At 65.1% G+C, this 56313-nt stretch carries 50 protein-coding genes and 1 pseudogene (1 of these 51 only partly in view); 30 read left to right on the plus strand and 21 right to left on the minus strand.

From position 1 onward, the window contains the following. Positions 1-205: 205 nt before the first annotated feature. The 3 genes from ACW7G1_RS14095 to ACW7G1_RS14105 all read right to left on the minus strand — a co-directional run bounded on the left by ACW7G1_RS14095 (position 206) and on the right by ACW7G1_RS14105 (position 3201). The gene (locus ACW7G1_RS14095; RefSeq protein ID WP_456980393.1) at positions 206-604 is read right to left on the minus strand and encodes an MAPEG family protein; all 399 of its coding nucleotides are present in this window, start codon (positions 602-604) and stop codon (positions 206-208) included. Between the two features lie 48 nt (positions 605-652). Then, positions 653-2392, minus strand: coding sequence for a M28 family metallopeptidase (locus ACW7G1_RS14100; RefSeq protein WP_456980394.1), 1740 nt, complete (start codon positions 2390-2392; stop codon positions 653-655). A gap of 119 nt (positions 2393-2511) precedes the next feature. Continuing rightward, positions 2512-3201, minus strand: a complete 690-nt coding sequence (locus tag ACW7G1_RS14105) for a hypothetical protein (protein WP_456980395.1) — start codon at positions 3199-3201, stop codon at positions 2512-2514. Between the two features lie 112 nt (positions 3202-3313). Here ACW7G1_RS14105 and gpmI point away from each other — a divergent pair, with 112 nt between their 5' ends. From gpmI to ACW7G1_RS14120, 3 genes are all read left to right on the plus strand, one after another. Then, positions 3314-4867, plus strand: a complete 1554-nt coding sequence (gpmI, locus tag ACW7G1_RS14110; protein ID WP_456980396.1) for a 2,3-bisphosphoglycerate-independent phosphoglycerate mutase — start codon at positions 3314-3316, stop codon at positions 4865-4867. Continuing rightward, a complete protein-coding gene (locus ACW7G1_RS14115; RefSeq protein ID WP_456980397.1) occupies positions 4867-6111 on the plus strand; it encodes a murein hydrolase activator EnvC family protein in 1245 nt (414 codons plus the stop codon). Before gpmI ends, ACW7G1_RS14115 begins: the two co-directional genes overlap by 1 nt. 89 nt (positions 6112-6200) lie before the next feature. After that, positions 6201-7634, plus strand: a complete 1434-nt coding sequence (locus ACW7G1_RS14120; RefSeq protein WP_456980398.1) for a S41 family peptidase — start codon at positions 6201-6203, stop codon at positions 7632-7634. A 53-nt stretch (positions 7635-7687) separates the two neighbouring features. Here the strand turns inward: ACW7G1_RS14120 and ACW7G1_RS14125 are convergent, their stop codons facing one another. Continuing rightward, on the minus strand, positions 7688-8380 hold the full coding sequence (locus tag ACW7G1_RS14125; protein WP_456980399.1) for a rhomboid family intramembrane serine protease: 693 nt from the start codon (positions 8378-8380) through the stop codon (positions 7688-7690). Positions 8381-8605: 225 nt separating this feature from the next. On the opposite strand from ACW7G1_RS14125, the gene ACW7G1_RS14130 reads away from it, so the two are divergent. Beyond that, entirely contained in the window at positions 8606-9955 is a 1350-nt protein-coding gene (locus ACW7G1_RS14130) for an OmpP1/FadL family transporter (protein ID WP_456980400.1), read from the plus strand. A gap of 111 nt (positions 9956-10066) precedes the next feature. Here ACW7G1_RS14130 and putA read toward each other — a convergent pair whose 3' ends face one another. Then, on the minus strand, positions 10067-13294 hold the full coding sequence (gene putA, locus ACW7G1_RS14135; protein ID WP_456980401.1) for a bifunctional proline dehydrogenase/L-glutamate gamma-semialdehyde dehydrogenase PutA: 3228 nt from the start codon (positions 13292-13294) through the stop codon (positions 10067-10069). Between the two features lie 334 nt (positions 13295-13628). On the opposite strand from putA, the gene coxB reads away from it, so the two are divergent. From coxB to ACW7G1_RS14160, 5 genes are read left to right on the plus strand one after another with little or no spacing between them, the layout of a single operon-like run. Further along, complete coding sequence (coxB, locus tag ACW7G1_RS14140; RefSeq protein WP_456980402.1) at positions 13629-14519, plus strand: cytochrome c oxidase subunit II; 891 nt, start codon at positions 13629-13631, stop codon at positions 14517-14519. A gap of 43 nt (positions 14520-14562) precedes the next feature. Next, complete coding sequence (ctaD, locus tag ACW7G1_RS14145) at positions 14563-16179, plus strand: cytochrome c oxidase subunit I (protein ID WP_456980403.1); 1617 nt, start codon at positions 14563-14565, stop codon at positions 16177-16179. 37 nt (positions 16180-16216) lie between these two features. Continuing rightward, positions 16217-16351, plus strand: coding sequence for a hypothetical protein (locus ACW7G1_RS14150; protein ID WP_456980404.1), 135 nt, complete (start codon positions 16217-16219; stop codon positions 16349-16351). Further along, on the plus strand, positions 16348-16962 hold the full coding sequence (locus ACW7G1_RS14155) for a cytochrome c oxidase assembly protein (protein WP_456980405.1): 615 nt from the start codon (positions 16348-16350) through the stop codon (positions 16960-16962). Before ACW7G1_RS14150 ends, ACW7G1_RS14155 begins: the two co-directional genes overlap by 4 nt. 38 nt (positions 16963-17000) lie before the next feature. Next, positions 17001-17879 carry a cytochrome c oxidase subunit 3 gene (locus tag ACW7G1_RS14160; RefSeq protein ID WP_456980406.1) on the plus strand — a complete coding sequence of 293 codons (879 nt, stop codon included), beginning with the start codon at positions 17001-17003 and terminating at the stop codon, positions 17877-17879. A 186-nt stretch (positions 17880-18065) separates the two neighbouring features. On the opposite strand, the gene ACW7G1_RS14165 is transcribed toward ACW7G1_RS14160, so the two are convergent. After that, positions 18066-18272: a twin transmembrane helix small protein gene (locus ACW7G1_RS14165; RefSeq protein ID WP_456963082.1), complete on the minus strand. Its 207-nt coding sequence runs from the start codon at positions 18270-18272 to the stop codon at positions 18066-18068. An 81-nt stretch (positions 18273-18353) separates the two neighbouring features. Between ACW7G1_RS14165 and ACW7G1_RS14170 the strand changes: the two genes are divergently transcribed. Genes ACW7G1_RS14170 through cyoE form a run of 4 tightly spaced genes read left to right on the plus strand, consistent with a single transcriptional unit; the run spans position 18354 to position 21840 of the window. Beyond that, on the plus strand, positions 18354-19091 hold the full coding sequence (locus ACW7G1_RS14170; protein ID WP_456980407.1) for an SURF1 family protein: 738 nt from the start codon (positions 18354-18356) through the stop codon (positions 19089-19091). Next, complete coding sequence (locus ACW7G1_RS14175) at positions 19088-19696, plus strand: hypothetical protein (protein WP_456980408.1); 609 nt, start codon at positions 19088-19090, stop codon at positions 19694-19696. Before ACW7G1_RS14170 ends, ACW7G1_RS14175 begins: the two co-directional genes overlap by 4 nt. 52 nt (positions 19697-19748) lie before the next feature. Next, complete coding sequence (locus tag ACW7G1_RS14180) at positions 19749-20918, plus strand: COX15/CtaA family protein (RefSeq protein WP_456980409.1); 1170 nt, start codon at positions 19749-19751, stop codon at positions 20916-20918. 1 nt (position 20919) lies between these two features. Further along, positions 20920-21840, plus strand: a complete 921-nt coding sequence (cyoE, locus tag ACW7G1_RS14185) for a heme o synthase (protein ID WP_456980410.1) — start codon at positions 20920-20922, stop codon at positions 21838-21840. Here cyoE and ACW7G1_RS14190 read toward each other — a convergent pair whose 3' ends face one another. From ACW7G1_RS14190 to rpsU, 6 genes are all read right to left on the minus strand, one after another. After that, a complete protein-coding gene (locus tag ACW7G1_RS14190) occupies positions 21841-22359 on the minus strand; it encodes a hypothetical protein (RefSeq protein ID WP_456980411.1) in 519 nt (172 codons plus the stop codon). It lies immediately after the preceding gene. A 183-nt stretch (positions 22360-22542) separates the two neighbouring features. Then, complete coding sequence (locus ACW7G1_RS14195) at positions 22543-23088, minus strand: DUF2058 domain-containing protein (protein ID WP_456980412.1); 546 nt, start codon at positions 23086-23088, stop codon at positions 22543-22545. A 78-nt stretch (positions 23089-23166) separates the two neighbouring features. Beyond that, positions 23167-24894, minus strand: coding sequence for a DNA primase (dnaG, locus tag ACW7G1_RS14200; protein ID WP_456980413.1), 1728 nt, complete (start codon positions 24892-24894; stop codon positions 23167-23169). 97 nt (positions 24895-24991) lie between these two features. Further along, positions 24992-26026 (minus strand): YihY/virulence factor BrkB family protein, encoded by a 1035-nt coding sequence (locus ACW7G1_RS14205; RefSeq protein WP_456980414.1) that lies wholly within the window; start codon positions 26024-26026, stop codon positions 24992-24994. Between the two features lie 80 nt (positions 26027-26106). Beyond that, entirely contained in the window at positions 26107-26553 is a 447-nt protein-coding gene (locus ACW7G1_RS14210) for a GatB/YqeY domain-containing protein (protein ID WP_456980415.1), read from the minus strand. Between the two features lie 167 nt (positions 26554-26720). Further along, positions 26721-26936 (minus strand): 30S ribosomal protein S21, encoded by a 216-nt coding sequence (rpsU, locus tag ACW7G1_RS14215; RefSeq protein ID WP_456963092.1) that lies wholly within the window; start codon positions 26934-26936, stop codon positions 26721-26723. Positions 26937-27109: 173 nt separating this feature from the next. Between rpsU and tsaD the strand changes: the two genes are divergently transcribed. The 4 genes from tsaD (at position 27110) to folK (ending at position 30410) form a co-directional block, all read left to right on the plus strand. Next, a complete protein-coding gene (gene tsaD / locus ACW7G1_RS14220; RefSeq protein WP_456980416.1) occupies positions 27110-28132 on the plus strand; it encodes a tRNA (adenosine(37)-N6)-threonylcarbamoyltransferase complex transferase subunit TsaD in 1023 nt (340 codons plus the stop codon). Between the two features lie 66 nt (positions 28133-28198). Then, on the plus strand, positions 28199-28564 hold the full coding sequence (gene folB, locus ACW7G1_RS14225; RefSeq protein WP_456980417.1) for a dihydroneopterin aldolase: 366 nt from the start codon (positions 28199-28201) through the stop codon (positions 28562-28564). Continuing rightward, positions 28561-29931, plus strand: a complete 1371-nt coding sequence (locus ACW7G1_RS14230) for a mechanosensitive ion channel family protein (RefSeq protein ID WP_456980418.1) — start codon at positions 28561-28563, stop codon at positions 29929-29931. Before folB ends, ACW7G1_RS14230 begins: the two co-directional genes overlap by 4 nt. Continuing rightward, entirely contained in the window at positions 29928-30410 is a 483-nt protein-coding gene (gene folK, locus ACW7G1_RS14235) for a 2-amino-4-hydroxy-6-hydroxymethyldihydropteridine diphosphokinase (RefSeq protein ID WP_456980419.1), read from the plus strand. The genes ACW7G1_RS14230 and folK overlap by 4 nt, the downstream gene beginning before the upstream one ends. A gap of 208 nt (positions 30411-30618) precedes the next feature. On the opposite strand, the gene ACW7G1_RS14240 is transcribed toward folK, so the two are convergent. Continuing rightward, positions 30619-31395 (minus strand): pteridine reductase, encoded by a 777-nt coding sequence (locus ACW7G1_RS14240; protein ID WP_456980420.1) that lies wholly within the window; start codon positions 31393-31395, stop codon positions 30619-30621. Between the two features lie 84 nt (positions 31396-31479). On the opposite strand from ACW7G1_RS14240, the gene ACW7G1_RS14245 reads away from it, so the two are divergent. After that, positions 31480-32664, plus strand: a complete 1185-nt coding sequence (locus ACW7G1_RS14245) for a class I SAM-dependent methyltransferase (protein ID WP_456980421.1) — start codon at positions 31480-31482, stop codon at positions 32662-32664. Between the two features lie 32 nt (positions 32665-32696). Then, entirely contained in the window at positions 32697-33083 is a 387-nt protein-coding gene (locus ACW7G1_RS14250; RefSeq protein WP_456980422.1) for a VanZ family protein, read from the plus strand. Positions 33084-33114: 31 nt separating this feature from the next. On the opposite strand, the gene ACW7G1_RS14255 is transcribed toward ACW7G1_RS14250, so the two are convergent. Continuing rightward, entirely contained in the window at positions 33115-34341 is a 1227-nt protein-coding gene (locus ACW7G1_RS14255; protein ID WP_456980423.1) for a multifunctional CCA addition/repair protein, read from the minus strand. Next, entirely contained in the window at positions 34341-36380 is a 2040-nt protein-coding gene (locus tag ACW7G1_RS14260; RefSeq protein WP_456980424.1) for a transglycosylase SLT domain-containing protein, read from the minus strand. The genes ACW7G1_RS14255 and ACW7G1_RS14260 overlap by 1 nt, the downstream gene beginning before the upstream one ends. Positions 36381-36504: 124 nt before the next feature. Here ACW7G1_RS14260 and ACW7G1_RS14265 point away from each other — a divergent pair, with 124 nt between their 5' ends. The 3 genes from ACW7G1_RS14265 (at position 36505) to ACW7G1_RS14275 (ending at position 38809) form a co-directional block, all read left to right on the plus strand. Next, positions 36505-37311 (plus strand): sulfite exporter TauE/SafE family protein, encoded by an 807-nt coding sequence (locus ACW7G1_RS14265; protein WP_456980425.1) that lies wholly within the window; start codon positions 36505-36507, stop codon positions 37309-37311. 146 nt (positions 37312-37457) lie between these two features. Next, positions 37458-37904 carry an Rrf2 family transcriptional regulator gene (locus ACW7G1_RS14270; RefSeq protein WP_456980426.1) on the plus strand — a complete coding sequence of 149 codons (447 nt, stop codon included), beginning with the start codon at positions 37458-37460 and terminating at the stop codon, positions 37902-37904. Next, entirely contained in the window at positions 37901-38809 is a 909-nt protein-coding gene (locus ACW7G1_RS14275; protein ID WP_456980427.1) for an NAD(P)/FAD-dependent oxidoreductase, read from the plus strand. The genes ACW7G1_RS14270 and ACW7G1_RS14275 overlap by 4 nt, the downstream gene beginning before the upstream one ends. A 139-nt stretch (positions 38810-38948) precedes the next feature. On the opposite strand, the gene ACW7G1_RS14280 is transcribed toward ACW7G1_RS14275, so the two are convergent. Continuing rightward, positions 38949-39872: a LysR substrate-binding domain-containing protein gene (locus tag ACW7G1_RS14280; protein ID WP_456980428.1), complete on the minus strand. Its 924-nt coding sequence runs from the start codon at positions 39870-39872 to the stop codon at positions 38949-38951. Positions 39873-40008: 136 nt separating this feature from the next. On the opposite strand from ACW7G1_RS14280, the gene ACW7G1_RS14285 reads away from it, so the two are divergent. Together ACW7G1_RS14285 and ACW7G1_RS14290 are read left to right on the plus strand one after the other, a co-directional pair. Continuing rightward, a complete protein-coding gene (locus ACW7G1_RS14285; protein WP_456980429.1) occupies positions 40009-40419 on the plus strand; it encodes a RidA family protein in 411 nt (136 codons plus the stop codon). A gap of 500 nt (positions 40420-40919) precedes the next feature. Further along, positions 40920-43835, plus strand: a complete 2916-nt coding sequence (locus tag ACW7G1_RS14290) for a TonB-dependent receptor (RefSeq protein WP_456980430.1) — start codon at positions 40920-40922, stop codon at positions 43833-43835. A 161-nt stretch (positions 43836-43996) separates the two neighbouring features. On the opposite strand, the gene ACW7G1_RS14295 is transcribed toward ACW7G1_RS14290, so the two are convergent. From ACW7G1_RS14295 to ACW7G1_RS14310, 4 genes and pseudogenes are all read right to left on the minus strand, one after another. After that, positions 43997-44734 (minus strand): endonuclease/exonuclease/phosphatase family protein, encoded by a 738-nt coding sequence (locus ACW7G1_RS14295; RefSeq protein ID WP_456980492.1) that lies wholly within the window; start codon positions 44732-44734, stop codon positions 43997-43999. Between the two features lie 95 nt (positions 44735-44829). Then, positions 44830-45660 (minus strand): thiol:disulfide interchange protein DsbA/DsbL, encoded by an 831-nt coding sequence (locus tag ACW7G1_RS14300; protein WP_456980431.1) that lies wholly within the window; start codon positions 45658-45660, stop codon positions 44830-44832. A gap of 162 nt (positions 45661-45822) precedes the next feature. Next, entirely contained in the window at positions 45823-46548 is a 726-nt protein-coding gene (locus tag ACW7G1_RS14305; RefSeq protein ID WP_456980432.1) for a thiol:disulfide interchange protein DsbA/DsbL, read from the minus strand. 328 nt (positions 46549-46876) lie between these two features. Continuing rightward, a pseudogene (locus ACW7G1_RS14310) lies at positions 46877-47665 on the minus strand (c-type cytochrome); the annotation flags it as partial. A 207-nt stretch (positions 47666-47872) separates the two neighbouring features. On the opposite strand from ACW7G1_RS14310, the gene yihA reads away from it, so the two are divergent. The 3 genes from yihA (at position 47873) to ppc (ending at position 52885) form a co-directional block, all read left to right on the plus strand. Continuing rightward, positions 47873-48478 carry a ribosome biogenesis GTP-binding protein YihA/YsxC gene (gene yihA, locus ACW7G1_RS14315; protein ID WP_456963113.1) on the plus strand — a complete coding sequence of 202 codons (606 nt, stop codon included), beginning with the start codon at positions 47873-47875 and terminating at the stop codon, positions 48476-48478. A 150-nt stretch (positions 48479-48628) separates the two neighbouring features. After that, a complete protein-coding gene (locus tag ACW7G1_RS14320) occupies positions 48629-49993 on the plus strand; it encodes a glutamate--cysteine ligase (RefSeq protein ID WP_456980493.1) in 1365 nt (454 codons plus the stop codon). A 72-nt stretch (positions 49994-50065) separates the two neighbouring features. Next, a complete protein-coding gene (gene ppc / locus ACW7G1_RS14325) occupies positions 50066-52885 on the plus strand; it encodes a phosphoenolpyruvate carboxylase (RefSeq protein WP_456980433.1) in 2820 nt (939 codons plus the stop codon). Positions 52886-52922: 37 nt separating this feature from the next. Here ppc and ACW7G1_RS14330 read toward each other — a convergent pair whose 3' ends face one another. Next, positions 52923-53510: a hypothetical protein gene (locus ACW7G1_RS14330; protein ID WP_456980434.1), complete on the minus strand. Its 588-nt coding sequence runs from the start codon at positions 53508-53510 to the stop codon at positions 52923-52925. A gap of 184 nt (positions 53511-53694) precedes the next feature. Here ACW7G1_RS14330 and ACW7G1_RS14335 point away from each other — a divergent pair, with 184 nt between their 5' ends. From ACW7G1_RS14335 to ACW7G1_RS14345, 3 genes are all read left to right on the plus strand, one after another. After that, the gene (locus tag ACW7G1_RS14335; protein WP_456980435.1) at positions 53695-54663 is read left to right on the plus strand and encodes a hypothetical protein; all 969 of its coding nucleotides are present in this window, start codon (positions 53695-53697) and stop codon (positions 54661-54663) included. A gap of 11 nt (positions 54664-54674) precedes the next feature. Beyond that, positions 54675-55859: a transporter substrate-binding domain-containing protein gene (locus ACW7G1_RS14340; RefSeq protein WP_456980436.1), complete on the plus strand. Its 1185-nt coding sequence runs from the start codon at positions 54675-54677 to the stop codon at positions 55857-55859. Between the two features lie 79 nt (positions 55860-55938). Then, positions 55939-56313, plus strand: the start of a protein-coding gene (locus ACW7G1_RS14345; protein ID WP_456980437.1) for an S-(hydroxymethyl)glutathione dehydrogenase/class III alcohol dehydrogenase. Its footprint extends 735 nt past the window's final position; the window shows 375 of its 1110 coding nt (coding positions 1-375); it begins with the start codon at positions 55939-55941; the stop codon falls past the right edge of the window.

Here is a 56313-nt window from a genome sequence, read left to right on the forward strand (position 1 = left end):
GTGAAACGCACACGCGCCGATGGTAGTGTGGCCTAAGCCATGCAAGAGTAGGTCATTGCTGAGCATTTACACCGAAGGCCGGTCCCCACAAGGGGCCGGCCTTCTTCTTTGGGCGAGAATCCATTCCTGCGCCATCCCCACGGATTTCCTGCACCATCCCCGCGAAGGCGGGGATCCATGGACGTCGAACCGTAAACACAAAACCTCAGGTGTTAACGGCTAACGCCGCTAGTGCCAGCAAGGTAACTACGCAAAGAAGTCCGACAGCCCAGACCAGACTGCGCAGCTTGTCCAGGTTGGCTATATAAAATACACCGTGCAGGATGCGTGCGATGATGAAAGCGATCGTGAGCAATGCGATGTGTTCGTGGGACACCGCCGCAAGCTGGGCCAGCACTACAGCGATCGCGAACGGCGGGAAGGCCTCAAATGCGTTGAGCTGGGCGGCGTTGGCGCGGATCGATCGTGGGTTGTCTTGCCTGGCCAGCCAGCCCCGCGGATCCCGGTTATCGAATCTATCGCCGCTGCCTTTGGCGACAATGGTCCAAACATACGGCAGCAGGGCCGCCACCAGCACGCACCAATATGCAGTTGCCAGAGTCATCTATGCGCTCCTTTTGGGGATCCTGGAGATTCTTTCAAAGGGCAATGGCTAGTTGGTCGTTGGCGCCATCATGTTTTCGCGGGCGCTACGGAATGCGTTGCCCTGGTACCACTCAGGCCACTGGTTACTATTGGCCAGCTGCTCGCCGACGCCATATAGGGCTTTCAAGTCCTGTACCACGCCGTCGAGGTTCCAGTAGGGGTCGTATTCATCGGCCGGCTGGTGGTAACGCCGATCACGGTAATCCAGCTCGCTCTTTTGCCCGGCTTCCACGCCGCCGTCGATCAGGTCTGTACCGCCCTTGGCGTACAGCGCAGGAACCCCGGCCTTGGCGAAGTTGAAATGGTCGGAACGGAAGTAGAAACCGTCCTCTGGAGTGGCCTCGGCATGCAGTACGCGGCCCTGTTTGTCGGTGACGTTGGCAAGTACATCCTCCAGCTCGGAGCTGCCGAAGCCGACGACGGTCATGTCGCGCGAAGGGCCGGAGATCGGCATCGCATCCAGGTTGATGACCGCAACCGTCTTGTCCAGCGGAATACTCGGATGAGCGACGTAATACTTGGAGCCGAGCAACCCGGACTCCTCCAATGTCACCGCGAGGAACAACAGCGAGCGATCCGGTGCGGGATCCTGGGCGGCGAACTTCTCCGCGATGCCCAGGATGCCGGCTACGCCGCTGGCGTTGTCGACCGCACCGTTGTAGATCGTGTCTTTATCGGCGTCGCTGTCGTCGTGGCCTTCGCCGCCGTGGTCACCCAGATGATCCCAATGCGCCATATAAACCACCGCTTCGTCGGGACGGGTCGCACCGGGCAACAGCGCGATCACATTGCGTGACGATTTTTCGCGGATGGTGCTGTCCAGGTCAAGCGATAGAGAGGCATCCAGCGGGATCGCCTTGAAGCCAGTCTTGTTCGCCGCACGGTACAGATCGTCCAGGCCATGGCCCAGCTCGCCCAGCATTTCGCGGGCGACTTCGCCGGTAATCCAGCCTTGTGCCGGCAAGCGCGGCTCGGGATCGTCCGCAGGAGCAAGATCGAACTGGGCACCCGACCAGGAGTTCTTGACCACGTCCCAGCCATACGACGCGCCGCGGGTATCATGAATGATCAAGGCGGCCGCAGCACCCTGCCGCGCCGCTTCTTCATACTTGTAGGTCCAGCGACCGTAATAGGTCATCCGCTTGCCTTCGAACAATTCCGGATCATTGGCATGGAAGCCCGGGTCGTTCACGAACATCACCACCGTTTTGCCCTTGACGTCGACTCCGGCGTAATCATTCCAACCCAGCTCGGGCGCATTCACACCGTAACCGACGAACACCAGCTTGCTGTCCTTGATGTCGACCTCGGTCTGGCCGTTACGGGTCCCGATAACCATGTCGCTGCCGAACTGAAGGTCACGCGATTCACCGTTGATATCCAGATGGATCACGGTTGACTCGTCGGCGGTGGTCTCCACCATCGGGACAGTCTGGAAGTAGCTGTCGCCGTTGCCCGGCTGCAGCCCGAGTCGTTGGAATTCGGTCTCGAGGTAGTTGACGGTCTTCTCGCCACCGGGGCTGCCGGGCGCTCGACCGGCGAATTCATCGGAGGCCAGGATGCGGACCCGTTCGGCAAAATCGGCCGCATTGATACTGGGGTCGGACGTGTATGTGCTCGCGTCGCTGGCAGCGGTGGCTGCCGGCTGCGACGGCGAATCTACCGGATCATTGGACGGATTGCAGGCGGCCAACACGAGGGCGGCGGCTACCAGCGAAGTGGCGGGTAACAGGGGAATGCGGGACATGGGGCATCCAGAAGCGGCAGTATCATCGATACTAGCGCGTGTACCAGAAACGTGTCCTACCCGCCTGCCCCAATGGGTATCAACCTCGCAGCGCCGTTGCGCGGTATCCAGATCCGGGACTAATCCTCGCGCGGTGGTGCACTGGTTCCCGAGTAGCTTGTCGCGGTGGCGCCGGTGACCGGTCCGATGCGGGCGCTGTCGTGGACCAGCAACGTCACTTCACGTTCAAACACCAGCGGACCGTCAACCTGGGCGTTCGGGCCAACCACTATCCTTGGTTTGCGATTGCTGCGGAAGCTGAACCAGCCAACGCTTGGCTTCTGGTAATGGATCCCACCTTGTACGTGGGAGCCCGCGCCGACGGTCAGGTCGCCGCTGACCATATCGATGTCGCCGGAAACATCGGCATCGACCAGACCCACTGCGCCGTTGACGGTGCCGATGTCCCCCTGGACGCTGCTGCCCCGGCCCAGGAAAACCTCACCGTTGACCGTGTTCACCGAGTCGCCAATTTGCACGTTCGTGCCGGTGCGGATATCGCCATTGACCGTCGACAGACCTTCGACCTGGGCACCATCACCCACATCGATGCTGCCGTTGACCGTCTCCGCCTCGCCGGTGCTTGCCTTGGCGCCGATGCTGATCTGCCCGTTGACCGTGTCCAGGTCGCCGGCGCGCGCACCTTGTTGAACCTGCAGCGTGCCATTGACCTTGCTCATGTCGCCTTGGTCGGCGAATGCCGCGGCCGGGGCGAGCAGGACCAGCGAGATTGTCATCGACAGCGCGAGGGCGATTGGATTGCGGGTCATGGCTTGAGTCCCGGTATATGAGGGGGGGTAGGGCATCGGTTCACTTGCGGCACAAAGCTTGGCACGGCGTTTCGCTACAATCCACCCCATCTGAGTCAGCGAGATAAACGTCATGCCGATCCTCCAAGCGCCAGCCGTCCGGCCCGTCGTGTTGCTGATCCTGGATGGGTGGGGCCATCGTGAGGAGCCCGCCGATAATGCGATCGCGCAAGCAAACCTGCCCAACTGGAAAGCGCTGCTCGCGAGCTGTCCGCATACGTTGATCCATACCGAGGGTCGCCACGTGGGTTTGCCGGACGGGCAGATGGGCAATTCCGAGGTGGGCCACATGAACCTGGGCGCCGGCCGCATCGTGTACCAGAGCCTGACCCGGATCGATGCGGCGATCGAGGACGAAAGCTTCTTCGGCAACCCACAACTGCGCGCCGCCTGCGCCGCGGCAAAGCGTAACCACTCCACCTTGCACCTGCTCGGGCTGCTGTCGCCGGGTGGCGTGCATAGCCACGAACGGCACATCTTCGCGATGCTTGAGCTGGCGCGACGCGAAGGGGTGGAAAAAGTGGCCGTGCACGCGTTCCTGGATGGGCGCGACATGCCGCCGCGTTCGGCCCGACCGAGCCTGGAAGCATTGCACCGTGCGTGCGCGTCGGCAGGCAACGCTCGTATCGCCAGTGTCACGGGCCGCTACTACGCGATGGATCGGGACCAGCGTTGGGACCGTTTGCACCAGGCATGGGACGCGATGGTCGAAGGGCGGGCCGAACAACGCGCAGGCGATGGAGTGGCCGCGTTGGACGCGGCTTACGGCCGTGGTGAGGACGATGAATTTGTCCGCCCGACCGTGATTGGCGAGTCGCTGCCAATGGTCGATGGCGATGCCGTGGTGTTCATGAATTTCCGTGCCGACCGTGCCCGTCAGCTGGCGGCCGCGTTCGTCTCTCCGGCATTCACCGGCTTCGATACGCGCCGTCCCGCGTTGTCGGATTTCGTGTGCCTGACCGAGTACGACGCCAGGTTGCCCGCCGAGGTGGCGTTTCCCCCTGATGACCTGCGCCATACCCTGGGCGAGATTCTGTCCGACAGTGGCTTGCGACAGCTGCGGATCGCCGAGACGGAAAAATACGCCCACGTGACGTTCTTTTTCAGTGGTGGCCGCGAAGACGCCTACGCCGGCGAGACGCGGATCCTGGTGCCCAGCCCGAAAGTCGCGACGTATGACCTGCAGCCAGAGATGAGTTGCCCCCAGGTTACCCAGGGCCTCACTGCCGCGCTGCGCTCCGGCGATATCGATGTCGCGATCTGCAACATCGCCAATCCGGACATGGTCGGACATAGCGGTGATCTGGTCGCGGCGGTGAAAGCCGTCGAAGCGGTGGACGTTGCGATTGCTGCGATCCTGGCCGCGGTACGGCAGGTCGGTGGCGCGATCGTGGTCACCGCCGACCATGGCAACGTGGAGATGATGCGTGATCCGGTGACCGGGCAACCGCACACCGCACATACGGTGGGACCGGTGCCACTGGTCTACGCCGGCCCGCGACCGGCTTCGTTGCGCGACGGCGGCTCACTGCGCGATGTCGCCCCGACCCTGCTGGACCTGCTGGGATTGCCCAGGCCGGCGGAGATGACGGGCCGCAGCCTGCTGCTGGACGGGCAGTCCGGCTGATGCCACGCAAGCTGATGCCAGGCATGCGCGCGAGCGTCTGGGTCGCCGTTGCCGTCGCATGCCTGCTGGCTGGGTCGACGTTCGCCCAAAGCAGCAGTGATACCGAGCGCAAGCTGCAGACGATCAAGAAGGAGCTCAAATCGGTCGCGAGCGAGCGCCGCCAGATCGAATCCAAGCGCGGCGCGGCGACCCGTGAGCTGCGCCAGGCCGACGAGCAGGTCTCTGCGTCCAGCCGCCAGTTGCGCCAGACCGAGCGCGACCTGGTTGCGAGCCAGGCAAAGCTGGACGAGGTACAGGCCCGGCGGGATGCCCTGAACGAGAACCTGGACACCCGGCGCGAGGAACTCGCCCGTTTGATACGTGCGGCCTATGCGCAAGGGGATGCAGCACCGTTGAAACTGCTGCTGGCTCAGGACCGGGTGGCCGATGCCAACCGGCTGTTGACCTACCACCGTTACCTGCAGAGCGACCGCGCTGCCCGGATCCAGTCGCTGTCGGGTGAGTTGGCGCAGGTGGATGCACTGGAGCGGGAGATCGTCGCCCGCCGTACCGAGTTGGATACGACCAGGCAACGCCAACGCAGCCAACTGGCACAACTGGAAAAGGACCGCGGCGCGCGCAAGACACTGGTGGCCGAGCTTGACCAGCGTTTCCAGGACAAGCGCAGTCGCGAGAAAGCACTGGGCCGTGATGCCGAAGGGCTGGAGCAGGTACTGAAGAAGCTGCGGGCCGCCGCCGAACGTGCCGAGGCGGCCCGGCGCGCCGCAGTGGCCAAGGCCGAACGCGAAGCGCGCGAAGCGGCGAAGCGCACCGGTCAGCCCGCGCCACGCACTCCAGCTCCAACCCCCGTCGCCGGAGGCCCCCAGGTGGGCGGCGTTGGCTGGCCTCTGGCTGGCAATTTGATTGCCGGTTATGGAGCCAAGTTGCCTGACGGCCGTGAAAGCCAAGGCTTGTTGATTGGTGCCAGTGCGGGCACCGCGGTACGTGCAGTGGCCGCCGGCACCGTGGTGTACGCCGAATGGATGAGCGGCTTCGGCCTGATCCTGATTATCGACCACGGCAATGGCTACATGAGCCTGTACGCACACAATGACGCCGTACTCCACGATGCCGGCGACACCGTCAGTCGTGGCGATCCGGTCGCGACCGTCGGCACCTCGGGTGGGCACGGCAGGCCGGCGCTGTATTTCGAATTGCGCCGTAACGGGGATCCGGTCAATCCATCTACCTGGCTGAAGCGCTGAGCCGGTCTGCCGGCGGCATCGCTTTACCCGAAATTCCGGCGATGGGGCTTATTGTTGCCACCGGAGCCACCGTTCCTGGAGTTCGCCCAATGCATTTGCGTTACCTCCCGAGTGTCCTTGCTGCCGCCCTTGCCGTTGCATTGGCGCTACCGTCCGCGGCGGCTATCGCGCAGGACCAGACTACCCCCGCGGAACCAACGCCCGCAGCCCAGTCGCCCGTGGAGCAGCCACCGGTGGAGCTGCCTCTCGACCCCGTCGACGAGGAAACACCGGCAGCGCCGGCCACCGCGGAAGACACGCGAACCGTCGATGATGCTGCCGCTGATTCGAAGATTCCGCTGGACGAGATTCGCCGCTATGTCGCGGTGTACAAGGCCGTCAAGGCCGCCTATGTAGAGCCGGTCGATGACCATGACCTGATGCAGTCCGCGATCCAGGGCCTGCTGCTCGATCTGGACCCGCACAGCGCCTATCTGAAAGGCGATGCGGCGGATAATTTCGATGAGCAATCGCGTGGCAACTACGATGGCATCGGGGTGGAAATATTCCCACAGCCCGATGGCACCTTGCGGGTCATCGCCCCCATCGACGACACGCCGGCGGCGCGGGCAGGGGTCAAGGCCGGGGACCTGATTGTCGCCGTGGATGGCGTGCCGCTCAGAGCCGGCGCGGATGCGGAAGCCAGCTCGTTGCGCGGCAAGCCGGGTACCAAGGTCGAGTTGACGGTGGTGCGCGATGGCGAGGACGAGCCGCTGAAAATCAGCGTTGAGCGCCAGACCATCGTAATCGCCAGCGTCCGCAGCCGGATGCTTGAGCCCGGCTATGGCTACATCCGCGTGAGCGCATTCCAGGCCGATACTGCTGGGGATTTCGAGAGTCAGCTTGAGCAGCTCAACCATCAGTCAGGTGGCCAACTGAAAGGGCTGGTGCTGGACTTGCGCAGCAATCCGGGTGGCTTGCTGACCGCCGCGGTGCAGATTGCCGACGCGTTGCTGGATGACGGCGAGATCGTCAGCACGCGAGGGCGGATCCCGATCAGCGACGCGGTGTTCAGCGCCACGCCCGGCGACCTCATGCAAGGCGCCCCGGTGGTGATCCTGGTGGATGCCGGCTCGGCCAGCGCATCCGAAGTGCTGGCCGGTGCGCTGGCGGATAATCATCGGGCGCGGGTGGTCGGCAGCCGGACCTTCGGTAAGGGTTCGGTGCAGACGCTGCTGCCGCTGGACAACGGCGACTCGGTCAAGCTCACCACGGCGCGTTACTACACGCCCAGTGGCAAATCGATACAGGCGCTGGGTATCGTTCCCGATGTCGTCCTGCATGCTGACAAGCAGGACGATGATGCGCGTGCGACCAGCTACACCGAAGCCAGTCTGCCCGGGCATCTGGAGGGCGAGAGCGATCAGCCAGGCGTCAATGCCGGTGAAGTGCTCGATGGCGAGGCCCCGATTTCCGCCGCGTTGGTGGAGTTGAAGCGGCTGGCAGCGACGCCGCCTGGGGCGGCGCCGGTCAGCGGACCTTGAGCGGCGCGCTATCTTGAGCCCCACGCGCTATTGAGCGCCCACGCGCTTTTGCATCAGAAGCCGCTTCGGCGGCGTAACCGGCGGGCAATGCCGGCGCGCGCCAGCAGCGCAAACGCCCCGCCGAAGGCGAAACCTGCCAGATGCGCGGACCAGGCCACCGCGCCGAATGCGGGACCAATAAAGGTGAATACCACCTGCAACAACGCCCAGATCCCGATCAACAGCGCGGCGGGCACCTTCACAAACTGCAGGAAAACGCCCAGCGGCACGACCAGGCCTAGCCTGGCACCGGGGAACAAGGCCAGGTAGGCGCCGATCAGTGCCGACACCGCGCCACTGGCCCCGATGATCAGCCGGTCAGGGGTGGCAATCGACAGCACCGCCGCGAGATTGGCGACGGCACCGCCGAGCAGGAACAACAGCATGAACCGCCATGGGCCCATGGCGCGCTCGGCGGGAAGCCCGAAGATCAGCAGGAACACCAGGTTTCCCAGCAGGTGGACCCAGTCGGCATGCAGGAACAACGCGCTGATCAACCGCACCAGACTGCCATCGGGCAGCGATTGCGCCCAGGCGATCGAGGTGGTCAGGCCGCCCGACAGTGCTCCCCATTCCATCAGCAGGCGGCGCTGTTCCAGCGCCGGTAACAAGGTCAGCCAGGTAAAACTGCCCCATAGCGCGGCAAACAGCAGCGGCGTGGCCCAGCGCAACGGTGCCTTCTGGCGTGATGGGATCGCAACGAACATCAGTGACCCGATGCGTGCATTGCAGGGCGGTCAGGCTGGTCAGGCAAGCCCGGCCTCATGTTCGAGTGGCGTTGTGGGAAATCAATGCTCATTTGTTAGCATGGGGTTAATCGGCGCGCTATAGTGCAGACGGTGCCGTATGGCGGCGCCCCGGCATCCGTCGGCGACCGGCGAAACCGGCGCTCCAGACGCGCCGACAAAATAACGTCACTGGAGATTACACGTATGCACCACGTACACCGCATTACACGCCTGTCGGCGCTGGCTCTGGGCATCGCTGGCGTGTTTGCGCTGGGCCAGGCCAACGCGTCGGGCTTCCAGCTCAAGGAAAACAGCGTCAAGGCCATGGGCGCCGCCTATTCGGGCACCGCGGCGAATGCGGGTGACACTTCGGTGGTGGTCAACAACCCGGCGCTGATGACGAGCTTTGAAGGCACCACGGTGCAGGCGGATGTCAGCGTCATCGACCTCAGCTACGAGTTCAAGGGTAGTGGTTATGACGTGGCGGGCCAGCCATTGAGCGGTGGCAACGGCGGCAATGCCGGCGGCGTGACGCCGATCCCGGCGCTGTCGCTGGTCCACAAGTTCGACAACGGCCTGGCACTGGGCGCGATGGTCAGTGCACCGTTTGGCCTGAAGACCGAATACGACGACAACTGGGTAGGCCGTTACTACGCCCACACTTCGGATGTGCAGATCGTCGACCTGACGGTCTCCGCCGCGATCGACCTGATTCCCGATCGCTTGTCGGTCGGTGCCGGCCTGATCTATTCCAGCGCGGACGTGACCCTGTCCAAGTCAGTGGATTTTGGCACCATCCTGTATGGCGCCGGCGTGCCGTTGCCGTTCGCGCGTCCGCAGGCAGCCGACGGCTTTGCCGACGTGCAAGGTGATGACACCGGCATGGGCTGGGTGCTGGGCTTCAATCTTCGTCCGACCGACAAGCTCTCCATCGGCCTGTCACACCGCTCCGAGATCGACTATGAGCTGCGTGGCGACGTGGACTGGACGCTGCCTGCCAACGCCCGTGCCACGTTCGACGCGGTAGGTCGCGCGGCGCTGTTCCAGGACGGTGGTGTAAGCGCCAAGTTGACCACTCCGGGAACCACCACGGTATCGGTGGCCTATGACTTCACCGATCGCGCCAAGGCGATGGTGACCTACGCGGAAACCGGTTGGGAGTCGTTGCACGAAGTCCGTGTCGACTTTGACGGCCCGGATCCGGATTCGGTTGAAGCGTTCGATTGGGACACCACCCGTTTCATGTCGCTTGGCGGCGAGTTCAAGTTGAATCCGGCCTGGACGCTGCGCGCTGGTTATGCAATCGACGAGACCCCAACCACCTATGCGACCCGTACCCCGCGTTTGCCGGACGAAGATCGCAAGTGGTACACGCTGGGTGCGACCTGGCAGATCAGCGATGCGTTTGACATCAACTTCGCTTACGCGCGGATCGAGCCCGACACTCCGCAGATCGGCCTGATCACTCCGCCGGCGGAGGGTGGCCAGCGCCTGTTTGGCGAGTTTGACGGCGGTGCCAACCTGTACGGCATCTCCGCCCAGTACCGCTTCTGATCAAGCGGTATTGAACCAACAAAAAACCCCGCTTCGGCGGGGTTTTTTGTTGCTGCGGACGTCACTCCTGCCGACGTTGCCTGGGTGCCAGGCCGCCCTGCTTCGCCAGGCTTATTCGCCCAGGGTCAACAGTGACGCATTGCCGCCGGACGCGGTGGTATTGATGGTGATCGTCTTCTCGGTGGTAAAGCGCGGCAGGTATTGTGGACCGCCGGCCTTGGGGCCGGTGCCGGACAGGCCATGGCCGCCGAACGGCTGTACCCCGACCACCGCACCGATCTGGTTGCGGTTGACGTAGCAGTTGCCGACCTTGATACGGCTGGAAATCCTCTCCACCGTGGCATCGATACGCGAGTGAATGCCCAGGGTCAGCCCGTAGCCCGTCGCGTTGATGGCGGCGATGACTGCATCGAGCTGGTCCGCCTTCCAGCGGATCACGTGCAGCACCGGGCCGAAGATCTCCTGCTTCAGCTGGTCCAGTGAGTCCAACGCATAGGCGCGCGGGGCGAAGAAGGTGCCGTGAGCGGTGTCAGGCCCCATGTCGCCGGTTGCGATCGGCGTCGCCTCGCGGTCCATGCGCTCGGCATGGTCTTCCAGCATCTTCAACGCGTCCTTGTCGATTACCGGGCCCACGTCGGTCGACAGCAGACCGGGATCGCCCACCTTCAACTCGGCCATGGCACCGGCCAGCATGGTGACCACCGTATCGGCGATATCGTCCTGGACGAACAGCACGCGCGCGGCGGAGCAGCGTTGTCCGGCGGAGGTAAAGGCCGACGACAGCGCGTCCTTGACCAGTTGCTCGGGCAGCGCGGAGGAGTCGGCGATCAACGCGTTCTGGCCGCCGGTCTCGGCGATCAGCACGCCGAGCGCGCCTTCGCGCGCCGCCAGGGAGCGGTTGATCGCCGCGGCGGTCTCATTGGAGCCGGTGAAAGCAACCCCGGCCACGCGCGGATCACTGGTCAGCGCGGCGCCGACGGTGATGCCGTCGCCGGGAAGGAACTGCAGCACGTCTTCGGGCACGCCGGCTTCGTGCATCAGCCTGGTCGCGTAGTAGCCAACCAGGTTGGTCTGCTCGGCCGGCTTGGCCAGCACGCTGTTGCCGGTGGCCAGGGCAGCGGCGACCTGGCCGATGTAGATCGCCAGCGGGAAGTTCCACGGGCTGATGCAGACGAATACACCGCGGCCACCGTGATGCAGCACGTTGGTCTCCCCGGTGGGGCCGGGCAGCGGCTCGGGGGTGAACATCGTGCGTGCCTGCGCGGCGTAGTAGCGCAGAAAGTCGACGGCCTCGCGGACCTCGCCGACGCCATCGGCAATGGTCTTGCCGGCATCCTTGGTGCACATCGCGATGAACTGGGCCATGCGCGACTCAAGCAGGTCGGCGGCACGCTCCAGGATCGTGGCGCGGTCGGCCGCGGGGGTTGCGTCCCACCTGGGGTGCGCGGCAACGGCATTCTGCAGTGCCTGCTCGACCACGGCGGCATCGGCCGGCAGCCACTGGCCGACGACCTCGCGCAGGTCGGCCGGATTGGTCACCGGCACGCGCTCGCCGGTCAGCGCCGCGCCGGGTACCAACGGTTCGGCGTACCAGTCATTGCGCACCGCAGCGTTGACCTGTTCGGCCAGCGTCCGCAACTGGTCGTCGTTGGCAAGGTTGACACCCATGGAGTTGCTCCTGTTGCAATATTTCATCGAGGCTGCGTGACTCCGGAAGAGGTCGACCGGCAGCGGAATGTTGGGGTGCGAAATGGTGTCAAACCCGGCCACGGTGTCCAGCGGGTCGCGGACGAGTTTGTCGATGGGGACGCTCTCGTCGGTGATGCTGTTGACGAAGCTTGAGTTCGCGCCATTTTCCAGCAAACGCCGTACCAGGTAGGGCAGCAGGTCTTCGTGGCTGCCGACCGGCGCGTACACGCGGCACGGGACATCCAGGCGATCCGCCGGGATCACCTGGGCATACAGGTCATCGCCCATGCCATGGAGCTTCTGGAACTCGAAATCGACCCGGCGCCCGTCCAGGCCCGCCATGGTGTGGACCGCGGCAATGGTCTGCGCGTTGTGGGTGGCGAACATCGGATAGATCGCGTCGGTGGCCTGCAGCATCTGGCGCGCGCAAGCCAGGTACGACACGTCGGTGTTGGGCTTGCGGGTGAATACCGGGAATCCGGGGTAGCCATCGACCTGGGCGCGCTTGATCTCGGTGTCCCAATACGCGCCCTTGACCAGCCGTACCGGGATCCGGCGACCCACCTGGCGGGCGAGATCAACGATGAATTCGATCGCCTCCGGTGCACGCTTCTGATACGCCTGGATCGCCAACCCGCAGCCGTCCCAACCGTCCAGGGACGGATCGCGGTAGACGCCGGCGAACACGTCCAGTGAAAGCTCCAGTCGATCGGCTTCCTCCGCATCCACCGTCAAACCGACGCCGTGATGTTTGGCAAGCTGGGCCAGCTCCAGTACTCGCGGGGTCAACTCGGCCAGCACCCGGGCACGCTTGGGGTGCTCGTAGCGCGGATGCAGTGCGGAGAGTTTTACCGAGATGCTGGGGGTCGCGAAGATGTCGTCGTTGCGGTAATCGGCGCTGCTGCCGATCGTCTGGATGCCCTGGCGGTAGGCGTCGAGATAGCGCAGTGCATCAACGTCGGTCAACGCGGCTTCGCCGAGCATGTCATAGCTATAGCGATAGCTGCTGTTGACGCCCTTGCGGGAGCGGGCCAGGGCCTCGGCCATGGTCCGGCCCATGACGAACTGGTGGCCCATGATTTCCATCGCCTGGCGCACGGCCAGCCGGATCACCGGCTCGCCAATGCGTCCGACCAGGCGCTTGAAAGCATTATGGGCATCGCGTTTGGTGTCATCGGCCAGCTCGACCAGCTTGCCGGTCAGCATCAGGCCCCAGGTCGAGGCGTTGACCAGCATCGAATGGGACTGGCCCATGTGGCGCTTCCAGTCGGCCTCACCCAGCTTGTCGCGGATCAGCTTGTCGGCAGTGCCCTGGTCGGGAATCCGCAACAGTGCCTCGGCGACACACATCAGCAACACCCCCTCCTCGCTGCCCAGGTCGTACTGGCGCATGAAAGCCTCGACCGCGCCTTGCTCATGGGCCCGGGCGCGTACCCGCTGCACCAGGTCGGTGGCCAGCGTCTGGGTTGTGGCGCGGGCGGCATCCGGCAGACGGGCCTGCTCCGCCAGCGCATTCACGTGGTCAGTCTCGTCACGCCGCCAACCGGCGGTGATCGCTGCACGCGCGCTGCCCGGAATGGCCGGCAATTCAGGACTGATCAACATGCGCAGCGGCTGCGGAGCGTCAAGGGGGGTGATTTTGTTGGTCATCGGGTCCGCTATCGGCGGTGGGGGAAGGGGCCGATAGTCTAGGATCAATCGCGCGCACGCGCTGGATAACTTAAGTCATGGATGAAGTCACCATGGGCGTGATTCGCTTGCTGCAAATCGTCCTGGCGGATACCCTTTGAAGGCTGTCGGTAACGCCGTCACTGGCGGGATGGGCTCCGGTGGGCCCACCAACTCATTCCGTCGCGGGTCGTTTCGGCGCTTCGGGGCCGGGTGCAGACAGGACAGCTCGCGGAGCAGGACCAAGACAATCATGATCAACAAGCGGAATTTGGGGCTCAAATTGATGAAATCCGGTCGGATCCAACAATGCGTCATGGGGCTTGCCGCCATGGCCGCGCCGACGTGGGCGTTTGCGCAGAGTGCGGACCCGCACCGCTGGCAGCTCAACATGGGCCGCGGTGTCACCCACCTGTCCAACAACGCGTATGAAGCCCATATGATGGTGCTATGGATCTGCGCGGGGATCGGCCTGTTGGTGTTCGTCGCCATGGGCGTGGCGATGTTCCGGTTCCGCAAATCGCGCGGCGCGGTGGCGGACACATCATTCACCCACGATACCAAGCTGGAGACCCTGTGGACGGTGATCCCGGTGATCCTGCTGATCCTGATGGCGACCCCGGCAACCTTCAAGCTGGTCGACATGTACGACACGCGCGACTCGGAGATGACGGTCAAGGTCACCGGCTACCAGTGGATGTGGGAGTACGAGTACCTTGGCGAGGACGTCAGTTTCACCAGCCGGATGGACCGCGAAAGTGATCGCATCCGCCAAAGTGGCCTGGATCCACGTGATACCGATCATCCGTACTACCTGCTGGATGTCGACAACCCGCTGGTGGTGCCCGTCGATACCAAGATCCGGTTCGTGATTACCGCTGACGACGTGATTCACTCGTGGTGGGTGCCGGCATTGGGCTGGAAGCAGGACGCGGTGCCGGGCATCATCAATGAGGCCTGGGCCGACATTTCCACCCCGGGTGTCTACCGCGGCCAATGCGCCGAGTTGTGCGGCAAGGACCACGGCTTCATGCCGATCGTGGTCAAGGCACTGCCCAAAGCCGAGTTCGAGCAGTGGCTTGCCGCCCAGAAGGGCGGCGAGGCGCCGACTGAACCTGCTGCAACCGCTACCGACACCCCGGAAGCACCCCAGGCAACTCCCGAACCCGAAACCGATGCCCCGGCCGCTGTCGCGGTCGCCGGCTGACCGGCCCGCCGGCTTTTACATCACACGAATCCAGAGGTAAGCCATGGCTGCCACGTACCCCGTCACAGATCACCACGACGACCACGGTCCCCAGCAGGGGTTCGTCCAGCGTTGGCTGCTGTCCACCAACCACAAGGACATCGGGACCCTGTACCTGCTGTTCAGCTTCATCATGTTCGTTATCGGTGCGGCGTTCTCGATCGTCATTCGCAGTGAACTGGCGCAACCCGGGCTGCAGTTCGTCGACCCGCAGTTTTTCAACCAGATGACCGCGTTGCACGGGCTGGTGATGATCTTCGGCGGGGTGATGCCGGCGTTCGTCGGCCTGGCCAACTGGATGATCCCGTTGCAGATCGGTGCGCCGGACATGGCGCTGCCGCGCATGAACAACTGGTCGTTCTGGATCCTTCCGTTCGCGTTCGCGATGTTGCTGATGACCCTGTTCCTGCCCGGTGGCGCGATGGGTGGTGGCTGGACGATGTACCCGCCGCTGTCGTTGCAGGGCGGTTCCAACGTCGCCTTCCAGATCTTCGCCATCCACATGATGGGCGTCAGCTCGATCATGGGCGCGATCAACGTCATCGCCACCGTGCTCAACATGCGCGCCCCGGGCATGGATCTGCTGAAGATGCCGATCTTCACCTGGTCGTGGCTGATTACCGCGTTCCTGCTGCTTGCGGTGATGCCAGTGCTGGCCGGCGCGGTCACCATGCTGTTGACCGACAAGTTCTTCGCGACCTCGTTCTTCAACGCCGCAGGCGGCGGTGACCCGGTGATGTACCAGCACATCTTCTGGTTCTTCGGCCATCCCGAGGTCTACATCATGATCATGCCGGCGTTCGGCATCGTCTCGGAGGTCATTCCGACCTTCAGCCGCAAGCCGCTGTTTGGCTACCAGGCAATGGTGTATGCGCTGGCGGCGATTGCGTTCCTGTCGTTCATTGTCTGGGCGCACCACATGTTCACCGCCGGCATGCCGTTGGGCGGCGAGCTGTTCTTCATGTACGCCACCATGCTGATCTCGATCCCGACCGGGGTGAAGATCTTCAACTGGGTCACCACCATGTGGCGCGGCTCGATGACCTTCGAAACGCCGATGCTGTTCGCGGTAGCGTTCGTGATTCTGTTCTCCATCGGCGGCTTCTCCGGGCTGATGCTCGCGATCGTGCCGGCCGACTTCCAGTACCACGACACCTACTTCGTGGTGGCCCACTTCCATTACGTGCTGGTGACCGGCTCGGTGGTGGCGCTGATCTCGGCGGTGTACTACTGGTGGCCCAAATGGACGGGCCGGATGTACAACGAGTTTTGGGGCAAGTTCCACTTCTGGTGGACGATGGTGTTCCTCAACCTGCTGTTCTTCCCGCAGCACTTCCTGGGCCTGGCCGGCATGCCGCGCCGCATCCCGGACTACAACGTGGTGTTCGCCGACTGGAACCTGATCAGCTCGATCGGTGCCTTCGGGATGTTCCTGACCCCGTTCATGATGATCTTCATCCTCGGACACTCGAAGAAGTACGGTGCCAAGGCAACCGCGCGCGTCTGGGAGGGTGCCCGTGGCCTGGAGTGGACCGTGCCCAGCCCCGCGCCGCACCACACCTTCACCGTACCGCCGGTAATCCGTGACGGTGACCTTGCCCACGGCGATGTGACCCACTGACCGGTTGCATTCCGCACGCTCCCGACCTGGACCGAACATGACTCCGACCCCGCCACCACGTGATGATGTCGCCGCGCGCCGCAAGGCCGCACGGCGTACCGCACTGTGGCTGGCGGTGGCTGCAGCGGTGGTCTACGGCGGTTTCATGCTGATTGCGGCACTCAGGCAATGAACGCCGGACACGATCCATCGACGCCATCGACGCCGCCGCGCAAGGCGACGGCCGGTCTTGCCAAGATGCTGATCGCGGCCGCGGTGGCGTTCGCCTTCAGCTTCAGCCTGGTGCCGCTGTACCGGATTGCGTGTGAGAAGGTGTTCGGTATCCGGCTGGACAATACCGCTGCCGAGCACGTCGCCGACGCCAATGCCGCGGTGGAGCGGATGATCACCGTGGAGTTCGACGGCGGGGTGAATTCCAAGTTGCCCTGGAGCTTCAACCCCAACGAGTCGACCATGCAGGTGCGCCCGGGCGTGCAGTACGAGACCACTTATTTCGCGCGCAACAACAGTGACCGGGCGATTGTCGGCAGCGCCGTTCCCTCGGTCGCGCCGGCACGCGCTTCCCGCTACTTCAGCAAGACCGAGTGTTTCTGCTTCACCGCCCAGACCATGGCTGCCGGAGAGACCCGGGACATGCCGGTACGGTTCATTATCGACCCCAATTTGCCCAAAGACATCAAGACAGTCACCCTGTCGTATACGTTTTTCAAGAACCCTGAGCTCACCGCGAAGTTGGCATCCAGTGCCCGTCCGGTGTCGGCTACGCCGGTCTCAGCGCCCTGATTGCTCCATTGAACCCATTGCATAACGGAACCATCTCCATGGCCCAAGTCCAGTCGTCTGACGCCAACGTCTACTTCGTCCCGCACCACAGTCGCTGGCCGATCCTGGGCTCCGTTGCCCTGTTCGTGATGATGACCGGTGCCGGTGGCTGGCTCAACCAGAGCAGTTGGGGACGCTGGACCTTCATCGTCGGCGTCGCATTGATGATCGGGGTGCTGTTTGGATGGTTCGGCGACGTCATCCGCGAGTCGGTGCGCGGCAAGTACAACCGCCAGGTGGACATGTCGTTCCGGATGGGCATGGTCTGGTTCATCTTCTCGGAAGTGATGTTCTTCGGCGCGTTCTTTGGCGCGCTGTACTACTCCCGCCAGCTGTCGCTGCAATGGTTGGGTGGCGCCGGCGACGGCGCGATGACCAACGCACTGCTTTGGGATGGCTTCACCACGGGCTGGCCGAGCAATGGCCCGGGCGCCGTCGGCGGTGCTTATCAGACGGTCGCGGCGTGGGGCCTGCCGCTGCTCAATACGCTGATCCTTTTGAGTTCCGGGGTGACCCTCACTGCTGCGCACCACGCGCTCAAGGCGGGCAAGCGCAAAGCGTTGCTGGTCGGCCTGGGGCTGACGGTGCTGCTGGGCTGTCTGTTCCTGTTTTTCCAGGCCGAGGAATACGCTCACGCCTATGCCGAGCTGAACCTGACCCTGGGTTCAGGCATATATGGCTCCACCTTCTACCTGCTGACCGGCTTCCACGGGGCGCACGTGACGCTGGGCACGATCATGTTGCTGATCATCTGGTTCCGATGCCTCAAGGGACATTTCAGCGCGGACGACCATTTTGGCTTCGAGGCTGTGGCGTGGTACTGGCACTTCGTCGATGTGGTCTGGTTGATGCTGTTCCTGTTCGTCTACGTGCTGTAACCACGATCCACGCAATCCTTTCCCGGACATCGCGCCTTCCCGGACGTCGCGGCGGGTCGGCAACCAGCCCGCCCCAATAGACAACAAGCCGGTGATGGGATCAGGGCCAGCTTCGGATCAAGGCCAGCTTCCAGCGGTGGAGGTAATGCGGCCTACCCGCCATCCGGCGATCGGTTGGGCGAGCCCTCAGCCCCCAACGGAGTGGAACTGGATCCATCCCATCTTTGCGGCGACCGCCACAAACAAGATCATCGCAATGGACAGTGCGACCCGACGGGTCAATGCGTTGACGGTTCGCTTGCTCTCGCCCTTGTCGACCAGCATGTAGTAAAGCGCGGCCCCGAGGTTCCAGACAATCAAAACCAGGAAGCCGATGATCACCAGGGTCTTCATCAATTTGCTCCGGCGTGTTTGCGACCAGCCCGGCGCGGGAGTCGACGTGGGTGGATTATCGCAAGTTGTGATGGATAAGACGTGAGCCGACGCCACACATTGGTCGTTGGTTGGCTGGCGGCGACGGTCGTCATTGTACTGTTCGTCAACCTGGGCAACTGGCAGCTGCATCGGGCGGTCCAGAAACAGGGAATGCTGGATGCCGCCGCGCAGGTGCTGGCCACGCGTGAACGTCATCCACTGGGCCTGGCAACCGACGAGAGCCGCCTGGAATCCTATGATTGGGCCGCGGGCCGCGGTGAGTTCGCGTCGCGCCCGCCATTGCTGCTCGACAACCAGCAGCGCGAGGGCCGCGTCGGCGTAAACGCCTATCGGGTGTTCCTGCCCGAACAAGGCACCCCCTTGTTGGTCGACCTGGGCTGGTTGCCGTTGCCGGCCGACCGCACCTTGCCGGCCATTGCCCGGCCAGAAGGCAAGATCGACCTGCAAGGGTTGCTGGTGCCGCCTCCGTCCACCGGGATCCCGATGGGCCCCGGACTGGTGCGTGACGGCGGCAGTTGGCTGCTGACCCGGGTGGACGTCGCGGCCATCGCGTTGGCGATCGACCTGCCTCTCGCGCCGCGCGTGTTGCGCCTGGATCCGGCCTCGCCACTGGGGTATGAGCGCGACCTGGCGCTGCTTGCCAACACGCTCACGCCCGACAAGCATCGCGCCTACGCACTGCAGTGGTTCGCGTTGGCGCTGGCGGTGCTGGCCACTGCCCTCATCGTTACTTTCCGCAAACCGCGCAAGCACAACCCCAAGGCCGATACGCCATGACCAGCCCGCAACCTCCTGCCAAGCCGCAGGATATCGACATCAAGTCGCGCAACCGCAACCGCATCATGCTGGTCGCGATATTTGCACTGTTCTTTGGTAGCGCGGCTGTCGCGGGCTTCCTGCGATTCTCCGGCTGGCAACCCGAAGGCAGCAAGAACCACGGCGAAGTGCTGCAGCCGCCAGCGGACCTGCGCGAAGTCATCCCGCAGTTGGTGGACGGCGGCACGTATGAGTGGAATCCGGATGCCCGCACCTGGCGCATTGCCCTGGCGCCGCCAACGGACTGTGGCGCGGAGTGCGCCGAGCTTGCACGCGACCTGGACAAGGTGTGGCGGCTGTTTGGCAAGGATGCGGACCGCCTACACATCCTGTGGATCTGTGACTCCCCGGGTTGCATGCCGCCCGCCGCGATGCCGTTGCCTCGCACGCTGCGGCAGCTGCAGCCGGATCCGCGGTTGCTCGCGGGGTTGCCGGGCGTGGATGATCCCGCCGGCGTGCCGGTGTATGTGATCGATCCCAATGGATTCGTGATCATGCGCTTCGAGCCCGGTTTCGATGCCGGCGGCTTACGCTCCGACCTGGCCACGCTGTTCAAACTGATCTGAGTACGGTCGTTACCGTTCCGGGCCCGGAACCGGTATCCACCAAGGGAACCCAATGACCGCATCACACAACCTCCCCAGCCACTCGACTCATCTGCGGCCAGCGCGGCACTTCCATCGCCTCGCCTGGCTGGCGGTGGCATTGGCGCTGGGAGTGATCGTGTTCGGGGCTTTCGTGCGCTTGTCCGATGCCGGCCTGAGCTGCCCTGACTGGCCGACCTGTTATGGCCATGCCGCATGGCCAACGCAGGCCGGGCAGGGCGCCGACCATGCCGCCGCCGAGATCCGGCCGGTCAATGTCGACAAGGCGTGGCGCGAGCAGTTGCACCGGATGGTTGCCGGCGCATTGGGTGTATTGACCCTGGGCTTGGCCTTGCTGGCCGCCCGCCGACGCAAGTTCGGCATCGCCCGGATCGTCGCCGCGTCGGTGATGGTGGCGGTCGCAATCCCGCTGTACATGCGCGATCAGCACGTTGCCGCGTCGGTGTTGGCGATCGTTGCAGAAGCCATACTGCTGTTCTCGGCGCTGCGCTGGAGCAACCTGGACCTGGCCCGGGCCGCGACCCTGACCTTGGCGGTGATCATCTTCCAGGCACTGCTGGGAATGTGGACGGTGACCTGGCTGCTCAAACCGATCGTGGTCATGGGGCATTTGTTGGGCGGCTTGCTGACGTTTTCGCTGTTGTTGTGGATGGCGTGGCGTGCGACCAACGTGCCGATCCGCTTGGCCGAGGCGCCCCGGCTACGCACGTTGATGATTGCCGGGCTGGTGTTGCTGGGCACGCAGATCGCGTTGGGCGGCTGGACCAGTGCCAATTACGCGGCGCTTGCCTGCGGTACCGATTTTCCGACCTGCGTGGGCCAGTGGTGGCCACCGACTGATTTCCGCGAAGGATTCGTGCTGTGGCGCGGGATCGGCGTGGACTACGAGGGCGGCGTGCTGGACGGCGCATCGCGCATCGCGATCCAGATGGCACACCGGATGATGGCGCTGGTGGTGGCCATTTACCTGCTGTGGGTGTCGTGGGTGCTGTTGCGCAAGCCGGGCATGCGCGGTTGGGGAAGCCTGCTTGGGCTACTGGTGTTGGCCCAGGTGAGCCTCGGCATCGCCAATGTCAAACTGGCCCTGCCGCTGTGGACGGCGGTATCGCACAACGCCGGTGCCGTGCTGCTGCTGTTTGTGCTGGTATCGCTGTTGGCGCGGCTGCGCGCACCGGAGGCGTGAGATGAGCCACACCTTCCGTCAAACCTGTCGCGAGTACTGGGACCTGACCAAGCCGCGCGTGGTGGCGTTGATCATCTTCACCGCAGCGATCGGCATGTTCCTCGCAGTGCCTGGACTACCGCCGCTGAAGGAGTCCGTGCTCGGCTTCCTGGGCATCTGGCTGGCCGCGGCTTCCGCAGCGACCATCAACCAGCTGCTGGATGCCCGCATTGACGCCAAGATGGCGCGCACGTCGTGGCGCCCGATCGTGGTCGGCCAGGTGACCCCGCGCCAGGCGCTGCTGTTTGCGCTCGCACTGGCGGGCTTGTCGATGCTGATCCTGCTGGTGTGGGTCAACGTGTTGACCGCGGTGCTGACGTTTGCCTCGATGATCGGCTACGCGGTGGTCTACACCGTGTACCTCAAGCATGCGACGCCGCAGAACATCGTGATCGGCGGCCTCGCAGGCGCTGCACCGCCCGCACTCGGATGGACGGCCGTCACCGGCCAGCTCGATCCGCACGCATTGCTGCTGGTACTGATCATCTTCATCTGGACGCCGCCCCATTTCTGGGCGTTGGCAATCTTCCGCCGCGAAGACTATCGCAAGGCGATGGTGCCAATGCTGCCGGTCACCCACGGCGTGCAGTACACCCGCTGGCAGATCCTGTTCTATACCGTGCTGCTGGTACTGGTGACGGTGTTGCCGTGGGCCACCGGCATGAGCGGCCTGTTCTACCTGGGCGGCGCGCTGGTGCTCGGTGCGGCGTTCCTCTATTACGCCTGGCGGTTGATGGACCCGCCCGATGAGACCTACGCCATGAAGGTCTTCGGCTTCTCGATCGTGTACCTGATGGCGCTGTTTGGGTTCCTGCTGGTCGACCACTGGCTGTTGGCACTCATGCAGCCGGCCGCACTGATGGAGTTCAAGGCGCTCGGCTGATCACTCGATCACGATGCGTGCCGAAGACGGCGATTGCGCCGCCAGCAATGCCGACAACGATGGATCGGCCGGATAGCCGTCGCCGTTGAACTGGAGCGCGACCGTGCCGACGCGGTCGGGATCGGTACCAACGCCGACGAACAGATCATGCCAGCCCCGATGGCGACGCGAACTGATCGCAATCGGCGGCCGGGTATTCGTGGTCCGGGTGACCAGACGGAAATTTCCCTCGGGCGCCGCATGAAAGATCAGCAATGAGCAGCCACGGCCGCTGCACCAGCGACTACCCTCCAGCAACATCATCAGGTCATCGGCGCCATCGCCGTCAAGATCGACAAGTGCCTCACGGTAAGCCGGAACCTGCTCCACCTGCCGGTCCGCCAGGAAGCCTGCCAACGCGTCTTCGGCCGGGTTTATGGCTGAGGTGGTCAGCGTCGGTACTGGCAGCGCGACGGTTTTCGTCGCCGACGTCACTGCATCGGCGTGTCTGGTGTCGTTCTTGGGTTGCGCGTTGGGCAAGTCGAATGCCGGCAGATTACCGCTGCAGCCACTGATCGCGACAACTGCAAGGGCGCAAGCTACCAGTCGCACAGTCCGACCTGGCCGTGGTGCACGCGCAGGCATGTGATCTCTCCGCTACGTCATCGCCATCCAGACTAGACGTGCGTGCGTCGTCGTCGAGTCAACGAGCCTGCGGCAGCGTCACCAGACCAGGTCGTCGGGCACCGGGAAGCGCTGGTAGTACTCGTCGTCCGCGTCATCGCCGCCGGTCTGGGCGATGTCCTTGCGGCCATGGTCGAGCACGATCATCGACGGATCGCGCGAATCGACCTTGTCGGCGGCCGCGCGGGGAAGCAACTCATAGCTCTGGCCGTGGCGGACAACGACCAACGCACCCTTGGCGAGCTGGGCGCGAAGGGTCTCGTTGACCAGCACGCTCCTGATCGCGCCGTCGTCGTTGAAGCGGTAGGCAATCTCGCCTTCGCGCGTGACCTTGTGGCTATCGACGATCTGCCGGACCTGCGCCCGCAGCTCGGCACTGTGGGCTTGGGCATTGCGCTCGGCCGCCAGCGCGCGGTCACGCTCGACGCGCTGCTCCTGCAGCTGGCGGGTGTCTACCGGCGAGGCATCCGGGGTTGCGGTGCTGCGGCCATGGCGCTGCCGCGTCTGTTCGCGAACTGCCTTGGCCACCTTGTCCTTCTTGACCAGGCCGGCCTTCAGCAACTGCTCCTGCAGGGGGGTGCGCATAGTAAAAAGACCGTGGTTCCGTGAAGGGGAGCAATGATTGTAGCGTTGCCGCGGAACAAGCCCCGCTGGCATCCCAGGCTAGCTGAGGCGGGCCAGCAGCAATCCGCGCAGCTCGTCCTTGTCGTCATCGCTCAAGCCGCTTTGGTGGCGTTGGGCCTGCAACTCGTCGACGCGTTGTTGCAGGGTCTGGCGGTTGAGCTGAGCGATGGTGTCGAGCAGCTCCTCGCGCAGCGTGCTCTCGTCGCCCGGCAGCGAGACGACCGCGAGCTTCTGCAGTGACTCGTGCTCCTGGCGGTCGGCGAAGTGCTCGATCAGCGCGCCGGTACCGATGTCGGGACGCTCATAGACCAGGCCCAGCAGGTCGACCAGCAGGTCGATGCCGGGTTGCTGTAACGCCGCAAAACGAAATGGCGGTTCCAGCTCCAGCGCCAGTGCGGGCTGTTGCAGCAGCAGCAGGATGGCACTGCGCACCAGGCTGCGGCGCGGGGTGGCGCGCCCATGGCCGGCGCGGGCGCGCTGTACCGGAACATGGGTAGTGGCGGTACTGGTGCGGGCGCCGACGCCGGTCAGCTCGGTCAGCCGTTGCTGCATCAGGTCGGCGAACGCGCCCTCGGGGATCTGCGCGAGCAGGGGTTTGGCACGCTCGGCCAGCCGGCCCTTGCCTTCCAGGGTGCCCAGGTTGACATCGCTGGACAACGAGTCGAACAGATACTGCGACAGCGGCGTGGCGGCCTGGCAACGCTGGTCGAAGCCACTGGCACCCTCGCGGCGAACGATGCTGTCGGGATCCTCGCCATCGGGCAGGAACAGGAAGAATCCCTGGCGCCCGTCCTTCATGCGCGGCAATATCGATTCGACTGCGCGCCAGGCCGCTGCCCGGCCGGCGCGATCGCCGTCGAAACAGAAATACACGTCCGCCGCGTTGCGGAACAACAGCTCGGCGTGGTCGGGCGTGGTCGCGGTGCCCAGGGTGGCCACTGCGGTGTCGACGCCGTGCTGGAACAAGGCGACCACATCCATATAGCCCTCGACCACGATCAGCCGGGGGATCTTGTTGTGGGCCTGCCGTACCTGCCACAGGCCATACAGTTCGCGGCCCTTGTGGAACAGCTCGGTCTCTGGTGAGTTCAGGTATTTGGGGTTGGCGTCGGCATCCAGCACCCGCCCACCGAAGCCGATGGCGCGGCCGCGACGGTCGTGGATCGGGAACATCACCCGGTCACGGAACTTGTCGTAGATGCGGCCGCTGTCGCTTTTGGAGAACAGGCCGCCGCGCTCGAGCAGGCTGGTCTGGCGCTGATCGGTCCCCAACGCGTCGCGCAGGGCATTGAAGCCATCCGGTGCGTAGCCGATGTGGAAGCGCGCGCGGGTCTCGGCATCCACGCCGCGTCCGTCCAGGTAAGTCCGCGCCTTCGTGCTGTCGGCCAGTTGCTGCTGGAAGAAGGTTGCCGCCGCCGCCATTGCGTCAAACAGGGCCTGGCCATCGGGATTGGCGTTGCGTTGCCGGGTATCACGCGGCACTTCCATGCCGGCGTGCTTGGCCAACTCGTCGACCGCATCGAGGAATTCGAGCCGGTCGTAGTTCATCAGGAAGCTGATCGCGGTGCCATGGGCGCCGCAGCCGAAGCAGTGGTAGAACTGCTTGGTTGGCGAGACGGTGAAGCTGGGTGAGCGCTCGTCGTGGAACGGGCAGCGCGCCGAGTATTCCTTGCCCTGGCGTTTCAGCGGCACCCGCGCGCCGACCAGCTCGACAATGTCGGAGCGGGCGAGCAGGTCATCGATGAATGCGTCGGGGATGCGGGCCATGCAGCGTTGTCCTGGCGGACATCCATGATCGAAAGTGAGTGGTAGGGCTAGGATGCCATCGCAGCAGGCGTTCCGCTTGCCGGCGAGAAAAGCAGTGTCAGATGTTGCTGGCGCCGGCGGGCGGTGGGTCGTCCGCCTGGAAGCCGGTCGCGGCGGGTGCAGAGGCGTTTGCGGCCCTGGATCGTTCGTCGGCCAAGCGGCTCTTGACCCGCGCATGCTCGTCCAGCATCGCGGTGATCAGTGCGCCGGTCATGAACACCATCGCGCAGTAGTACAGCCACACCAGCATCACCACCAGACCGCCGGCCGGCCCATAGGCGTTGCCCAGGGTGGCCCGGCCCAGGTACAGGCCGATCGCCCAACGGCCGAACATGAAAAGGCCGGCCGTGAGTGCGCCGCCGAACAGCGCACGATGCCGGCTGACGGGGCGATCCGGCAGCAGCCGGTAGATCAACGAAAACACCAACGTGTAGAGCAGGAAGGAAACCGCTGCGGCGAATACCGGCAGCAGGTCAGGCAGCCACAGCATGATGATCGCCAATGCGGCTTGCACCACCATCGATACCACCAGCAAGAAGCCCATTCCCAGTGCCATCCCGAATGAAAGCAACCGCTTGCGGACCCAGCTCAGCAGGCCGCCCAGGTGTTTGGCGTCGCTACGGAAAACCCGGTTGAGCGCCGATTGCAATTGTCCAAAGACGATGGAGGCGCCAATCAACAACGCGCCGACGCTCAGCAATGCGGAAAATGAACCGGTGTCCGGCTGCTGCTCGGCGTTGGCGACGATCAGCCGCGCCGTGTCCTCGACCTGGGGTCCCACCAACATGCCGACCTGGTGGAAGAACTCATCCTGCGCCGCCGGGTACAGCGCGGTCGTCAGCCACAACAGCAACACCACCAGCGGCGCGAGCGACAGCAAGGTGTAAAACGCCAATGCCGCCGCCAGCGCGAGGATGTCGTAGTCGATGAACCGGCGGACGAACTTGGCCGGCCAGCTCTGCTCCAGCCGGGCCTGCAGCCCGTGGATGCGATCGATGATCTCCGGGTCGGGGGTTTCCCCGTGCGTCTCCGGGGAAGGTCCAGGCAGGACGGGCGCGGCAGGTTCGTCGGCGTTGCGGTCGGAGGTCGGCATGCAGCGTTCATCAGCGACGTGGAGAACGTCCCCACCAGTATCGATGAACACGAGTTAGCATTGCGTCGCGTGGGGGGGGCTCAGGCGCTCAGGCGTTGTTTCACCAGCTTCGACACCAGGCCCATGTCCGCCTGGCCGGCGAGCTTCGGTTTGAGCACACCCATCAGCTTGCCGATGTCGGCAGGGCCGGCAGCACCGGTTTCCGCCATTGCGGCATCAATTGCGGCGATGACCGCAGACTCGGACAGCTTGGCCGGCAGGTAGCGCTCAATCACCACGATCTCGTCGCGCTCGATGGTGGCGAGGTCTTCGCGGCTGGCAGCCTCGAACTGGGTGACCGAGTCGCGGCGCTGCTTGACCATCTTGTCGAGGATGACCAGCACCTGGGCATCTTCCAGCTCGATGCGCTCGTCGACTTCTTTTTGCTTCAGCGCCGCCAGCATCAGGCGGATCACGCCGAGGCCCTGCTTGTCGCCGCTCTTCATTGCGGCTTTCATGTCATCGGTAAGTTGCTGCTTGAGGGTCATGACGGTGCCTTGTGGGTATGGGGGGTGAAAATGATGCCAACGCAAAAAGCCGGCTGCGCATGACGGCGCGGCCGGCTTGGTGCAGGTATCTCCCTCCGTGCCCGTGGCCACGAAGGGCGGGCGCGGGAGGCGTGAGCGACGCGCCTCAGGCGCGATGGCTCAACCGATCAATACAGGCGCTGGCGCTTGGTCACGTCGCGCGCGGCGCGGCGGGATTGACGCTTCACCGCAGCGGCAGCCTTGCGCTTGCGCTCCTGGGTCGGCTTTTCGTAGTACTCGCGCTTGCGGGTCTCGGCGAGTACGCCGGCTTTCTCGCAGGTGCGCTTGAAGCGACGCAGGGCAAACTCGAAGGGCTCGTTTTCGCGGACTTTGACGGCGGGCATACGGAATCTCGGTTCGGGTGAACTGCCTGGCAGATCCAGGCGAGCCGCATATGATAGCGAGCCGCATGGGACAGACGCAAGTCCGGGCCGGCTGAATGCGGGAGTACGCCGCGCAAAAGGGGCCGCTGGCGTACCCTTGATTGTCCTCCTTCTTCGTTCGAGCTGCCATTGCCGTGAGAGTCCTGGGTATCGAAACCAGTTGCGATGAGACCGGCGTGGCCGTGTACGACACGGCTACCGGCTTGCTCGCGCACGCGCTGTACAGCCAGATAGCGCTGCATGCCGAGTACGGCGGGGTGGTTCCCGAGCTGGCCAGCCGGGACCACGTGCGCAAGCTGCTGCCGCTGATCCGGCAGACCCTGGGCGAGGCAGGAATGACAGTCGAGGATATCGACGGGGTGGCCTATACCGCCGGTCCGGGCCTGGTCGGCGCGTTGCTGGTTGGCGCCGGCGTCGCGCGCGCGCTGGCCTGGGCCCTGGACAAGCCGGCGGTCGCCGTCCACCACATGGAAGGTCACTTGCTGGCGCCGTTGCTGGAGGATGATCCACGCGGACGCCCGGAGCCGCCGTTTGTGGCGTTGTTGGTCTCGGGGGGCCATACACAGCTGGTGGCCGTGGACGCCATCGGGAGCTATCGCCTGCTCGGCCAGACCCTGGACGACGCGGCCGGCGAAGCCTTCGACAAGACCGCGAAATTGATGGGACTGCCCTACCCGGGTGGGCCACAGTTGGCAGCGCTTGCAGAGCAAGGCACCGCGGGGGGATACAAGTTCGCGCGGCCGATGACCAACCGGCCGGGTCTGGACTTCAGCTTCAGCGGCCTGAAAACCCAGGTGATGCTGGCGTGGCGTGACAGCGACCAGTCCGACCAGGTGCGTGCCGACATCGCGCGCGCGTTCGAGGACGCCGTGGTCGATACGCTGGCGATCAAATGCGAACGCGCGCTGGAGGCGACCGGCTGCCAGACCTTGGTGGTTGCCGGTGGCGTCGGCGCCAACCGGCGGTTGCGGGCCCGGCTTGACCAGATGACGTCCAGCCGCGGTGGCCGGGTCAGCTTCCCGCGGCCGGAGTTCTGCACCGACAACGGCGCCATGATCGCTTTCGCCGGCGCGCTGCGGCTGCAGGCCGGGCAACACGCGGATGCCGCCGTGACGGTAGCTCCCCGCTGGGACATGGCAGCCCTGCCGGCAGTTTAACGGCCCCCTACATCTCCATCACTCCGGTACGCGCCGCGATGGCGCTGCCCAAGGCACGGGAACGCAATGGACAAGGTATTCATCGAAGGGCTGCAAATCGACGCACTGATCGGCATCTATGACTGGGAGCGGCGGATCCGCCAGCCGCTGGTATTCGATATCGAGATGGCGTTCGACAACCGGGTCCCCGCGGCAACCGATGCCATCGGCGATACGCTCAATTACAAGGCCGTCAGCAAGCGGGTCGTCGAGTACGTATCGCAATCCGACTTTGGCCTGGTGGAGACCCTGGCCGAACGGGTGGCGTCGATCATCCTGGAGGAGTTCGGCGTGCAGCACGTCAAGCTCAAGCTGAGCAAGCCCGGCGCCGTGCGTGGCGCACGTGCCGTGGGGGTGATGATCGAGCGATCGGCCGGTACCCTGCACGGATGAATCCAATCACCTATCCCGAATTCCTGCAGCCGGTGCTTGCCATTCCGTATGCCCCGACCGTGCTTGGCATCGTGCTTCTGGTGCTCACGGCATGGATCGCCAACTGGCTCACCCGTCAGGTACTGCTGAAGATCGTGGCCCGGGTGGCCCGGCTTTCGCCGTCGCATTGGGACGACGCGATCATGTCGCGCCGGGTACTCGCGCGGCTGGCCAACGTGGTCCCGGCACTGGTGTTGCTGGCCGGGGTCGGCGCAATACCGGGCTTGCCCGAAGTCGTGGATGCGGTGATACGCAATGTCGCCTGGGCCTATGTCGCGCTGACCCTGGCCATGGCGGTCGGCAACCTGTTGGACGCGCTCAACGATATCTACCAGGCCAATAGCCGCTACGCACGCGAACGGCCGATCAAGGGCTACCTGCAACTGGTCAAGTTGGTGGTGTACGTGATTGCCGCCGTGTTGATCATCGCCGCACTGATCAACAAGAACCCGGGGTTCCTGCTGACCGGCCTGGGCGCCATGACCGCGGTGACGATGCTGGTGTTCAAGGACACCATCCTGTCGCTGGTGGCCAGCGTGCAGTTGGCCAGTAACGACATGCTGCGGGTGGACGACTGGATCGAGATGCCCAGCCAGAACGCGGACGGCGACGTGATCGACATCAGTCTGCACACCGTCAAGGTGCAGAACTGGGACAAGACGATCAGCACCATCCCGACCCACAAGCTGATCAGCGAGAGCTTCCGCAACTGGCGGGGGATGCAGCAATCGGGCGGGCGACGGATCAAGCGGTCATTGCTGCTGGACCAGTCCTCGGTGCGCTTCCTGAGCCCCGAGGAGCGAACCAGCCTGCGTCGTATCGCACTCATCGACGATTACCTGGATACCCAGCGTGAGGAGCTGGAGGCGTACAACGCCAAGCTGCAGGCGGCCGGCAAGGACCCCGTCAATAACCGCCGCGCGACCAACCTGGGCACCTTCCGCGCCTACGTCACGGCCTACCTGCGCGCCCACCCGGGGGTGAACCAGGACATGACCCTGATCGTGCGCCAGCAAGATCCCGGTCCTACCGGGCTGCCGATGCAGGTCTACTGTTTCTCCGCCGATGTCGGCTGGGTGGCCTACGAGAACCTGGCGGGCGATATCTTCGACCATCTGCTGGCCGTGCTGCCCGAGTTCGGGCTGCGCCTGTTCCAGCAGCCCAGTGGTGCCGACATGATTGCCGGCCTGGGCGGTCATCCGCGCGGTGTGGTCAACACCGCTGCCATGGCGGCGGCCGCCGCCGATGCCGGTATGGGCGCCGACGGTGACACCGATGACCGTCCTGCGGGTTCCGACACCGGCACTGCACAACCGGACCGCGCATGAGCCGGGCGTATCTCAGCCTGGGCAGCAACCTGGACCCGGCGCGGCATCTGCGCGAGGCCATCGCCGCGCTGCACGAGCGCTTCGAGGTGCTCGGGCTGTCGCCGACCTACCGCACCCGCGCGGTAGGCTTCGACGGCAGCGACTTCTACAACGCGGCCGCCGTGATCCAGACCGATCTTGAACCGGACGCGTTGAACGACTGGTTGCATGCGCTCGAAGACGCCCACGGCCGCGACCGCAGTGGCCCGCGTTACGGGGATCGCAGCCTGGACATCGACGTGGTGTTGTTTGACGACCGGGTCATGGAGGGCGCAGGCAACCTGCGTATTCCCCGGCCGGAACTGAAGCATGCCTTCGTGCTGAAGCCGTTGGCCGATATCGCCGCCGACACGGTCGTGCCCGGTGATGGCCGCACACTGGCCGAGTTGTGGGCGATGCACGAGGACCACGACCTGCCGATGGAAGTGATCGAGCTTTAGGGAAGGTCTGAACCATTGCCGTCATTCCCGCGTCCGACTGGACTTCCTGCGGTCGAAGGCGGGAACCCATGGACGTTACGTGCGTGACTATCGAAGTCCATGGATCCCCGCCTTCGCGGGGATGACGAGCAAAAGTGGGATGACGGGCAAAAGAGGGATGACGGGCAAAAGAGGGATGACGGGCAAACGCCGAGTTGTTCAGGTCTCTTTAGCCGGCCAGCATCCGGCCACCGTCCAGATACAGCACTTGCCCTGTGCAGTAGCTTGCGTCCTGCAACAACCAGCGCACGGCTTCGGCGACTTCCGCCGGCGTGCCAGTGCGGGCCAGTGGCGTGCGTGCGAGTTTCGCCTGCTGCGCCGCGGTGAGGGAGGCGGCGCCCCGGTCTGCCGGTTGTGCGGTGGCCGTGTCGTCCGGATCCTGCGGCCACAGGATCGCGCCGGGCGAGACCGCGTTGACCCGCACCCGCGGGCCCAGTTCCAGCGCCAGCGACTTGGTGGCCATCAGTAGCGCCGCCTTCGCCATGCAGTAGATCGTGTGTTCGGGCAGTGGGCGCTCGGCGTGGATATCGGTCATGTTGACGATGGCACCGCCGGCGGCGGCCAGATGGGGCGCAGCGGCCTGGGCGAGGAAGAACGGCGCGCGGGCGTTGCTGGCAAACAACTCGTCCCATTGCGCCGGCGTGGCCTGGCCGACCGGTGTGGCGCGGAAGCCAGAAGCATTGTTGACCAGCGCGTCCAGGCGGCCGAAGCGACCAATCGTTCGCGCGATCATCTCCGGCAAGCGATCGAAATCGGCCAACTCCGCCTGCAGCACCAGGGTACTGCGCGGACGCGTCGCCTCCAGTTCGGCCACCAGCACGACCAGCTCCGCCTCGGAACGGCGGTAATGCAGGGCCAGGTCGTAACCGGCCGCATGCAAGGTGCGGGCAATGGCCGCACCGATGCGGTGGGCGCTTCCAGTGATCAGGGCAACGGGTCGGGACATGGCGGCAGGCAATCAGCCAGCATTGGTGGGTGAACCGCTATCCTGCGCGACTGGGATGTCCAATGCCAAGCGAGCTCCGTCAACGTGAGTGACTTCACCCTTCCGCCGCCCGATGCCGATGCGCTCGCCCATAGCGAGCAGTTGCAGGCATTGATCCACCAGCAGATTGCCGCCAGCGACGGCGCGATCGCGTTTTCGCGTTTCATGGAGCTGGCCCTGTATGCGCCTGGCCTGGGTTATTACAGTGCCGGGGCAAGCAAGTTTGGCGAGTCGGGGGATTTCATCACCGCGCCCGAATTGGGACCCGTTTTTGCGACCTGCGTCGCCGAGGCGGTGGCGCCGGTGTTGGCGCAGTGCGGGTCGCAAGCCCGGATGCTGGAGTTGGGCGGTGGCACCGGTGCGTTTGCGGAGGTGGCGCTCAAGACCCTGCATGACCTGGGTGCGCTGCCCTGTCGTTACGCGATCCTGGAGCCGAGCGCCCAGTTGCGCCAGCGCCAGCAGCAACGGCTCCGCCAGCAGCTGCCGGCGTCGCTGTTCGAGCGGGTCGAATGGCTGGACGCGCCGTTCGCGGATGACTGGGATGGCGTCGTGTTCGCCAACGAGGTGATCGACGCGCTGCCGACCCCGCGTTTCGCGATCGACCAGGGCCAAGTGTACGAGGAGCACGTGGTGGTGGCCGAAGCCGGTCTGGCGCGTGAGTGCCGCCCCGCCGATGCGTTCCTGTGCGGCGCGGTGCGCAACCTCGAGCAACGACTGGAGCAGCCATTGCCGGATGGCTACCGCTCCGAGGTGCTGCCGCAGCTGCCGTACTGGATCCAGGCGGTCGCCGGTGGTTTGCAACGTGGCGCGATGCTGTTCGCCGACTACGGCTATCCGCGCGCCGAGTACTACCTGCCCGAGCGCAACGATGGCACCTTGCGCGCCTACTACCGCCACCGCATGCATGCCGATCCGCTGTTGTGGCCCGGCCTGCAGGACATCACCGCGTCAGTGGATTTCACTGCGCTTGCCGAGGCTGGCGCGGCGGCGGGGTTCGAGCTGGCGGGGTACTGCAGTCAGGCCAGTTTCGTGCTCGGCAATGGCCTGGCCGGGATCCTGGCGCAGGTCGAGATGCTCGCCGATGATGGCCAGCGGCAACAACGCATCAACGAGATCAAGCAGCTCACCTTGCCCAGCCACATGGGCGAGCGCTTCCAGGTGATCGGGTTCCAGAAGGGCGTCGAATTCGACGCGGCGTTCCTGGCTGGCGACCTGAGCTTCCGGCTGTGACGAGCGAGGCGGCGGCGACGCAGGGTCGATGGTTGCGCGACTTCCATCGGCCGTGGTTGTGGTTGGCCGGGTGGGTGGGCTTGCTGGTGTTGGTGGCGGTCGGCTCGCTGGTGCCATCGGACGACCTGCCGTCGGTGTCGTTCGATGGCTTCGACAAGATCCAGCACTTCGTTGGCCATGCGGCGCTGTCGGCCTATGCGGTGATGTTGTTCGCGCGCCTGCGTGCCCAGGCCATGGTCGCATTGGGTCTGATCGGCTTCGGTGTTGCCCTGGAGCTCGCCCAGACCATGCTCACCGTGGACCGGGTTGGCGACAGTGCCGACGTGCTGGCCAACAGCCTCGGTGTGCTGGCCGGGTTGTTGCTGTCGGCCACGCCGGTGGCGCGCTGGTTGCAGCACCTGGATGCGCGATTGCGCTGAGTGCGCGATGGCACCAGTTCACGAGGCCGCCTCAGGGTTTCTTGCCGGCAGCCGCCGCGACGGCCGCGACGCGTGCATCCCGCAGTGCCGCGCCGATGGCCGGGCCCGAGAGGCCGTCAGGCAAGTCGTTTGCGCGCATCGAGCAGGCGACTGCATGGGCGGCACGTAGTGCGTCTGCCTGCGGATAGGCGTCTTCGGCGTGTCCGGTGCGGCCGCGTTTGTCGGCGCTGCAGACGGTGGCCAGCTGGTCGATCCGGCCGGGCTTGCGGAAGCCGTCGCAACGCTCGATCAGCGTGATCACGGTACCGGCACGCAACTCGTCAAAGCGGTGCACGTTGAGGTGTTCGCGGCAGGCAATCGCGGCCAACTGGAAATGCTCGTTGGGGACTTTCAGCCGTTCGCACAGGGCGCGCAACGGCGCGACGCCGGCTTGTTCGTGGCCAATGTGGCGTGGCAGCACATGGGCCGGGGTCAACGCCTTGCCCAGGTCGTGGGTGAGCGCGGCGAAACCGATCAGGTCGTCGCCCGGAGCCAGCCGCGCGGCCATGTCGCATACCAGCTCGACGTGCACGCCGGTGTCGACCTCCGGATGGAACTCGGCGCGCTGGGGGACGCCATACAACGCGTCCACCTCCGGCAACACCACCGCCAGCGCGCCGGCGTCGTGCAAGGTCCGCAGGAACGCCGACGGCCGTGCACTGGCGAGGGCGCGCCGCAACTCCTGCCAGACCCGCTCGGGCACCAGTTCGGCCAACTCGCCGGACGCCACCATCTGTTGCATCAACGCCATGGTCTGGTCGGCGACGGTGAAGCCATGCGCCGCGAACCGGGCCATGAAGCGCGCCGCGCGCAACACCCGCAACGGGTCCTCGACGAAGGCTTCGCCAACGTGGCGCAGCACGCGCGCCTGGATATCGGCCGCGCCGCCGTGGGGATCGATCAGCTTGCCTTGGGCGTCCTGGGCCATCGCGTTGATGGTGAAATCGCGCCGGCACAGGTCGTCTTCCAGCGTCACCGATGGATCGGCGTCGACCACGAAACCGCGGTAGCCGCGCCCGGACTTGCGCTCGGTCCTGGCCAGCGCATGTTCCTCACCGGTATCGGGATGCAGGAACACCGGGAAATCACGGCCGACCGGCTTGAAGCCGGCGGCTTCCATCGATGCCTGGGTCTGGCCGACCACGACCCAGTCGCGGTCACCGGGTTCCAGGCCGAGCAGGCGGTCACGCACCGCGCCGCCGACCAGGTAGATCTCCATCAGGACGCGGTGCCGTTGGCCGGGCAGGCAAACGACTTGCGCGGCGCATCGGTACTGCCCTGCATGCGATCAGTCAGGCGCGCCGCATCGCCATCCAGGCGCCAGTCGTAGATCACGCTGAATGCCAGCACCCGGGCCACGTACTCACGGGTTTCGCGGTAGCTGATGGTCTCGATCCAGAAGTCCGCATCCATGCTCGGCCGCTGCGCCTGCCAGCGTCCCAGCGGCGCCGGCCCGGCGTTGTAGCCGGCGATGGCGAAGTACGGCTTGCCGCCGTACTGGTCGAGCATCTGGCGCAGGTAGGCGGTGCCCAGGGCGATGTTGGTGTCGGGGTCGTACAGGCTGTCCGAGCCGCCCCATGGCTGGCCGATGCGTCGCGCCACCGCAGCGCCGGTGCTGGGCAGCACCTGCATCAGGCCCAACGCGTTCGCGCCGGAACGCGCCTTCGGATTGAAGATGCTTTCGGCGCGGATCTCGGCTGCCACCCAGGCCGGGTCGAGGTCGTTGCGCGCGGCCTGGCTGCGAATGGTGGCATCGTGGTGAAGCGGGAAACGCAATGTATACAGCTGCTTCTCTCCGGGCGCCTTGCCCAGTGAAAACACCGCGCGGTCGAACCAGCCATTGGCCTGCGCCAGCTTGACCGCGACCTGGCGCTGGGTATCGCTGAAACCGTCGGTGGCGTCATGCCATTCCTTCACCGCCCAGCTCGGGTGGCCCAGCAGGTGCAGACCAAACGCGCGTTGCAACGCGGGATCGGCCGCCACCGCCGCGATGGTCGTGGCATCGGCGTCGACCTGCGTCGGGCACAACGCGTAGGGCTGGCCGAGGCGATCGGCCGCCAGGAAGCCATGGAACTCCGCCTCGCGCGCGGCGGCTTCGTATTTGGCCTTCGCGGTGGCCTTGTCGCCAGCGAGTTCGGCCAGCCGCGCCTCGAAATACTCGTAACGCGAATCGCTGCGCTGCTTGTCGCCCATCTTGCGGATCGCGACCAGGGCGGCGGGCCAATCCGATCGTGCCAGCGCCTCGCGGACGCGCCACTCGTGTAATCGAGGGTCATAGCTGGCTTCGGGCACCAGGTTGAGCCGGCGCGCGGAGTCGGGAAGATAGGAGGCCACCGTCCACAGCGCGATCATGTACATCGCCCGGCCGCGGTCGGCTTCGGTGAAGCCCAGCGCGTTGGCGTACTGGGGCAACAAGGCCTCGGCGCGGTCGGGGTCACTCTTGCCCAGCTTGGCCAGGCCATGGGACGCGACCAGGCGGCTGCGATCGGTCTTTGGCCAGTTCAGCGCGCGTGGGTGCGGAAAGTCCATGAAAGCGGCGTACTGCTCCGCCAGTTCGCGCTCGGGGGCGGACAGGCCGCTGGCCGCGCTGCGCATGACACCCGGCTGCCATTCGGCGGTGGCGGCCTCGATTCGATCCCAGCGCATCGCCGGTGTCAGGCCACCGCGCTCGCTGAGTGCGGCGAACACCTGATCGCAGTCATTGGGCAGCGACTTGCCGCTGCTGTTCCACAGGGCTTGCGCGTCCTTGACCCATTGCGCGTCCGTCTTGCCCAAGGTGACCTGTGCACCCAGTTTTGCGCAGCGCAATTTGGTGCTGCCCACGTTGTCATTCCATGCCGACAGGAGCGCGACCGGGTCGTTGCGACGCGCGCTGGCCGCGAGCCACGACTCCCGGAACAGCTCGGCCACCGCCGTGCCCTGGTATTGCTGCAGGAAGGCTTCGGCGCGTGATGGCACGACGTTGTCGATGTTGCGTCGCAGGCTGGCGTACTGGATCCACCGATAAAGCGGGTGGTCCACCAGGTCGGCGTACTGTCCCGCGTCGAACCGACCGCGCTCGGCCGCCTCGATCGCCGCGCCGACGCGTGGCAGCTGCGGGTCGGCCAGCGGCTGGATCGATGCGGCCGTGGCTGGCGCGGTGGGGGCTGCGGTTGTCGACGATTGTGCGGGCGGTGTCGGGCTGGATTGGGCGCAGGCAGGCATGGCAACCGACATGGCCAGCGCGGCGAGTACGATGGGCAGGATTGGGGGCGACATGACTCGACTATAGCTCAGCCGCCATGAACGTCCCGACGCCGGAATACGCCATCGACGTCGGACAATTCGCGCCCGCAAACACCTGCGGTGCATGGCTTCCTGTTCAGACCGGCCTGGAGTTTTGATGACCGCGTTATGGCTGTTGTTCCCGTTGCTTGGCCTGGTGGTGGGCGTGTTGGCCGGCTTGCTCGGCGTGGGCGGCGGGCTGGTCCTGGTCGCCGCGCTGGTATGGCTGTTGCCACTGTTGGGGGTGCCGCCGGACGCCGCGATGCACGCCGCGTTGGCCAGTTCCCTGGCGAGCATCGTGCTGACTGCCGCCGCCTCCGCGCGGGCCCACTCCAGGCGCGGCAGCGTGCTGTGGCCAACGGTGGCGTGGATGGTGCCGGGGCTGCTGATCGGCGGCTGGTTGGGCAGTGGCGTGGCGGTGCGCATCGATGATGACGTGTTGCGCTATATCGTCGCCGGTTACTGCCTGCTGGCGGCGGCGCAAATGCAGTTTGGCCGGCAACGGTCGGCTACCGGTACCGGCAGCGCCGTGCCCGCACCGCGGGGATTGCCGATGGTCGCCGCCGGCAGCGGCATCGGCGCACTGTCGGCGGTGATTGGTATTGGCGGTGGCAGCATGACGGTGCCGTTGCTGGTCTGGCGAGGGGTCATGCCGGTACGCGCGGTCGGAACCTCCTCGGCGTGCGGGGTTGCCATCGGCCTGGCCAGCGCGCTGGGCTATGCGGTGCACGCCCCTGCGGGTGCGCTGCCGGAGTACGCGATTGGCTACGTGTACCTGCCGGCCGCGATCGGAGTGGCGATTGCCTCGGTCGTGGCAGCGCCTTGGGGCACTCGTCTGGCCCACCGCCTGCCCGGAACTCGCCTCAAGCAGATATTCGCGCTGTTCCTGGTGATCGTCTCCGTGAGCCTGTTGGTGGGCGGGTAGTGCCGGCCACGCGGTGCAGGGCGTGGACCCGGGACTAACCTGACGGGGCCGTTCGCGTAATTGCCGACAGCGTCGGCATCGGAGAAGGAAGGCACGGAGGGCTCCGGCGTTGACGGGGGAAGTGCATTTGTAACATCATTAGTTACATGAAAAAAGACAGCCGCCTATCCGTCGTGCTCCATGCACTGCTACACATGGCAGAGCACCGGGCCCCCATGACGTCCGATGCGTTAGCCCGGTGCCTCGGCACCCATCCGGTTGTGGTGAGGCGCACCATGGGCCTGCTACGCAACGCGGGGCTGGTCGCTGCGGATCGCGGCCATGCGGGGGGATGGTGGATCAAGGCCGACCTTTCCGCCGTCTCCCTGCGCGATCTGCACGAGGCGCTCGGAGAGCCCGCGCTTTTTTCCGTCGGGAACCGCAGCGAGCACCCGGCCTGCCTGGTGGAGCAGGCGGTCAATGCGGCGCTCAACCATGCCTTCGACGAGGCCGAGGCGCTGCTGATGGAGCGGTTCGCAGCGGTCTCGCTGGCTCAATTGGCCGCGGATTTCGCGCGCAGGCATCAGACCCATCGAAGCGGAGCATCCGTATGAAGTACGACGTGATCGTCATTGGCGGCAGCTATGCGGGGATGGCTGCGGCCCTCCAGCTACTCAGGGCGCGCCGGACAGTCCTGGTCATTGATGCCGGGCAGCGGAGAAATCGTGCGGCTACCGCGTCACACGGTTTCCTCGGCCAGGATGGTGTCGACCCGGGCGAGTTCGCGAGCACCGCCCGTGCACAGCTCGAGCGCTATCCCACGTTGACCTGGCTGGACAGTCTTGTGGTCGCTGCATCCGGGGCCAAGGATGATTTCGCGGTGAGCACCCGAGACGGCGACGTTCACCAGGCACGGCGCCTACTGCTGGCCATAGGTGTGTCCGATGAGCTGCCCCAGGTTCGTGGATTGGCTGAGCGTTGGGGAACGAGCGCTTTTCACTGTCCTTATTGCCACGGCTATGAGCTGGCCAACGGCCGCATCGGCGTCATCGCCTCCGGACCCAACTCGGTTCATCAGGCCCGGCTCCTACCGGAGTGGGGCCAGGTGACCTTCTTCCTCAACGGCGTGCTCGATCTGGACGTGCTCGATCTGGATCAGCACGCCGGTGGGCAAGAGCTGCTGGAGCGAGGCGTTACCATCGAGTCCACCACGATTGCCGGAATCGAGGGGCATGCGGATGTTGTGCTGGCAGACGGCCGGCGCTTGCCTTTTGAAGGGGTGTTCACCGCTCCGCGCAACGCCCCGTCTACGCCTATCGCCGAGCAGATGGCATGTGAGTTCATGGATACCCCAATGGGCACTCAGATCAGAACAAGCGAGGCCAAGGAGACCAGTGTTTCCGGCGTGTACGCCTGTGGTGATACAGCACGCGTCCCGCACTCGATTTCACTGGCTGTGGGGGACGGTGTGTGGGCCGGTGCGCAGTTGCACCAGTCCTTGGTGTTCCCGTCCGCATAGTCCTGCATTGCGGCAAGAGCGCCGCGATCTTGGGTGCCGCGGCCGCGGGAGGCCTGGCAGTGGCGGTGCTGCCGCTGGCGTCCCAGTGAATGTTTCAGGTCGACGATTGATGCGCAGACCGTGCCCGGTTTGACGAGGGTCAGTGCGGCGGCTGGATGGCCGGCGCGTTCTCCGCCATCAGTTCGACGATCCAGTCGATGAACAGGCGCAGCTTGCGGCTGACATGCCGATTGGGCGGAAACGCCACGTACAGCGGCATCGGATCGAGCTGCCAATCCTCGAACAGCGGCACCAGCTCGCCACGCGCCTGCGGTGCGCGCGCCATGTACTGCGGCAACCAGAGCACGCCGAGGCCAGCCACGCCTGCGGCCAGGTAGGCATTGCCATCATCTACTGACAGCACGTGGCGGCCGCGCACGGGCACCTGTTCGCCGGCGCGACGCATCGCATACCCCAGCGGTGTGCCGGTGCGTGAACCGCGATACCCGATGATGCGGTGGTGGCTGTCTTCCAACGCCTGCGGATGGGCTGGCGTGCCGGCGCGGGCCAAGTAGTCTGGCGCGGCGTACACGCCCAGCGGCAGGTCCGCCACGTGCCGGGCGCGCAGCGATGGCTCGGTGAGTTCACCGCCGCGCACCACGCAGTCTACGTTCTCATCGATCAGGTCCACCTTGCGGTCGCTGGCGCCCAGATCGAGTTGGATGTCGGGATAGCGCGCATGAAAGGCGGGCAAGGCGGGCACCAGGATCAGGCTGGCCAGCGGCGCGGGAACGTCCACGCGCAGCCGGCCGCGCGGCGAGGCGGACGCGACGGACAAGCTGGTCTCAGCATCGTCCAGGTCTGCCAACAGGCGCACGACGCGCTCGTAGTACGCAGCACCGTCGGCGGTAACGTTGACCTTGCGCGTGGTGCGGTGGAGCAACTTTACCCGCAGGTGCGCTTCCAGCTGCTGCACCAGGTGCGTCACACGCGTCTTGCTGGCCGGCAGTGTTTCGGCGGCCTTGGTGAAGCTGCCGGTTTCCACCACGCGTACGAAAGCCTGCATCGCGTCGATACGGTCCATTGCGGACTCCAGGAGAGGGGATTGTTTGGATTCTACAAACAGTGATCCCGAGATCAGCATGTTTATCGCGCCGGTCCGCCTGCCTAGAGTGATCACCACGCACCGGGGCCACCGGCCCAGCGAGGAGATCTCCCCCATGAATACCCGCGATGTCGTCTTTCCCCCGGGCCGCCAGGCCTTGTACGAGCGCAACCGCTACTCGCCGGCTGTGCGTTCCAATGGCTTCCTGTTCGTGTCTGGCCAGGTGGGCAGCCGCGAGGACGGCTCACCGGAGCCGGATTTCGAGGAGCAGGTGCGCCTGGCGTTCCGTAACCTCAATGCCATTCTGACCGCAGCCGGCTGCAGCTTCGACGACGTGGTGGACGTGACCGTCTTCATTGTCGATCCCGAAAAGAACTTCGAAATGGCGTGGAAGATCGTGCCCGAATTCTGGGGTGAGGCTCCGCATCCCACGCTGACCGGCATCGGCGTGACCTGGTTGTATGGCTTCCTCTTCGAGATCAAGGTGATCGCGCGACTGCCGGAGGCAGCGCGCCAAGGCGCATGAGTCACCGACACGCGCCCGTTAGTGCGTCACTCCGCGAACGCGGCCTCGACGGCCGCGCGGTGGCACTCGCGGCGGCGTGTCGGTGTTGCAAGTCTTGACCGTGGCGGCAGCGGTCGGGCTGTACCTGCTGTTCTGGTCCGTCCTGTCGGCGCTCGTCTCGCGCGGAGGTTGGAGTAGTAGCGTCGCGACATAGCTTCGCTCGACACCGCTGGCCGCCATGTGATCGGCATCGTGACCAGCTTGGACAGTTGCGACGGGCTCGACAGTCGTCGACTGCAGGGCGAGTCCGACAGAGAGACCAAAGTGGCCAAAGATTCGCGATGTCTTGACTCGCACCACCTCGGCCCTGGCATCGCTGGGCAAAAAGTGTCGAGCGATAGGTTTTTTACGGACGCCACAGCACGCGTTGCCCTTGCGGCGGCTTTACAAATTGTTTACAAGTGGGTTTGTCGCAGGCAGGGGGGCGGCACTTCGAAATATTCTTATGGAGAGAGAAGTCGATGAACGCACCCCGTCGCCACGCGTTGGCCACCGCCGTTTCACTGTGTCTGTTGCTGACCCTGCCGGGACTGGCAGCCGCGCAGGACACCCCGCCCGATAGTCCGCCCGAAGCGACCACGCTCGACAGCGTCCAGGTCACCGGTACGCGGATCAAGAACGCCGAGATCGCGACCCAGACGCCGGTCCAGACCCTTACCCGCGAGGACATCGAGCGCACCGGCCTGACCTCGATCGGCGACATCCTGCAGGAGTTGACCGGCTCGGGTTCCGCGCTCAACACCAAGTTCAACTCCTCGGGCAATTTTGGCTTCTCGCCCAATGGCGACGGTGTCGGCGCCGGTTCGGCCCAGGTCGACCTGCGCAACCTGGGTGCCAAGCGCGTGCTGGTGCTGGTCGATGGCATGCGTTGGGTCAATGAATCGTCCGCGTCCGGCGTCGGTGCGACCACCGACCTCAATACGATCCCGTTGGCGCTGGTCGAGCGCATCGACGTGCTGGAAGATGGCGCCTCGTCTCTGTATGGCTCCGATGCGATCGCCGGCGTGGTCAACATCATCACCCGGCGCAATTTCGAAGGCGGCCAGATCACGCTCAACTACGGCCAGTACGGTGAAGGCGACGGCGCGTCCAAGGGCATCGACGTTGCCTGGGGCATGAACACCGAGCGCAGCAATCTGTTCATCGGTGCCAGCCGGGTCGAGCAGGACCCGATCTCCGCCAACACCCGCGAGCAATCGCGCTTTCCGATTCCCGGCACCGGGCTGACGTTTGGCAGCTCCGGTACCCCGCGTGGACGCTTCATCATCACCGACCCCAACACTGGCGTCACCCACGACATCACTCCCAACGAGGGCGACAACGACCCGTTCTACGACCCGGCGCAGACCGGCTGCAACCGCACCGATGGCTTCCATTGTTTCGGTACGCCCGATCGCTTCAATTTTTCCGAATACAACCTGCTGCTGACCCCGTCGACCCGCACCGGGGTGTTCGGCCAGTACCGCTTCTATTTCAACGACAAGGTCCACGCGTACGCCAAGGCCCTGGTCAATCGCCGCGAGTCGGTCAACCAGGCCGCGCCGGAGCCGTTGTTCCTGGGCGCCGATGCCGGCACCGGCAACCCGATCTCCGATGGCATGTTCGTGTCGGCCGACAACCCCTACAACCCGTTCGGTTTCGATCTGGTCTCGGTGGACGATCCGGCTACCGCGCAGAACGAAGTCAACTTCGTGTTGCTGGGCCGGCGTCCGGTCGAAGGCGGGCCACGCGTCTACGAGCAGCAAGTCGATACCCGCTACTTCGCCGCAGGTCTGGAGGGAAGTTTCGAGGCCAGTGAGCGGACCTGGTTCTGGGATGTGAACCTGTCCACCAGCGAGAACGAGGCCGAGCAGACCAACTACGGCAGCTATGACATTCGCAAGGTCGCCCTGGCGCTGGGTGATCCCGCCGTATGCGCGGCGAATCCGGGCTGCGTGCCACTCAACCTGTTTGGCGGCCCCGGCACGCTCACGCCCGAGATGCTCGCCTACATCCAGCCGGTGGTGCGTGACCGCAGTCAGCAGACCCTGGATGTGTTCACCGCCAACCTGTCGGGTGATCTGATCGACTTGTGGGCGGGGCCGTTGTCGTTCGCCGTCGGTGCCGAGCACCGCCGCTATGAAGGGTCCTACCAGCCCGATCCGCTGACAGTGGCCGGGTTCTACAACGGCGTTCCGTCATTGCCGACATCCGGTGAATACGACGTCACCGAGGCGTATGTCGAGCTCAATGTGCCGCTTATCCCCCGAGACTCGTTCGGCAAGAGCCTGGACCTGAGCCTGGCCGGTCGCTATTCGGACTACTCCACTTTTGGCGGCCAGTTCACCCCGAAGTTCGGGCTGCGCTGGCAGGTCGCCGATGAACTGCTGTTCCGGGCCACCTACGCCGAGGGCTTCCGTGCACCGTCGATCGGTGAGCTGTTCGGCTCGGCCAGTCGCGCTGACCTGCAGATCGACGACCCCTGCCTGGTCGGACTGGACGGCAGCGCGCCAACCGGCAACGCCGGCAACTGCACCGCACTGGGCGTGCCGGTCGGCGCGGAGCAGACCAACGGCCAGATATCGGTCACCACCGGCGGCAACATGGAACTCGATCCCGAGACGGCGCGCAGCTTCACCGCCGGCATGGTGTTCAGTCCCAGCTTCGCCAGCGCCGTGGCGTGGTCGGATCGGCTGGACTTCGAGTTGACCTTCTACCGCCACGCGATCGACGGCGCCGTCCAGGCCATCGATGCCCAGACCCAGCTCGACCTGTGCGTGGCCTCGCTGGACCCGCTGTATTGCAATGGCATTACCCGGTCCTCGATCGGCAGCATCAACGGGTTCAGCAATCGCTTGACCAACCTGGGCTCGATCAAGACCAGCGGCTGGGATGCCGATGTGTTCTGGACCTTGCCCGAGAGCGCGGCAGGGGTGTTCAAGCTGGCCTGGCAAAACACCTTCGTGGCCCATTACGAGGCCGTGGGTGCCTCCGGCCAGGCGCAGCCGCGCACGGTCGGGGTGGAAGTGACCGACAGCGCAATTCCGGACTGGACCTCGACCGCCAGCCTGGATTGGCGTCGCGACCAGTGGAATGCCTCGTGGAGCATGCGTCACATCAGCGAGCTGGAGGAGCAATGTGGCGATGCGGTGTCGTTCCCGGTCTGCAGCAACCCGGCCGAAGGCACCAACACGCTCGACGCGATCACTTATCACGACCTGCAGGTGGGTTACGAGTTTGACTGGTTCAAGGGCCTGCAGTTGACCGGCGGCGTCAACAACGTGTTCGACAAGGATCCACCGCTCTGCCTGTCGTGCTCGCTCAATGGCTACGACGCCTCGACCTACGACATTCCCGGCGGCCGCTACTTCTACGTGCGGGCCAACCTGCGCTTCTGATCAACCAAGGCCGGTCGGCGCAAGCTGACCGGCGACTGGGGAAATTGTCGTCATTCCCCGCAATAAGCCGTCATCCCCGCAATAAACCGTCCCGCAATAAACCGTCATCCCCGCGAAGGCGGGGATCCAGGGACTTTCAAGCCGTTGGTGCCGCCGCTCGCCTAGACCAACGACGCGTCGGGGACATCCAGCTCCAGCGACATGGCCAGATGGTCGGAATGCGCGGCCGGCATCGCGCAGGCGCCCGAGCAGCTCAGCCCGTCGCCGATCAGGATGTGGTCGATCGCACGCTGCGGTCGCCAGCTGGGGAAGGTGGCCACCGCGCACTCGGGGGGCTGCAAGCGGGTGTTGCGAAACAGCGTCTGCATTTCCGGGCGGTCGATGGCGCAGTTGAAATCACCCATCAGCACCGCATGGGGATTGTCCTGCAGCAACTCGGCAATGAAGCCCAGCTGCGCGCTGCGCGAGTTCGCACCCAGTGACAGATGGGCAATCGCGATGACCAGGCCGTCCTCGCCGTGGCCAAAGCGCGCCAGCAGCACCCCGCGTCCGGAGATCCGGCCCGGTAGCGAATGGTCGGTCACCTCGATCGGCTCCAGCTTGCTGAGCAGGCCATTGGCGCTGGAGGCCACCCCGCCCATGCGGCGGTTCGGCTGGTGACTCCAGTAATCGAAGCCGCCACGCTGGGCGAGGTAATGGGTCTGGTTGGTGAAACCCGAACGCAGGCTGCCAGGATCGGCCTCGTTGAGGCCGACGATGTCGTACTGGCCGGCCAGTTGGGCAATCAGGTCCAGGCTGCCGCGCTTGTTACCGGCGGGTAATACATGCGACCAACTGCGCGCGACATAGTCGTGATAGCCCCGGGTGCTGGAGCCGGCCTGGATATTGGCGCTGAGCACGCGCAGCCGGCGCGAACCTTCCGGTGGCGTCGCCACGGGAGGGATCTCGTCGATGCGCTCAGCGCCAGAAGTCGCCATGGTTATGCCGTTCCCAATCAGCCGTTGTCGGCTTCGGTCGGGGTGGCGACTTCCTCACTGGCCGGGGCGGCGTCCTGGCGGGCGGCGCGCTCTTGGGCGATCAGGTGCTCGGCGATACGCAAGTGCTCGTCCCAGCTCTGGCCGGTGACGCGGTACTTGCCATCGACGATCAGGGTTGGGGTGGAATCCACGCCGCTGCGCTGCAGGAACTGCTGGGCACGACCCATCTTGGCGTTGATCGCGAAGCTCGCCATGGTGCTGGCGAACTGTTTGGGATCCGCGCCATAGGCCGCGTAGAACTGGGCAATCTGCTCGTCACTGGAGTCCGCCCCCAGGCTGCGGTCGATATGGATCGCCTTGAACATCGCGTCGTGGGTCTGCGGCAGCAGGCCGGTGGCCTGCGCGGTGAAGAACGCCTTCGCATACGGCATCCAGAAGCCGCCGAACGGTGCCGCTACCGGCGTGAACTGCACGTCAGCCGGCAGTTTGGCGGCCCAGGCACTGACCATCGGCTCGAAACTTGCGCAGGCAGGGCAGGTATAGCCAAACACCTCCACGACTTCGATCTTGCCGCTGTTGGGCTGGTAGGGCTCGCCACCGGCGATTTCCACGTAATCGGTGCCGGCGACTGGCGCCGGGCCGACCGGAGCAACGATCGGCCCCGGTGTACGGACAGGTGCCGCGGTCGCCGGGGTAGTCGTGGTGGGTGCCGGCGCGGCCGTTGTGTTGGCTGCGGGCGTAGCGGGAGTGGGCGCGGGCGTGGGCGCATCGGCCGAGCAGGCGGCGAGGGCGAGCACGCCTGCCAGGGCCAGGCCGAAACGGGGCAGTAGAGCCAATCGCAAGGTCATGGGTAGATCTCCGGAAGATAAACAAAGAATGCGGGGTGGTGCAGGCTGGCCCAAGGATAACCAGCGCCATGGTGGGAGAGTGTGCACGGTGCACGTTCCGGAATTCAGGATTCCCGGACGTCGTCGATGAACTCGTTGTTGGTGGTGTCAGTGCTGGTGATCTCAGTGCTTTGGCTGCGCGCGCCGCGAGCGTTCCAGCTCGACCAGCTTGGCGGCGTTGTCCAGCAGGTCGCTGGCGCTGCTGCCCAGCACCCGGTATTTGCCGTCCACGATCAACGTGGGTGTGCCTTCCACGCCGCTGCGCAGCAGGAAATCGCGTGCTTGTTTCAACTGGGCCTTGATCGCCGGGCTGGTCATGGTTTTGGCGAACTGCTCCGGATCGGCGCCGTAGCGGGCGTAAAACGCCGCGATCTCCGCAGGTGTTGCACCGCTGATGGGCAGGCTGTGCTCCTGGTGCAATGCGCGGAACATTGGAGCGTGGGTCCGTGCCACCAGCCCCTGGGCCTGCGCGGTGTAGAACGCCTGCGCATAAGGTATCCAGTAACCACCGAAGGGAGCGGGCACCTCGACGAAATTGACGTCGGAGGGGAGCTTCGCTTTCCACGCGCTCACCAGTGGTTCGAAGTGCGCGCAGTGGGGGCAGGTGTAGCCGAACACTTCGACCACCTCGATCTGGCCGGCTGGCGTGGCGAATGGGGCGCCATCGGGAATCTCGATGTAATCGGTACCGGCAACCAGATCTCCCGTTGGCGCTGCGGCGAACCCGATCATCGGCAACGCCACGAACATGCCCGCGATAGCCGCCCGGGCCAGGACTGTCCGGATCAGGAGCGCGCCACCAATCCGACGCGAACGGAACAGGTGAGTTTTTGCGAAACCGTGGTTCATCAGCGGGTATCTTTCAAACAAGAGCGCCGACCGCAAGGATACGGTCGGCGCAATGAACAGTTGCGGGTGCAGGTCCGGCCGGTGTCGGATGACCTGAACGAGAGTGCGGTTCTGCTCAGCCTTCCGATACCGGTTCGGCTTCCGGTTCCACTGGCGTGGCGGGCTCGGTTGCCTCGGCGGCCTCAGCGGAGTTGGTGTCGGTCGCTTCCGCCTCGGTCTCGGTCGCCTCTGCCTCGGCTTCGGTTGCACCTGCCGCTGCAGCGTCCGCTGCTGGTGCATCGGTGGCCCCGGCGCTCGCATCGACGGCAGGTACGGCTGCAACGGGCGCTGCCGGCGCGGGAACTACCATCGCAAGCTGGTCATTTGCCGCCGGGTGCAGGCCCTGCAGGTAGCTTGCCAGTGCGCCGATCTCCTGATCGGTCAATGGCTTGGTGATGGTCGCCATCATGTCAAACAGGTGGGAGTCTTCGCGATCACTGACCCCGGCGCGGTACATCTCCAGTCGCTGTTGGGTATAGGCCGCCTGCTGACCTGCCACATGCGGATAGGCCGGGCCGGGGTTGCCGGCGCCGTCCGGACCGTGACATGCCATGCATGCCGGGATACCGCGTTCGGCGTCGCCGGCCAGGAACAATTGCTCACCCACCTCGTAGAACTTCAGGCCCTCGTAGGGCCCCGACGCGACCAGGCTGTCGTCGGCAACGCCGGCACCGGACTCCTGGGTGGCGTAATACGCGCCCACATCGCGCGCGTCCTGGGCGCTGAGCATGTCGGCGAAGGGCTTCATCACCGCGGCCATGCCGCCACTGCGCTCACCGCTCTTGAACAACGCCAGTTGATTGGCGATGTAGCGCTCGCTCTGGCCGGCCAGGCGGGGGTACATCTCGATCGCCGGATTACCGTCCAGACCGTGGCAGGCCGCGCAGGTGCCGGCCAGGGTCTGGCCATTTTGCGCATCGCCCCAGGTGGCGGTTTCCGTGGCCGCAGGATCCAGCGGCGCCGTCTCCACCGGTGCGACGTCGGGGATCGGGGTGACCGTGGTCTGGGCATAGGCAACCGCGGCAACCGCCGCGAGGACGGTGATACCGACGATGCCAAGGACGCGGGCGTGGCTCATGGGGCTGGGCTCCGGAAAACGCTGAAGTGACGATCGTGAACGGTCGTCTAACCGCAGAATTATCGTCGGCACGCGCGGCGGGGTCAACGCGGCGTCAATGCGGGCACGGCGCGATGACGCTTCGGGCCGGGCCACGGTCACGTCAGGGCAGCGACCCGGTTGGTATTGCCGGCGCACTCGAGGCTTCCGGCGTGCGATCCTATGCCCATGTCAAAACATCTTGTCCGTGCCCAGTACCTGCTGGCTGCCCATACTCCCCAGCAGCTGCCGCCCGACGGTGGCTTCGAGGTGGCGTTTGCCGGCCGCTCCAACGCGGGCAAGTCCAGCGCGCTCAACGCGATCTGCCAGCAGAACGCCCTGGCACGGGTTTCCAAGACCCCGGGCCGGACCCAGCAACTGGTGTTTTTCGCCCTGCCGCCGTCCACCGATCGCTTCCTGGTCGATCTGCCCGGTTACGGCTACGCCAAGGTGCCCAAGGATCTACAGGCGCATTGGCAGGCGTTCCTGGACCGGTATTTCCGTACCCGCGAAGCCCTCAAGGGTCTGGTCGTGGTGATGGATATCCGCCATCCGCTGAAGGAATACGACAAGCAGATGCTCGGTTATGCGGTCAGTCGCGGCCTGCCGGCCCATGTGATCCTGACCAAAGCCGACAAGTTGAGCCGTGGCGCCCAGGGCACGGCCTTGCTGGAGGTGCGCAAGGCATTGCAGGCCGAACACGGCGATGCAGTCAGCGTGCAGCTGTTTTCCGGCGAGTCCAAATTGGGCGTCGATGAGGCGCGTCGGGTAATCGGCGGCTGGCTGCAGTTGTAGGAGTACTTCGCGCGGCTGGGCTCACTGGCGCGATGCAGTGTTGCGTTGCGTGGAGTCATCGATGCTGGCGGCGATCTACACTGCGGGTCTTGCGTGTGCGGCTGTCATGCCGCATATCCAGTTCCAATGATCCAGCCCAACGAGGTGCGCGTGTCCGGTCCCAGTCACGTCGAGGAAGTTTCGATCCAATCACGCGCTCAACTGGTCGAGTACCTCAGCTCGGGAACTCGCACGCGCGATGACTGGAAGATCGGCACCGAGCACGAGAAGTTCGGCTTCCGGTTTGATGACCTGCGTCCGCCGACTTTTGATGGCGAGGGCGGGATCGAGGCGCTGCTCAAGGGCCTGGTCCAGTTTGGCTGGGTACCGGTGGAGGAGCACGGCCGGGTGATTGCATTGACCCGCGACGGTGCATCGGTGTCGCTGGAGCCGGCCGGCCAGCTGGAATTGTCCGGCGCCCCGTTGGATACCCTGCATGACACCTGTCGCGAGGCGGCCTCGCACCTGCGCGAAGTGCGCGCGGTGGCCGAGCCGATGGGCCTGGGTTTCCTGGGCATGGGCTTCCAGCCCAAGTGGCGGCGCGACGAGATGCCGTGGATGCCCAAGGGGCGCTACAAGATCATGCGCGAATACATGCCCAAGGTCGGTAGCCTCGGCCTGGACATGATGACCCGCACCTGCACCGTGCAAGTCAACCTGGATGTCGCCTCCGAAGCCGACATGGTGAAGAAGTTCCGGGTCTCGCTGGCGTTGCAGTCGATTGCGACCGCGTTGTTTGCCGACTCGCCGTTCACCGAGGGCAAGCCCAACGGCTTCCTGTCGTACCGCTCGCATATCTGGACCGATACCGACAACGATCGCTCCGGGCTGCTGGACTTCGTGTTCGAGGACGGCTTCGGCTACGAGCGCTACGTCGATTACCTGCTCGACGTGCCGATGTACTTCATCTACCGCGACGGTGAATACATTGATGCGTCGGGGCAGTCATTCCGCGACTACCTCGCCGGCAAGCTGCCGGCGCTTCCGGGGCAGTTGCCGACCCTGCAGGACTGGGCCGACCACACGACCACGGCGTTTCCCGAAGTGCGGCTGAAAAAATACCTGGAGATGCGCGGTGCGGACGCCGGGCCGTGGAACCGGATCTGCGCGTTGCCGGCATTCTGGACCGGCCTGTTGTATGACGACACCGCGCTGGATGCGGCCTGGGACCTGGTCAAGGATTTCAGTCTTGAGGAGATCCACGCCCTGCGCAGCGGCGTGCCGAGGCAGGCATTCAAGATGCCTTTCCGTGGCGGCACCGTGCTCGACCTGGCCCGCCGTACGGTGGAGATCTCCGCCCACGGGCTGGCGCGCCGTGCCCGGCTCAATGACAACGGCAGTGACGAGTCGATCTTCCTCAGTCCGTTGATGGAGTTGGTTGAGGCGGGCGAGACCCCGGCAGAGCGGAAGCTGGCGCTGTTCCATGGCGTCTGGGATGGCAACGTCGACCCGGTGTTTCGCGAGTTCGCTTATTGACCATCGGTGGTGAAGTTCGCGCCAGGCTGCGACGTCACCGGGAGTCGGCCGCTGTTGCGTTAGCCTTGGGGGATGCAGATCCCAACCGATACGACCGACGACTCCCTGCGTAGCGTCGAGTTCGCACCCACCGACCAGTTTTTGCGCGAGGACGTCAAGCAACTCGGCGCGTTGGTGGGGGAGATCCTTGCCGAGCAACGCAGCCCGGACTTCCTGGCCCGGGTCGAGCGCCTGCGCCGCGCGGCGATTACCCGCCGCGAGAACGACGAGCCGGTAGCCGGATTGGCCGATGCCCTGGCGGGCACGCCGATTGAGCAGGCCAGTGACCTGGTGCGCGCGTTCTCGACCTATTTCCAGGCTATCAACCTGGCCGAGCGGGTCCATCGCATTCGCCGCCGCCGCGAGCACGAGCGTGCCGACCACGGTGCCCAGCCCGCCAGCCTGGACGATGTCATCCGTCGGCTCGCCGCGCAGGGCGTCGGTGCAGACGAGCTGGGCGCGGTGTTGTCGCGACTGCGGATCGAGCCGGTATTCACCGCCCATCCGACCGAGGCCGTGCGCCGGGTACAACTGAAGAAAGAACGCGAGGTCGTGACTTGCCTGGTCAACGACATCGACCGCGGCCGTACCCCGGCGGAGCGCGGTGCCGATCGCGAGCGTATGCGCATGGCATTGACCGCAAGTTGGCAGACCGTGGAGGCACCGGCCGCCAAGCCGAGTGTTGCTGACGAGTTCGAGCACGTCGGCTTCTACCTGACCGAAGTGTTGTACCGGGTCCTGCCCGTTTTCCATGAGGTCTTCCAGGCGGCATTGACCGAGCACTACGGGGACACGGCGGAGTTGCCCGACGTGCTCGGGTTTGGCAGTTGGGTCGGCGGCGACATGGACGGCAATCCCAACGTCGGCGCCGACACCATTGCCGCGACCCTGGCCCGGCAGCGGGCGCTGGTGCTGGCCGCGTATCGACGCGATATCCACAAGCTTGAAGACCTGCTGAGCCAGTCCCTGAGTCGGGTGGCAGTCAGTGAGGTGGTGATGGCCAGGGTCGACCAGTACCGCGATCTGTTGCCGGCCGGCGTCGAAAACCTGCATCCGCGCCATGCCGACATGCCGTATCGCAACCTGCTGACGCTGATGGCCGAGCGGTTGCGGATGACCACCCACGATGACCCGTCCGGTTATCCGGATGCGGCGAGCTTCGTGGCCGATATCGAGTTGATCCACCAAAGCCTGCTGGCCCACCGTGGCGAGCACGCCGGTGATTTCGCGGTGGTGCGCCTGCTGCGCCGTGCGCGCTGCTTCGGCTTCCATCTGGCCAGCCTGGACCTGCGCCAGGATTCGGCGATGCACGACGTCGCGCTGGCCGGCTTGCTGGATGACCCGCAATGGGAACAACGTGAGCCAGCCGAACGCGCGCGCAAGCTGCACGCGATGATGGATGGCAGCCTGGTGCCAAGCGCTGCCGATGCTGACGTGGCGCGTAGCACCCTCGACGTCTTCCGTACCGTGGGCCGGCTCCGCCCGCGCTACGGCCAACGGGTGTTTGGTCCGTACATCGTCAGCATGAGCCGCAGCGCGGCCGATGCGTTGGCGGTGCTGGCGCTGGCACGCCTGGCCGGCTGTGTGGAAAGCGATGACGGGCAAGCCAGCGACGCGCCATCCGTTGACGGCCAGGCCGGCACGACGATCGCCCATGGCGCGGTGCCACTGGACGTCGCTCCCCTGTTCGAGACCATCGCCGATCTGGAGGCCGCCGCCGACACCATGCGCGCGCTGTTTGCCGACCCGGTCTATCGCGCCCACCTGGTAGCGCGTGGCAACCGTCAGGTGGTGATGCTGGGATACTCCGACAGCGCCAAGGACGGTGGCATCGTCGCCTCGCGCTGGAGCCTGCAACAGACCCAGATTGCACTGACCGCGCTGGCCAACGAGAGCGGCGTGCGGATCATGTTCTTCCACGGGCGGGGCGGTTCCATCAGTCGCGGCGGGGGCAAGACCGAGCGAGCGGTGATCGCCGCCCCGCGGGGTTCGGTCGACGGCACCCTGCGACTGACCGAGCAGGGCGAGGTGATCCACCGCAAGTACGGCATTCGCGCTCTGGCACTGCGTAACCTGGAGCAGACCACCGGCGCGGTGTTGCGTGCGAGCCTGCGGCCGCGACCTGATGATCCTCGCGAGGCCCAATGGCGCCGCGTTGCCAGCCAGATGGCCGCCGACGCCAGTGCGCATTACCGCGCGCTGATCCACGAACATCCCGATTTCACCGCCTACTTCCGCGCCGCCACCCCGATCGACGTGATCGAACGGCTGCGCATCGGATCGCGTCCGAGCAAGCGCACCGGTGCCGGCGGAGTGGAGTCGCTGCGGGCGATTCCGTGGGTGTTCTCGTGGGCGCAGAACCGCTCGGGCCTGACCGCCTGGTACGGCGTCGGTACTGCGATGGAGCGTGCATTGGCAAGCCACGGGCAGGAAATGCTGGCCGAGATGGCCCGGGACTGGCCGTTCTTTGCCGCCCTGGTGGACGACATCGAAATGGTCCTGGCCTCCTCCGACCTGGGGATCTTCGAGCGCTACTCGCAGCTGGCCGCCGATGTGCCAGCCTCGACCGGGAAGGGCGATCTGCACGCGCTGATGCACCCGGGAATCGTCGCCGAGTTCACCCGCACCCGCGATGCCGTGCTGGCGATCAAGGGCGAGGACGAGCTGTTGGCCCGGGACCTGCGCCTGCGCCAGTCGATCCGCCTGCGCAATCCCTATGTCGATCCCATCAGCCTGTTGCAGGTCGACCTGCTGGCACGCTGGCGGGCCGGCGAGCGCAACGACGATGCGCTGCTGCAAGTGTTGATGGCGACCGTCAACGGCATCGCCGCGGGAATCCAGAATACGGGTTGAGGCCCGGAGCGGAAATCCTGGCCAATTCGTGCCTGCGCTAGAGGATCTCGTACCGGCGCAACGTCCAGAGCACCTCGTAGCCAACGGCCGCAAGTGCGAAGATGCCGTGGAACCGCGAGTTGGTGGTCTTCATCGCCACCAGGCTCAACACGATGTAGGCGACGTTGCGCACGATGTATTCGGGGCCAAGGTTCTCGAAATACGCCTGCCCCTTTATCCAGGTGTCGATAAAGTCTATGGCGAATACCATGGCCAGCAGGCCAAAGAACCAGCGCCTGCGGGAATAGAAATGTTCCCGGTAATCCGCGTCGTCATCCACGCGCTCGGGCAAGGTAAACGCACACAGCAAGTACAGCACCAGTGCGTAGATCGAGATGAACACGTAGATCTCGATGTCCCACGTGACCATGTAGGACAGGCGGAACTGCCACCACCAGAAGTGCAACAGGTACAGGAAGACGAACAGGGTCCACACCAGGTGGGTCCAGTACACGTGGCGGCGCGCGCGATGCACCATCAGGCCGGCGAAATTACGCAGCAGATGTGTGAGCCCCAGGCCGATGATCATGCCGACCAGGATTCTCACATGGGTGAACAGCAGGGCGGGGTCTGGGACGTGCTGCATGGGCCCGGTCACGTTCATCATCAATGATGGTGGACTGAAGTCGAGCCAAACTAGCACACGCGGAACGGGGCGGGACGGGCCCACGACTATCACGCGATGGTGACGGAGGTGTTGCTACCACTGGCCGAGCTGACGACGAAGAGTCGGCCACGGACGACGCCGATCCTGCTTAGGGAGCGACACCATGAAACCTGGCTATGTAGTGATAGTTATGGCATCGCTGGCGTTTGCCGGCTGCACGGACTCCTTCGAGACGGGTTCGCCGGTTGACACAGCCGCTGCGCAGGCGGAAGCGGAGGCATCTGCACAGACGGAACAAGACGGCTCCGACGCGAATGCGGAAGCAACCGACACGACGGCAGGAGAGGCCGCGGTCGAGCAGGCGATCGAAACCAATCTTGGTGACGCCGCCGCCTACCGGGCGACGTTTGATCGTCTGCAGCAGGGCGTGGGATCGGCGGACAAACAGGCCGTTGCGGCGTTGGTGTCGTATCCGATCAATGTCGAGATCGACGGCAAACCGCGCGTGATCCGGGATGCCCAGGCATTCATCGAGCTGTGGGACCAGGTCATCACCCCCGGGATCGCCTCGGTCATCACGTCCCAGCAGTTCGCTGACTTGCGGGTCAACTACCAAGGGGTGATGTTCGGCGATGGTCAGGTCTGGCTCACCGGCATCTGCCGTGACGATGCCTGTGCCGCCAGCGACATCCGGGTGGTCACGATCCAGTCGGGACCGGCGTCACCCGACCCCCTCGCTTTCACCGTGAACGTGACGCTGTCGGATTCGGCGAAAGAGCAGTTCAGCAGCTCAGGAGAGACGGTGATCGTCGGCGCGACGTACTTTGCCGACCCCGCGGCGGACGCCGGAGAGGATGTCATCAATGACGTAGGCCAAGTCGATCTTGGCAGCGCGCTGGTGACGCTTCCCGGTGAAGGCCAGGCGGCGTTCGGCAGCGGCGGGCTGCAACGCGACCGGCTCGACCTCATCGAAGGCGAGCCCCAGGTAAATATAAACGTCTGGTCGGGGCGCAAGTCCTCACCCGACAACCTGCTGGATTGCGACATGTTCCAGGACGCGATCGCGGTGGCGGCAAGCCAGCCGGTCGCGATCGATTGCCGCCTGCTCGATGAAGGCAACCAGGGAGCATAGGGGAGGCGAGGATGCGTTGGAGAGTTTTCGGTTGCCGCCATCGCGCCGGGTCATTCCCGGGTGATGCCCTGTCGATCATCACCGCCAGCCTCCTGTTTCCGCTATGGCTGCTGTGCGCCGGACTCGCCACGGCGGCGCAGGACACAGCGGCTGTGCCGGATGCGGTGCCGCAGGACGCGCCCGAAGCCCGCGCAGACCGACTTCGCGTCGGCATTTATGCCAGCCCGCCGTTCGTGATGAAGGACAGTACCGGCGGCTACACCGGGATGGCAGTGGACCTGTGGGAAGAATCGGCCAAGGGGTTGGGCTGGAATTACGAGTACATCGAACAGGAGACGATCAGCGACCTGGTCGAGGGCCTGGAGAGCGATCGCCTGGACGTGGGCCTCACCAACCTGTCGGTGAACCAGGAACGTGCCAGACGCATCAACTTCACCCAGCCCTGGTACGACGGCGGCTTCCGGATCATGATTCACAAGGAAGGCAACACCGGCTTCTGGGCCGTGGTCGCCGGCCTCAGGAAATCCGGGCACCTGCGCGCGTATGCGTGGATCTGCGCGATCATTGTCTTCGCCACGGTCCTGCTGACCCTGTTTGACCGCCGCTTCGACGAAAACTTCACACGGCGCTGGCCGGACGGCGTTGCCGAGAGTTTCTACACGGTGATGTCGGTGACCACGTCGGGCAAGCCGCCGTCGCGCAAGAACCTGTTCGGGTGGGTCGGGCGCCTCTGGCAGGGGTTGTGGCTGGTGTGCGGGATCGCGGTGCTGGCTTACCTGACCTCGTCGGTGACCAGCGTGATGACGACCCTGTCACTGACCAGTCGCATCAACAGCATCGCCGACCTGGCGGGCAAGACGGTCGGGGTGCGCGATGGCAGCACCGGCGAGGAGTACGCGCTGTCGACCGGGCTGAACATCCATCGCTACGACAACGTCGAGCCGGCGGTGGAGGCCTTGAGGAACGACAGGATCAGCGGGCTGATCGGTGACGCGGCAGTACTGGAGTACTACCAGCACACCCATCCGGGCGCCGGCGTGACGGTGGTCGGGGATATCTTCAGCCCGCAGAGCTACGGGTTCGCATTGCAGAAGCACAGCGAGATGACCAAGCCATTGACGGTGGAGTTGCTCGGGCTCAAGAAGAGCGGCTACCTGGCGGAAGTCAACGAGGAGTACTTCGGGCCGGCGCAGTGACTTGCCCCGGTTGCCGGCGACAAGCCGACCCTGACCGCACCGCCTATCATTGGAGCCAACCCCGCACTGGAGCCCGATCATGAAATCCCGCGCCGCCGTCGCTTTCGAAGCCGGCAAGCCCCTGCAGATCGTCGAAATCGACGTTGAGCCGCCGCGCGCCGGCGAGGTGCTGGTGAAGATCTCCCACACCGCGTTGTGCCACACCGATGCGTTTACGCTGTCGGGCGATGACCCGGAAGGCGTGTTCCCGGCGGTGCTCGGTCACGAGGGTGGTGGCGTGGTGGTCGAGGTGGGTGAGGGCGTCACCAGCGTCAAGCCCGGCGACCACGTGATTCCGCTGTACACGGCGGAATGCGGCGTGTGCAAATTCTGCACCTCGGGCAAGACCAACCTGTGTTCGTCGGTGCGGGCCACCCAGGGCAAGGGACTGATGCCGGACGGCACCACGCGGTTC

This window comes from Lysobacter sp. A378 (assembly GCF_054052125.1).

What these genes read in the sequence shown, in the direction of transcription:
- ACW7G1_RS14095 (WP_456980393.1), bottom strand. Translation starts at nt 604, where the DNA reads ATGACTCTGGCAACTGCATATTGGTGCGTGCTGGTGGCGGCCCTGCTG.
- ACW7G1_RS14100 (WP_456980394.1), bottom strand. Translation starts at nt 2,392, where the DNA reads ATGTCCCGCATTCCCCTGTTACCCGCCACTTCGCTGGTAGCCGCCGCC.
- ACW7G1_RS14105 (WP_456980395.1), bottom strand. Translation starts at nt 3,201, where the DNA reads ATGACCCGCAATCCAATCGCCCTCGCGCTGTCGATGACAATCTCGCTG.
- gpmI (WP_456980396.1), top strand. Translation starts at nt 3,314, where the DNA reads ATGCCGATCCTCCAAGCGCCAGCCGTCCGGCCCGTCGTGTTGCTGATC.
- ACW7G1_RS14115 (WP_456980397.1), top strand. Translation starts at nt 4,867, where the DNA reads ATGCCACGCAAGCTGATGCCAGGCATGCGCGCGAGCGTCTGGGTCGCC.
- ACW7G1_RS14120 (WP_456980398.1), top strand. Translation starts at nt 6,201, where the DNA reads ATGCATTTGCGTTACCTCCCGAGTGTCCTTGCTGCCGCCCTTGCCGTT.
- ACW7G1_RS14125 (WP_456980399.1), bottom strand. Translation starts at nt 8,380, where the DNA reads ATGTTCGTTGCGATCCCATCACGCCAGAAGGCACCGTTGCGCTGGGCC.
- ACW7G1_RS14130 (WP_456980400.1), top strand. Translation starts at nt 8,606, where the DNA reads ATGCACCACGTACACCGCATTACACGCCTGTCGGCGCTGGCTCTGGGC.
- putA (WP_456980401.1), bottom strand. Translation starts at nt 13,294, where the DNA reads ATGACCAACAAAATCACCCCCCTTGACGCTCCGCAGCCGCTGCGCATG.
- coxB (WP_456980402.1), top strand. Translation starts at nt 13,629, where the DNA reads ATGGGGCTTGCCGCCATGGCCGCGCCGACGTGGGCGTTTGCGCAGAGT.
- ctaD (WP_456980403.1), top strand. Translation starts at nt 14,563, where the DNA reads ATGGCTGCCACGTACCCCGTCACAGATCACCACGACGACCACGGTCCC.
- ACW7G1_RS14150 (WP_456980404.1), top strand. Translation starts at nt 16,217, where the DNA reads ATGACTCCGACCCCGCCACCACGTGATGATGTCGCCGCGCGCCGCAAG.
- ACW7G1_RS14155 (WP_456980405.1), top strand. Translation starts at nt 16,348, where the DNA reads ATGAACGCCGGACACGATCCATCGACGCCATCGACGCCGCCGCGCAAG.
- ACW7G1_RS14160 (WP_456980406.1), top strand. Translation starts at nt 17,001, where the DNA reads ATGGCCCAAGTCCAGTCGTCTGACGCCAACGTCTACTTCGTCCCGCAC.
- ACW7G1_RS14165 (WP_456963082.1), bottom strand. Translation starts at nt 18,272, where the DNA reads ATGAAGACCCTGGTGATCATCGGCTTCCTGGTTTTGATTGTCTGGAAC.
- ACW7G1_RS14175 (WP_456980408.1), top strand. Translation starts at nt 19,088, where the DNA reads ATGACCAGCCCGCAACCTCCTGCCAAGCCGCAGGATATCGACATCAAG.
- ACW7G1_RS14180 (WP_456980409.1), top strand. Translation starts at nt 19,749, where the DNA reads ATGACCGCATCACACAACCTCCCCAGCCACTCGACTCATCTGCGGCCA.
- cyoE (WP_456980410.1), top strand. Translation starts at nt 20,920, where the DNA reads ATGAGCCACACCTTCCGTCAAACCTGTCGCGAGTACTGGGACCTGACC.
- ACW7G1_RS14195 (WP_456980412.1), bottom strand. Translation starts at nt 23,088, where the DNA reads ATGCGCACCCCCCTGCAGGAGCAGTTGCTGAAGGCCGGCCTGGTCAAG.
- dnaG (WP_456980413.1), bottom strand. Translation starts at nt 24,894, where the DNA reads ATGGCCCGCATCCCCGACGCATTCATCGATGACCTGCTCGCCCGCTCC.
- ACW7G1_RS14205 (WP_456980414.1), bottom strand. Translation starts at nt 26,026, where the DNA reads ATGCCGACCTCCGACCGCAACGCCGACGAACCTGCCGCGCCCGTCCTG.
- ACW7G1_RS14210 (WP_456980415.1), bottom strand. Translation starts at nt 26,553, where the DNA reads ATGACCCTCAAGCAGCAACTTACCGATGACATGAAAGCCGCAATGAAG.
- rpsU (WP_456963092.1), bottom strand. Translation starts at nt 26,936, where the DNA reads ATGCCCGCCGTCAAAGTCCGCGAAAACGAGCCCTTCGAGTTTGCCCTG.
- folB (WP_456980417.1), top strand. Translation starts at nt 28,199, where the DNA reads ATGGACAAGGTATTCATCGAAGGGCTGCAAATCGACGCACTGATCGGC.
- ACW7G1_RS14230 (WP_456980418.1), top strand. Translation starts at nt 28,561, where the DNA reads ATGAATCCAATCACCTATCCCGAATTCCTGCAGCCGGTGCTTGCCATT.
- folK (WP_456980419.1), top strand. Translation starts at nt 29,928, where the DNA reads ATGAGCCGGGCGTATCTCAGCCTGGGCAGCAACCTGGACCCGGCGCGG.
- ACW7G1_RS14240 (WP_456980420.1), bottom strand. Translation starts at nt 31,395, where the DNA reads ATGTCCCGACCCGTTGCCCTGATCACTGGAAGCGCCCACCGCATCGGT.
- ACW7G1_RS14255 (WP_456980423.1), bottom strand. Translation starts at nt 34,341, where the DNA reads ATGGAGATCTACCTGGTCGGCGGCGCGGTGCGTGACCGCCTGCTCGGC.
- ACW7G1_RS14260 (WP_456980424.1), bottom strand. Translation starts at nt 36,380, where the DNA reads ATGTCGCCCCCAATCCTGCCCATCGTACTCGCCGCGCTGGCCATGTCG.
- ACW7G1_RS14265 (WP_456980425.1), top strand. Translation starts at nt 36,505, where the DNA reads ATGACCGCGTTATGGCTGTTGTTCCCGTTGCTTGGCCTGGTGGTGGGC.
- ACW7G1_RS14270 (WP_456980426.1), top strand. Translation starts at nt 37,458, where the DNA reads ATGAAAAAAGACAGCCGCCTATCCGTCGTGCTCCATGCACTGCTACAC.
- ACW7G1_RS14275 (WP_456980427.1), top strand. Translation starts at nt 37,901, where the DNA reads ATGAAGTACGACGTGATCGTCATTGGCGGCAGCTATGCGGGGATGGCT.
- ACW7G1_RS14280 (WP_456980428.1), bottom strand. Translation starts at nt 39,872, where the DNA reads ATGGACCGTATCGACGCGATGCAGGCTTTCGTACGCGTGGTGGAAACC.
- ACW7G1_RS14285 (WP_456980429.1), top strand. Translation starts at nt 40,009, where the DNA reads ATGAATACCCGCGATGTCGTCTTTCCCCCGGGCCGCCAGGCCTTGTAC.
- ACW7G1_RS14290 (WP_456980430.1), top strand. Translation starts at nt 40,920, where the DNA reads ATGAACGCACCCCGTCGCCACGCGTTGGCCACCGCCGTTTCACTGTGT.
- ACW7G1_RS14300 (WP_456980431.1), bottom strand. Translation starts at nt 45,660, where the DNA reads ATGACCTTGCGATTGGCTCTACTGCCCCGTTTCGGCCTGGCCCTGGCA.
- ACW7G1_RS14305 (WP_456980432.1), bottom strand. Translation starts at nt 46,548, where the DNA reads ATGAACCACGGTTTCGCAAAAACTCACCTGTTCCGTTCGCGTCGGATT.
- yihA (WP_456963113.1), top strand. Translation starts at nt 47,873, where the DNA reads ATGTCAAAACATCTTGTCCGTGCCCAGTACCTGCTGGCTGCCCATACT.
- ppc (WP_456980433.1), top strand. Translation starts at nt 50,066, where the DNA reads ATGCAGATCCCAACCGATACGACCGACGACTCCCTGCGTAGCGTCGAG.
- ACW7G1_RS14330 (WP_456980434.1), bottom strand. Translation starts at nt 53,510, where the DNA reads ATGCAGCACGTCCCAGACCCCGCCCTGCTGTTCACCCATGTGAGAATC.
- ACW7G1_RS14335 (WP_456980435.1), top strand. Translation starts at nt 53,695, where the DNA reads ATGAAACCTGGCTATGTAGTGATAGTTATGGCATCGCTGGCGTTTGCC.
- ACW7G1_RS14340 (WP_456980436.1), top strand. Translation starts at nt 54,675, where the DNA reads ATGCGTTGGAGAGTTTTCGGTTGCCGCCATCGCGCCGGGTCATTCCCG.